The 57405-nt window shown below is 61.0% G+C and carries 44 protein-coding genes, 1 tRNA gene and 5 pseudogenes (1 of these 50 only partly in view); 30 read left to right on the top strand and 20 right to left on the bottom strand.

Features of this window, described 5'->3' with window-relative positions; translation table 11 throughout:
• Positions 1 to 768 carry the 5' portion of a 6-carboxytetrahydropterin synthase gene (locus NOM06_RS09160; protein ID WP_255911231.1) on the bottom strand. It extends 108 nt beyond the left edge of the window, so only the first 768 of its 876 coding nucleotides appear in the window; its start codon is at positions 766 to 768; its stop codon lies off the left edge, out of view.
• An 80-nt stretch (positions 769 to 848) separates the two neighbouring features.
• Here NOM06_RS09160 and NOM06_RS09155 point away from each other — a divergent pair, with 80 nt between their 5' ends.
• From NOM06_RS09155 to NOM06_RS09135, 5 genes are all read left to right on the top strand, one after another.
• Positions 849 to 2192, top strand: a complete 1344-nt coding sequence (locus NOM06_RS09155; protein WP_042053202.1) for a dihydroorotase — start codon at positions 849 to 851, stop codon at positions 2190 to 2192.
• Between the two features lie 112 nt (positions 2193 to 2304).
• Positions 2305 to 2381: transfer RNA gene (locus NOM06_RS09150), tRNA-Pro, on the top strand.
• A 216-nt stretch (positions 2382 to 2597) separates the two neighbouring features.
• Positions 2598 to 3029, top strand: a complete 432-nt coding sequence (locus tag NOM06_RS09145; RefSeq protein WP_041235087.1) for a hypothetical protein — start codon at positions 2598 to 2600, stop codon at positions 3027 to 3029.
• A 204-nt stretch (positions 3030 to 3233) separates the two neighbouring features.
• Entirely contained in the window at positions 3234 to 4493 is a 1260-nt protein-coding gene (locus tag NOM06_RS09140; RefSeq protein WP_005334018.1) for a dicarboxylate/amino acid:cation symporter, read from the top strand.
• A gap of 104 nt (positions 4494 to 4597) precedes the next feature.
• Complete coding sequence (locus NOM06_RS09135) at positions 4598 to 6217, top strand: methyl-accepting chemotaxis protein (protein WP_255911229.1); 1620 nt, start codon at positions 4598 to 4600, stop codon at positions 6215 to 6217.
• Between the two features lie 68 nt (positions 6218 to 6285).
• Here NOM06_RS09135 and NOM06_RS09130 read toward each other — a convergent pair whose 3' ends face one another.
• Entirely contained in the window at positions 6286 to 6888 is a 603-nt protein-coding gene (locus NOM06_RS09130) for a DUF924 family protein (protein ID WP_255911227.1), read from the bottom strand.
• A gap of 251 nt (positions 6889 to 7139) precedes the next feature.
• Between NOM06_RS09130 and NOM06_RS09125 the strand changes: the two genes are divergently transcribed.
• The 3 genes from NOM06_RS09125 to NOM06_RS09115 all read left to right on the top strand — a co-directional run bounded on the left by NOM06_RS09125 (position 7140) and on the right by NOM06_RS09115 (position 10122).
• On the top strand, positions 7140 to 7280 hold the full coding sequence (locus tag NOM06_RS09125) for a hypothetical protein (protein WP_021231002.1): 141 nt from the start codon (positions 7140 to 7142) through the stop codon (positions 7278 to 7280).
• A gap of 1 nt (position 7281) precedes the next feature.
• Positions 7282 to 8202 carry a DUF808 domain-containing protein gene (locus NOM06_RS09120; protein ID WP_042053196.1) on the top strand — a complete coding sequence of 307 codons (921 nt, stop codon included), beginning with the start codon at positions 7282 to 7284 and terminating at the stop codon, positions 8200 to 8202.
• Between the two features lie 123 nt (positions 8203 to 8325).
• Entirely contained in the window at positions 8326 to 10122 is a 1797-nt protein-coding gene (locus NOM06_RS09115) for a M3 family oligoendopeptidase (RefSeq protein WP_255911225.1), read from the top strand.
• Between the two features lie 63 nt (positions 10123 to 10185).
• On the opposite strand, the gene NOM06_RS09110 is transcribed toward NOM06_RS09115, so the two are convergent.
• On the bottom strand, positions 10186 to 11592 hold the full coding sequence (locus NOM06_RS09110) for a nucleobase:cation symporter-2 family protein (RefSeq protein ID WP_255911223.1): 1407 nt from the start codon (positions 11590 to 11592) through the stop codon (positions 10186 to 10188).
• A 505-nt stretch (positions 11593 to 12097) separates the two neighbouring features.
• Between NOM06_RS09110 and ycfP the strand changes: the two genes are divergently transcribed.
• A complete protein-coding gene (ycfP, locus tag NOM06_RS09105) occupies positions 12098 to 12637 on the top strand; it encodes an alpha/beta hydrolase YcfP (protein WP_005334000.1) in 540 nt (179 codons plus the stop codon).
• 74 nt (positions 12638 to 12711) lie between these two features.
• Positions 12712 to 14004 (top strand): NAD(P)/FAD-dependent oxidoreductase, encoded by a 1293-nt coding sequence (locus NOM06_RS09100; protein WP_005333998.1) that lies wholly within the window; start codon positions 12712 to 12714, stop codon positions 14002 to 14004.
• Positions 14005 to 14088: 84 nt separating this feature from the next.
• Here NOM06_RS09100 and NOM06_RS09095 read toward each other — a convergent pair whose 3' ends face one another.
• From NOM06_RS09095 to NOM06_RS09085, 3 genes are all read right to left on the bottom strand, one after another.
• Positions 14089 to 14730: an energy-coupling factor ABC transporter permease gene (locus NOM06_RS09095; protein ID WP_139411355.1), complete on the bottom strand. Its 642-nt coding sequence runs from the start codon at positions 14728 to 14730 to the stop codon at positions 14089 to 14091.
• An 88-nt stretch (positions 14731 to 14818) separates the two neighbouring features.
• A complete protein-coding gene (gene pflA, locus NOM06_RS09090) occupies positions 14819 to 15616 on the bottom strand; it encodes a pyruvate formate lyase 1-activating protein (RefSeq protein ID WP_080768686.1) in 798 nt (265 codons plus the stop codon).
• 65 nt (positions 15617 to 15681) lie between these two features.
• Entirely contained in the window at positions 15682 to 18618 is a 2937-nt protein-coding gene (locus NOM06_RS09085) for an EAL domain-containing protein (protein WP_255911221.1), read from the bottom strand.
• 135 nt (positions 18619 to 18753) lie between these two features.
• Between NOM06_RS09085 and NOM06_RS09080 the strand changes: the two genes are divergently transcribed.
• The 4 genes from NOM06_RS09080 to pbpC all read left to right on the top strand — a co-directional run bounded on the left by NOM06_RS09080 (position 18754) and on the right by pbpC (position 28764).
• Positions 18754 to 20442 (top strand): FAD-dependent oxidoreductase, encoded by a 1689-nt coding sequence (locus tag NOM06_RS09080; RefSeq protein WP_005344666.1) that lies wholly within the window; start codon positions 18754 to 18756, stop codon positions 20440 to 20442.
• A gap of 215 nt (positions 20443 to 20657) precedes the next feature.
• Positions 20658 to 21317 (top strand): DedA family protein, encoded by a 660-nt coding sequence (locus tag NOM06_RS09075; protein WP_005333990.1) that lies wholly within the window; start codon positions 20658 to 20660, stop codon positions 21315 to 21317.
• Between the two features lie 165 nt (positions 21318 to 21482).
• Positions 21483 to 26366, top strand: a complete 4884-nt coding sequence (locus NOM06_RS09070) for an alpha-2-macroglobulin (RefSeq protein WP_255911219.1) — start codon at positions 21483 to 21485, stop codon at positions 26364 to 26366.
• A gap of 52 nt (positions 26367 to 26418) precedes the next feature.
• Positions 26419 to 28764 carry a penicillin-binding protein 1C gene (pbpC, locus tag NOM06_RS09065; RefSeq protein WP_255911313.1) on the top strand — a complete coding sequence of 782 codons (2346 nt, stop codon included), beginning with the start codon at positions 26419 to 26421 and terminating at the stop codon, positions 28762 to 28764.
• Between the two features lie 426 nt (positions 28765 to 29190).
• On the opposite strand, the gene NOM06_RS09060 is transcribed toward pbpC, so the two are convergent.
• Positions 29191 to 30156: a hypothetical protein gene (locus tag NOM06_RS09060; RefSeq protein WP_255911217.1), complete on the bottom strand. Its 966-nt coding sequence runs from the start codon at positions 30154 to 30156 to the stop codon at positions 29191 to 29193.
• Between the two features lie 177 nt (positions 30157 to 30333).
• Between NOM06_RS09060 and thiI the strand changes: the two genes are divergently transcribed.
• Entirely contained in the window at positions 30334 to 31782 is a 1449-nt protein-coding gene (thiI, locus tag NOM06_RS09055) for a tRNA uracil 4-sulfurtransferase ThiI (protein WP_255911215.1), read from the top strand.
• Between the two features lie 145 nt (positions 31783 to 31927).
• Here thiI and NOM06_RS09050 read toward each other — a convergent pair.
• Both NOM06_RS09050 and NOM06_RS09045 read right to left on the bottom strand, forming a co-directional pair.
• Positions 31928 to 32638 (bottom strand): annotated as a pseudogene (locus tag NOM06_RS09050) (IS5 family transposase).
• 63 nt (positions 32639 to 32701) lie between these two features.
• Entirely contained in the window at positions 32702 to 34282 is a 1581-nt protein-coding gene (locus NOM06_RS09045; RefSeq protein WP_255911213.1) for a carboxylesterase, read from the bottom strand.
• Positions 34283 to 34627: 345 nt separating this feature from the next.
• On the opposite strand from NOM06_RS09045, the gene NOM06_RS09040 reads away from it, so the two are divergent.
• Both NOM06_RS09040 and rluF read left to right on the top strand, forming a co-directional pair.
• Complete coding sequence (locus tag NOM06_RS09040; RefSeq protein ID WP_005337590.1) at positions 34628 to 34750, top strand: hypothetical protein; 123 nt, start codon at positions 34628 to 34630, stop codon at positions 34748 to 34750.
• Positions 34740 to 35756 carry a 23S rRNA pseudouridine(2604) synthase RluF gene (rluF, locus tag NOM06_RS09035; protein WP_115544538.1) on the top strand — a complete coding sequence of 339 codons (1017 nt, stop codon included), beginning with the start codon at positions 34740 to 34742 and terminating at the stop codon, positions 35754 to 35756. Before NOM06_RS09040 ends, rluF begins: the two co-directional genes overlap by 11 nt.
• A gap of 65 nt (positions 35757 to 35821) precedes the next feature.
• Here the strand turns inward: rluF and NOM06_RS09030 are convergent, their stop codons facing one another.
• Entirely contained in the window at positions 35822 to 37084 is a 1263-nt protein-coding gene (locus NOM06_RS09030; protein ID WP_255911211.1) for a cyanate transporter, read from the bottom strand.
• 176 nt (positions 37085 to 37260) lie between these two features.
• Between NOM06_RS09030 and NOM06_RS09025 the strand changes: the two genes are divergently transcribed.
• Positions 37261 to 38103, top strand: coding sequence for a LysR family transcriptional regulator (locus NOM06_RS09025; protein ID WP_255911208.1), 843 nt, complete (start codon positions 37261 to 37263; stop codon positions 38101 to 38103).
• Positions 38104 to 38180: 77 nt separating this feature from the next.
• Here the strand turns inward: NOM06_RS09025 and rsmS are convergent, their stop codons facing one another.
• Positions 38181 to 38336, bottom strand: coding sequence for a pleiotropic regulatory protein RsmS (gene rsmS, locus NOM06_RS09020; RefSeq protein ID WP_074042636.1), 156 nt, complete (start codon positions 38334 to 38336; stop codon positions 38181 to 38183).
• A gap of 106 nt (positions 38337 to 38442) precedes the next feature.
• Positions 38443 to 38910: an acyl-CoA thioesterase gene (locus NOM06_RS09015; protein WP_139410503.1), complete on the bottom strand. Its 468-nt coding sequence runs from the start codon at positions 38908 to 38910 to the stop codon at positions 38443 to 38445.
• Positions 38911 to 39048: 138 nt separating this feature from the next.
• Here NOM06_RS09015 and NOM06_RS09010 point away from each other — a divergent pair, with 138 nt between their 5' ends.
• Both NOM06_RS09010 and NOM06_RS09005 read left to right on the top strand, forming a co-directional pair.
• Positions 39049 to 39687: a tellurite resistance TerB family protein gene (locus tag NOM06_RS09010; RefSeq protein WP_058055930.1), complete on the top strand. Its 639-nt coding sequence runs from the start codon at positions 39049 to 39051 to the stop codon at positions 39685 to 39687.
• A 154-nt stretch (positions 39688 to 39841) separates the two neighbouring features.
• Positions 39842 to 40300 carry a GNAT family N-acetyltransferase gene (locus NOM06_RS09005; protein ID WP_255911206.1) on the top strand — a complete coding sequence of 153 codons (459 nt, stop codon included), beginning with the start codon at positions 39842 to 39844 and terminating at the stop codon, positions 40298 to 40300.
• A gap of 93 nt (positions 40301 to 40393) precedes the next feature.
• Here the strand turns inward: NOM06_RS09005 and NOM06_RS09000 are convergent, their stop codons facing one another.
• Positions 40394 to 41809 carry a PLP-dependent aminotransferase family protein gene (locus NOM06_RS09000; RefSeq protein WP_255911203.1) on the bottom strand — a complete coding sequence of 472 codons (1416 nt, stop codon included), beginning with the start codon at positions 41807 to 41809 and terminating at the stop codon, positions 40394 to 40396.
• 122 nt (positions 41810 to 41931) lie between these two features.
• Here NOM06_RS09000 and NOM06_RS08995 point away from each other — a divergent pair, with 122 nt between their 5' ends.
• The 8 genes from NOM06_RS08995 to NOM06_RS08960 all read left to right on the top strand — a co-directional run bounded on the left by NOM06_RS08995 (position 41932) and on the right by NOM06_RS08960 (position 48424).
• Positions 41932 to 43503, top strand: coding sequence for a cytochrome ubiquinol oxidase subunit I (locus NOM06_RS08995; RefSeq protein WP_236325107.1), 1572 nt, complete (start codon positions 41932 to 41934; stop codon positions 43501 to 43503).
• A complete protein-coding gene (gene cydB / locus NOM06_RS08990; RefSeq protein WP_255911201.1) occupies positions 43503 to 44642 on the top strand; it encodes a cytochrome d ubiquinol oxidase subunit II in 1140 nt (379 codons plus the stop codon). Before NOM06_RS08995 ends, cydB begins: the two co-directional genes overlap by 1 nt.
• A 16-nt stretch (positions 44643 to 44658) precedes the next feature.
• Entirely contained in the window at positions 44659 to 44769 is a 111-nt protein-coding gene (gene cydX, locus NOM06_RS08985) for a cytochrome bd-I oxidase subunit CydX (protein WP_005337572.1), read from the top strand.
• 130 nt (positions 44770 to 44899) lie between these two features.
• Positions 44900 to 45859: an MBL fold metallo-hydrolase gene (locus tag NOM06_RS08980; RefSeq protein ID WP_115522273.1), complete on the top strand. Its 960-nt coding sequence runs from the start codon at positions 44900 to 44902 to the stop codon at positions 45857 to 45859.
• Complete coding sequence (locus NOM06_RS08975; RefSeq protein WP_255911199.1) at positions 45852 to 46187, top strand: hypothetical protein; 336 nt, start codon at positions 45852 to 45854, stop codon at positions 46185 to 46187. Before NOM06_RS08980 ends, NOM06_RS08975 begins: the two co-directional genes overlap by 8 nt.
• The gene (locus NOM06_RS08970) at positions 46175 to 47032 is read left to right on the top strand and encodes a DUF692 domain-containing protein (RefSeq protein ID WP_255911197.1); all 858 of its coding nucleotides are present in this window, start codon (positions 46175 to 46177) and stop codon (positions 47030 to 47032) included. Before NOM06_RS08975 ends, NOM06_RS08970 begins: the two co-directional genes overlap by 13 nt.
• Complete coding sequence (locus tag NOM06_RS08965; RefSeq protein WP_255911195.1) at positions 47025 to 47819, top strand: putative DNA-binding domain-containing protein; 795 nt, start codon at positions 47025 to 47027, stop codon at positions 47817 to 47819. Before NOM06_RS08970 ends, NOM06_RS08965 begins: the two co-directional genes overlap by 8 nt.
• Positions 47816 to 48424, top strand: coding sequence for a DoxX family protein (locus NOM06_RS08960; protein WP_255911193.1), 609 nt, complete (start codon positions 47816 to 47818; stop codon positions 48422 to 48424). Before NOM06_RS08965 ends, NOM06_RS08960 begins: the two co-directional genes overlap by 4 nt.
• A gap of 114 nt (positions 48425 to 48538) precedes the next feature.
• Here the strand turns inward: NOM06_RS08960 and NOM06_RS08955 are convergent, their stop codons facing one another.
• Together NOM06_RS08955 and NOM06_RS08950 are read right to left on the bottom strand one after the other, a co-directional pair.
• Entirely contained in the window at positions 48539 to 49210 is a 672-nt protein-coding gene (locus tag NOM06_RS08955) for an NAD(P)H-dependent oxidoreductase (RefSeq protein WP_076493673.1), read from the bottom strand.
• A gap of 167 nt (positions 49211 to 49377) precedes the next feature.
• Entirely contained in the window at positions 49378 to 50556 is a 1179-nt protein-coding gene (locus NOM06_RS08950) for an MFS transporter (protein ID WP_255911191.1), read from the bottom strand.
• Between the two features lie 351 nt (positions 50557 to 50907).
• Between NOM06_RS08950 and NOM06_RS08945 the strand changes: the two genes are divergently transcribed.
• Both NOM06_RS08945 and NOM06_RS08940 read left to right on the top strand, forming a co-directional pair.
• Positions 50908 to 51918, top strand: coding sequence for an HAD family phosphatase (locus NOM06_RS08945; RefSeq protein WP_255911189.1), 1011 nt, complete (start codon positions 50908 to 50910; stop codon positions 51916 to 51918).
• Positions 51919 to 52128: 210 nt separating this feature from the next.
• Positions 52129 to 53455 (top strand): annotated as a pseudogene (locus NOM06_RS08940) (IS4 family transposase).
• Between the two features lie 108 nt (positions 53456 to 53563).
• Here the strand turns inward: NOM06_RS08940 and NOM06_RS08935 are convergent.
• From NOM06_RS08935 to NOM06_RS08915, 5 genes and pseudogenes are all read right to left on the bottom strand, one after another.
• Positions 53564 to 54481 (bottom strand): annotated as a pseudogene (locus tag NOM06_RS08935) (IS5 family transposase).
• A gap of 117 nt (positions 54482 to 54598) precedes the next feature.
• A pseudogene (locus tag NOM06_RS08930) lies at positions 54599 to 54757 on the bottom strand (DUF6404 family protein); the annotation flags it as partial.
• A 188-nt stretch (positions 54758 to 54945) separates the two neighbouring features.
• Positions 54946 to 55805: pseudogene (locus tag NOM06_RS08925) on the bottom strand (IS3 family transposase); the annotation flags it as partial.
• Positions 55806 to 56018: 213 nt separating this feature from the next.
• On the bottom strand, positions 56019 to 56411 hold the full coding sequence (locus NOM06_RS08920) for a hypothetical protein (protein WP_144715513.1): 393 nt from the start codon (positions 56409 to 56411) through the stop codon (positions 56019 to 56021).
• Between the two features lie 100 nt (positions 56412 to 56511).
• The gene (locus NOM06_RS08915; RefSeq protein WP_005333975.1) at positions 56512 to 57144 is read right to left on the bottom strand and encodes a trimeric intracellular cation channel family protein; all 633 of its coding nucleotides are present in this window, start codon (positions 57142 to 57144) and stop codon (positions 56512 to 56514) included.
• Positions 57145 to 57405 lie beyond the last annotated feature (261 nt).

Below are 57405 nucleotides of genomic sequence, written 5' to 3'. Positions count from 1 at the left end.
CTCGACCGTGGTGTCAGTGTCGATCATCTCCACCTCGGCGCTGGGGATGGCCAGCTGGAACAGCCCTTGCGGCGCCACATATTTGAAGCCGCAGTGATGCTCGCCAAGCTGGGCATTGGCGCGGGGGCTCAAAGCGAGCTCGGTCAGCGCCACCTTGTCCTCCTCTGTGCCGAGGTAGATATCGCCCCAGCGTTCGGCCCAGTTGAGCTCAAGATCCTGGTTGCGCTCACCATCGACATGGATCTCGATGGGAGAGCGGTGGCCATGGGCGATGCGCTGGCAGTTGCCATCGTGCTTTTTCAGGCCGTGGCTGTAGTGGTAGAAGGCACCGGTGATCGCCTCCTGACGCAGGGTCAGGGAGAGATCCTTGATATTGCCCGGCAGCCGTTTGGCCAGCACCGCCAGCAGGTAGCGGGTCACCGACTCTTTATCAACTTGCGGGGCCGGGATAAAGGCAAAGCCCTGGGATGGGCAGCGCAGATGGATGGAGCGACCCGGGCGCAGCAGATCCACTGTGCTTTCGTCACCATCCAGTGTCTCGACGTGGATCAGCGGGCACTCGGTCGGCACCAGCAGCTTGTGGTCCACCTCTTCATCGATGATCGACTTGATCAGCTTCTTTACCCGGCCAAAGTCCAGCAGCATGCTCATTTCGTTGAGCTCACCGCTCATTTCGATATCTACCAGCCAGCTCTCGCCCACCATGCCGCGGCGTTCGCAGAGGTAGCTGGAGTCGATCACGGTCAAATCTCTTACAAATAACTTCATCAGTCAGGCCTTGCTACAGAGAAAGGGCAGTTTTGCGCTATTATGACCCGCGATTATCGGCAAAGGAACTGGAACCCCCCATGAACAAACTGCTTATCAAGAATGCCACCTTGGTCAACGAAGGCCGCATCTATGCCTCCGATGTGTTGATCGAGGGGGAACGGATTGCTCGCATCGCCCCGGATATCGAGGCGCCCGATGCGCTGGTTATCGATGCCGCAGGTCGCCATCTCATCCCCGGAATGATCGATGATCAGGTCCACTTCCGGGAGCCGGGATTGACCCACAAGGGGACTATCGCCAGCGAATCCCGCGCCGCCGTCGCCGGTGGCACCACCAGTTTCATGGAAATGCCCAACGTCAATCCCCAGACCACCACCCTCGACGCTCTCGAAGCCAAATACCAGATCGCTGCCAACTCCTCCGTCGCCAACTACAGCTTCTATCTCGGCGCCACCAACGACAACCTCGAAGAGATCAAGCGTCTCGACCCCAAGCAGTCCTGCGGGGTCAAGGTGTTTATGGGCTCCTCGACCGGCAACATGCTGGTGGACAATCAGGAGACCCTGGCGGCCATCTTCCGCGAGAGCCCGGTGATGATCGTGACCCACTGCGAAGACACCCCGACCATCGCCAAGGCGGAAGAGGCGGCACGGGCCAAGTGGGGCGAGAATGTGCCGATGGGCGAGCATGGCCGCATTCGCAGTGACGAGGCGTGCTACAAATCCTCCAGCATGGCGGTGGCGCTGGCGAAAAAATACGGTGCCAAGCTGCACGTGCTGCATCTGACCTCGGCCAAGGAGCTGTCGCTGTTTACCGCTAGCCATGACCTGAGCGAGCTGAAGGACAAGAACATCACCGCCGAGGTGTGTGTGCACCACCTCTTCTTCAATGATGCCGATTACGAGACCCAGGGCAGCCTGATCAAGTGCAACCCTGCGGTGAAGAGTGCCGCCGACCAGCAGGCACTGCTGGATGCGGTACGCAACGACGTGCTCGACATCATCGCCACCGACCACGCGCCCCACACCTGGGAAGAGAAGCAGAACAGCTACTTCAAGGCGCCGTCCGGTGTGCCGCTGGTGCAGCACTCTTTGCAGGCGCTGCTGGAGCTCTACCACAACGGCGTGTTTACCCTGGAGACTATCGTCAAGAAGACCTCCCATGCGGTGGCCGAGCGCTTCCAGGTGCAGGATCGCGGTTATATCCGCGAGGGCTACTTCGCCGATCTGGTGCTGTTGGATCTGGGCAAGCCCTATGTGGTCAACGATGACAACATCCTCTACCACTGTGGCTGGTCGCCCTTCAACGGCTACCGCTTCCACAGCACGGTGGAGATGACGCTGGTGAACGGCCAGATCGCCTGGCAAAACGGGCAGGTGACTGACCAGATCCTGGGCAAGCGGCTGACCTTTAACCGCTGATTGTTCGCAAAGCAGGCGAACGCACCGTGGCTTAGGAATTGGCGGCGTTTCCCTGTTGACAGGGCTGGGTCATCTCCATAAACTCTGCCCCCGTCAGCCGAGCTGACTCCGTCGGTGTGTAGCGCAGCCAGGTAGCGCATCTGCATGGGGTGTAGAGGGTCGGAGGTTCGAATCCTCTCACACCGACCAAATTCCCCGGTAAAGGCCTTGTCAAACGACAAGGCCTTTTCTTTTGCCTGCGATTTGCCGCACAGGCGTGAAGCCAGTGGTGATGCATGCTGGTCGCTGCTGGCGTGAGCAGATTGTGCTGCCACCGCGCTTTATGGTGTAGTAACGACTCTGTTGCTCATTTGCCTGGCGAGGCCTCCCGTGTCTGCATCCGTATCTAAACCCTGTTGTCTGCTGATGCTCACCCTGCTGCTGGTGGGCTGCGCCACCCCTTACGAGAGTGAAAAGTCATTCTGGAACGGCCAGACCGGTTTTTCCCAGACCCGGCTTGGCCCGGACAAGTGGCAACTGGAGTTTGTCGGCAACGATCTGGTGGACAGGGAGACCGCCCGCAAATATGTGCTCAAGCGGGCAGGGGAGCTGGCACTGGCAGAGGGTTACTCCTGGCTCAAGGTCGATGAGCTGACCATTAACCGCGATGCCGTCAGGGTGACCCCATCACGGCCGATCTTCGGCTTTGACGAAGATGAACCGGATCTCTTTATGGCCCAGATGCAGGTGCAGCATACCATCTCGGCGCTGCTCACTTTTCGCCTGTTGCCACGGGCACTCGATGAGCGAACTCTGAATGCGAAATATCTCGCCGAAATCAAAATAAACAGTGATTAATATTGGTGGTTTGCAAGATCCATATCGCATACACCTAATGGCAGGATAAAATTCTGGATAAAGCCTCTAGATTTACCCCCTGCTTTTAGGCATTCTCCCAGCATACCAGCCGCCAGGAATCAACGGCTCGGATCACAAAAACGGACTGTAGTGGCTCCCACGCCACTGTTTACGGCTTGCACCAATCAAAACCGGGACTCCCCCATGAAAATGAATAAACTGACGGTCGCCATCCTCATCTCCATGATGTTTGGCATCCTCACCGGCCAGGGCTATCGGATGTTTGCCGCAGATCAGGCTGCGGATTTCGCCAATAACATCACGATCCTGACCGATATCTTCCTGCGCCTGATCAAGATGATCATCGCTCCTCTGGTCTTCACTACCCTGGTGGTCGGTATCGCCAAGATGGGCGACACCCGCACCGTGGGTCGTATCGGTGCCAAGACCCTCGGCTGGTTCATGCTGGCCTCCCTGATGTCCCTGAGCCTGGGTCTGGTGATGGTGACCCTGATGCAGCCGGGTGTGGGTCTTTCACTATCCCTGCCCAATGACACCGCCAGCTCGGGCATTGCTGCCGGTGCCATTACCCTGAAAGATTTTGTGACCCACGCCATCCCCAAGAGCGTGGTCGAGGCGATGGCCACCAACGAGATCCTGCAGATCGTGGTCTTCTCCCTCTTCTTCGGTCTGGCTGCTGCTGCGCTCGGCGATCTGGCCAAGCCGGTAGTGGTGTTGATGGCCAGCGCCGCCGAGATCATGCTGAAAGTGACCGGCTACGTGATGAACTTTGCGCCATTCGCGGTGTTTGGTGCCATCGCCGCCATGGTAGCCAAAGAGGGGCTGGGTATTCTGGTTACCTACGGCAGCTTTATGGCCCAGTTCTATATCGCGCTGGCCTGCCTCTGGCTGCTGCTGATCGCCATGGGCAGCGTCTTCCTGCGTGGTCGCGTCATCAAACTGCTGGCGATGATCCGCGAGCCGATCCTGCTGGCCTTCTCGACTGCCAGTTCTGAAGCGGCCTATCCGAAGACCCTGGATCGTCTGGAGAAGTTCGGTTGTGACAAGCGCATTGCCAGCTTCGTGCTGCCGATGGGGTACTCCTTCAACCTCGACGGCTCCATGATGTACTGCACCTTCGCGGTGATGTTCATTGCCCAGGCGTATGGCATCGAGCTCTCCATGGCCCAGCAGATCACCATGCTGTTGCTGCTGATGGTTACCTCCAAGGGGATGGCCGGGGTACCGCGCGCCTCTCTGGTGGTGATTGCCGCCACCCTGAACCAGTTCCATATTCCGGAAGCGGGCATTCTGCTGCTGCTGGGGATCGACCACTTCCTCGACATGGGCCGCTCTGCCACCAACGTGCTGGGCAACGCCATCGCCGCCAGCGTGGTCGCCAAGACCGAAGACAGTCTGGGTGAAACCGTCGCGCTGGGCGAGAGTGAGCCAGCCAAAGCCTGATCACAACGTCATGAAAAATAAACAACAACGGCCCGCCAATGCGGGCCGTTGTTGTTTATGGCTCGTCTACACTGCTAGATAGTTTTCATCTGGAGTGTACGGTTATGAACATTGCTCGTCGGCTTCAACTGATAGCGCTGCTGGTTATGCTGGCGCTTGTTTTCCTCAGCTGGTTCAGTATCAACCGCCTTGGGGCTGGCAATCGAGACTTGAGCTATGTGACGGACAATACGGTGCCCAGTATTGCGCTGATCAAGGAGGTGCAGGCTGCGTTTTATGAGCTGCACTCTCGGGTTCAAAGCCATATCCTCAACACCGACAATGACAAGATGCAGCAGATAGAAGCCGATATTGCCGAGCATCGCAAACAGATCAATTCGCAACTGGAGAAATATAAAGCAGAGATGCTCTCCAATGACGAAGACCGGCGCCTGACCGACGATGATCAGCGCATTATTGCGCAATATTATCAGGAGATAGACAAGGTTCTGCAGCTCTCCAGACAAAACAAGAACGATGAAGCGCGAGACATGCTGGCGGGAGAAGCCACCAGAGTGTTCCAGCAGTTTGCCAAGGCAATCGAGCTTCACGTCAACTTCAATATGGATTTGGGGCTGGCGCTCAAGAAGCAGGGCCAGGAGAATTATGACAACAGCCTGCAAACCCTGTTGTTTATCGCCGGTGGTGCCACCGTACTGACGATGGGGCTGTTTGTCTGGTTGTTCAATCAGGTGGCCAATCCCCTTCGCACCGCCATGGATACCCTGACCCGGATCCAGCGCGACCTCAACTTTACCCTGAGAGCAGACGTGAAACAGCAGGATGAGATTGGTCTGACCCTCAATGCGGTCAACCGGCTGCTCGATACGCTGCAACAGACATTTACCGAATTTTCCGTAGGCAGCTTGCAGATCAAGAGCACCGCCGAATCCCTCTCTCAGGCAGCGCAGCACCTGGCCAGCTCGGCCAGTCAGGCCAATGATGCCACCAGTCTGATCGCCGCCGGTGTGGAAGAGATGACAGTCAGCATCACAGATATCTCCCAACGTACTCAGGAGACGAGCCGTATCACCAATGAGTCGGGGCAGCTGGCGATCGAGGGGGGCCGGACCATCGAGCGCACAGTCCATGCCATCAACGAGATCGCCGACTCGATCCGGCAGGCCTCGGCCGAGGTCATTGCGCTGGGTGAGGGCATTTCGCGCATTGGCGGTGTGGTCAACGTGATCCGTGATGTGGCGGGGCAGACCAACTTGCTGGCCTTGAACGCGGCCATTGAGGCGGCGAGGGCCGGGGAGTCCGGCCGTGGCTTTGCGGTGGTGGCAGATGAAGTGCGCAAACTGGCTGAGCGCACAGCCCAATCCACTCAGGAGATCTCCGCCACTGTAGAGGCGATCCAGCAGGAGTCAAACAATACAGTCTCCCGCATGCATCTGGTGGAGGAGAAGGTGAGCCAGGGGGTCACCATGGCGACCGAGAGTGGCGCCATTATTGCCGAAATCCGCAGTGCGTCGCACCGGGTGATGGAGCAGGTGGGCGAGATCACCAATGCCATCCGCGAGCAGAGTTCGGCCGCCGAGTCGATCGCTCATCAGGTAGAGCAGATTGCTCAGGTCGTGCAGCAAACCAGCAGCACAGCGGAGGAGACCTCAGCCGCAGCCGAGGAGCTCAATGTCACCACCGAGAGCATCCACCAGCAGATATCCCGCTATCGCATTCAGTAACGCCGAGAGTTGTTATCCATCCGCTATCCCCGCCAGCCAGCTGGCGGGGATTTTTTTATATGACCTGCTTAGAAGCCTGAGCCCGGTTGCTGCAAAAATGCCGCCTCTTCCGGTGTGCTGGTGCGACCGAGTATGTCGTTGCGGTGGGGGAAGCGGCCAAAGCGTTCGATGATCACCTGATGGCGGCGGGCAAAGTCGGCAAATCCGGCAAAGGTCGCCTGCGCCGGTGTGCCAGCCTGCTCGGCAGCCAGTGCCTCGAACAGCGCCACACTTCTGGCCTGTTGTTCGCGGGATTCGGCATGCTCTAGCGGCAGATAGAAGAAGACCCGCTCCAGTGGCGAGAGGGATTTGTCAGCACCGATGGACAGCCCTTTCAGGCAGAGATCCCTTGCCAGAGGATCCTGGGCAAAGGCCGCAGGCGTGCCGCGATGGATATTGCGGGGCAACTGGTCGAGCAGCAGGATCAGCGCCAGCCTGCCGTGGTGCAGATCGGCCCAGTCGGCCAGCTCCCCGTTGGCGGCCGCCTCTGCTTGCGCGCCAAACTGCTTGGCCAGCAGGGCATCCGTTTCGCTGCTTTTCCCCCACCAGAGGGGGGCTTGCCGTGTGGCCCGCAGGACATCATCGGCTTCGTCGCCAAACCAGAGAGCGAGCAGAGGTTGCCAGGGTTGCATGGGAACTCCTTGAGGTGATTCAGAGGGAACCAGGAACAAATGGCTCAGGGGAGCTGCCGAAACGGCGGCTTCTCGTTACACTGTGCCATCTTTTGCCCGCAAGACGTAACCCCCCGATGGCGATCGCCGGATTTTTGGCTCGGCCGATGATGGCCTGCGATCGCCATGAGGTGGTCTTGTTGACCCTGGTGGTTATCGGGACGTACACCTCTCTCGCGGTGTTGTTCTCACTGATATAAGGAATCTCTGATATGGCCGGAACCAGTTTGTTGGCCCTGCTCGATGATATCGCCAGCGTGCTTGATGACGTGGCGCTGATGACCAAGGTCGTGGTGAACAAGCGCGAGACATTTTTCGGGAAGACGTTTCTCACTGATATAAGGGATCTTTGATATGGCTGGAACCAGTTTGTTGGCCCTGCTCGATGATATCGCCAGCGTGCTTGATGACGTGGCGCTGATGACCAAGATGGCGGCCAAGAAGACCGCCGGGGTGTTGGGTGATGATCTGGCCCTCAACGCGGAGCAGGTCTCCGGGGTGCGTGCCGAGCGGGAGCTGCCGGTGGTGTGGGCGGTGGCCAAGGGCTCATTTCGCAACAAGCTGATTCTGGTGCCCGCCGCCATCGCCATCAGTGCGCTGGTGCCCTGGCTTATCACGCCTCTCTTGATGCTGGGAGGCGCTTACCTCTGCTTTGAGGGGGCCGAGAAGCTGGCCCACAAGTTCCTGCCTCATGAAGTGAGCGAGGGTGAGGCACACACAGCTCCTATTCCCGATGATCTGGTGGCCTTCGAGCAGCAGAAGGTGAAGGGAGCGATCCGCACCGATTTTATTCTCTCTGCCGAGATCATCGTCATCGCCCTTGGCACGGTTCAGGGGGCAAGCCTCGCGCTGCAGCTCTCGGTAGTGGCAGGCATCGCCCTGCTGATGACCATCGGGGTCTACGGGTTGGTGGGGCTGATCGTCAAGCTCGATGACATCGGTCTGCATCTGCTGCAAAAGCCCGATGGCAGCGCCCTGCGCCGCGCGGTGGGGCAGGGACTGCTGGTGACGGCGCCCCGCCTGATGCACCTGCTGGCACTGGTCGGCACCATCGCCATGTTTATGGTGGGCGGTGGCATTCTGGTGCATGGCTGGCCCTTTGCCCATCACCTGATTGAAGGTGCAGCCGCTGTTGTCGCCACCCTGCCCACAGTGGGGGCCGTACTGGCGGCGGTGACGCCGACTCTGCTCAACGCCGTGGCCGGTGTGGTGGCGGGTCTGCTGCTGGTTGCCGTGATGACGCTGGTGAGCCGTCTTGCCCCGGCCAAGGGATAAGCGAGCTTGCGGGCCATTGTCTCTTTTTTCCTCTCTTCATTTTTTGGCCTTCGGGTTGCCCGGTCTCTGACTTGCTGCCCGCAGGTCTGTTGCGCCTCCCGATAAAGGCCTTTGCGAGAAGCTATGTATCAACAACAGTGGAATAACGACCATATCTACCCGGGCCTCGACAGCCCAGAGCTGGAAGCGGACATGCGCGCAGCCCGCCACGCGTTGGAAGAGCTGGCCAGCTATATGGCGGGTCTGGACGGGGTGCGCGGCGATGACGCAGCGCTGCAGGATTTTTTGCGGGAAGTGCGGCTGCGCGCCCGTGATATTCGCCATATCGGCTGGAACGTCGCCATTCTGGCCGCGTGCCGCGGCAGTCAGGATGCGCGGGATCCGCAGGCCAAACAGCTGGCGTCCCGTGCCCGCGCCCTTAATGCCGATCTGTTCAAGACGCTGGCGCCGGTGGAAGATCTGATGCTGGCGTTGCCGGAAGAGAAATTCGCCGCGCTGATGAGTGATCCCCTACTCGGTGAGGAGGCGTACCGCCTGCGCCACGAGCGTCGTTTGCAGGATCAGCGCCTGCCGGTGGCGGCGGAGCAACTGGTGATCGGTTTGGGCACCGATGGCCTGCACGCCTGGGGCAACCTCTACAACGATCTGGTGGGCAAGATCCGCTTGATCATTGATGGCCGCGAGATGGGGCTGGCCGAGGCGAGCAATCTGCTCTCCAGTCCGGTGCGTGCGCTGCGTTTAGAAGCCTTTGATGCCATCAGCGCCGGTTGGGAAGGGGAGCAGGAGACGGTTGCCGCCATCCTCAATGCCCTTAACGGCTGGCGGCTGGAGCTGGCCCGTCAGCGCGGCAACACCCGTTTGCTCGATGCGCTGGATCTCTCCTGCCACCAGAGCCATATCGAGCGTGCCACCCTCAATGCCCTGATGAGCGAAACCTGGCGAGCCCGTGGGTTGGGTCAGCGGGCGCTGGAGCTGATGGCCGAGCGCCTTGGTCTCGACGATCTGGGGCCGGAGGATCTCTTTGCACCGCCGCCAGCTTCCAGCAGCCGTGACATTCCTTTTGATGAGGCGATCGAGTTGATTGCCGATGCCTTTAGCCGTTTCGATCCCGAGATGGGGGCGTTTGCCCGCATGATGGCCGAGAAGGGGTGGATTGATGCAGCGCCCACGCCAAATCGCCGCACCGGCGCCTACTGCACCAAGTTTGCCGAACCGGTCGAACCGCGGGTCTTCGTTACCTATGCCGGTACCATGGACAACGTCATTACGCTGGCCCATGAGCTGGGTCACGCCTGGCACAACTGGGTGATCCGCGATCTGCCGATGAGTCAGCGCAGCTACCCTATGACGCTGGCGGAGACCGCCTCCATCTTCGCCGAAACCCTGGTGCGCAGCGCCCTGTTCGAGCAGGCGCAAAGCCCGGAAGAGCAACTGGCCATCGCCTGGGCGGAGGCCGATGGCGCAGCCACCTTCCTGGTCAATATTCCGGCCCGCTTCGATTTCGAGCGGGCGCTGGTGGCCGAGCGGGCGCAGGGTTATGTATCCGCAGAGCGACTCAAGACGCTGACTGACGAGGCATGGGGGCGCTGGTATGAGGGGAGCCTGACCCGCTATCATCCCATGTTCTGGGCGGCCAAGGCGCACTTCTCCATCGCTGGGCTGGGCTTTTACAACTACCCCTATCTGTTCGGTTATCTGTTCAGCCTCGGGGTCTATCAGCAGTTGATGAGCCGCAAGGCGGCGGGGGAAGAGGGCGTGGCCGAGGCCTATCGCGCTTTGTTGCGCGATACCGGCCGGATGAGCGCCGAAGATCTGGTAGCCAAGCATCTGGGGCAGGATATCCGTGAGGCCGCCTTCTGGCAGGGGAGTCTGGCACAAGTAGCGCAGGCGGTAGAGCGCTTCGCGCAGTTGCCTGCCTGATTGGGTCAGCGGTGATATGAACAACAGGCCCCCGGACAGTCTCGCTGTCCGGGGGCCTGTTTGTTATGCCTGCTCTTGCTGCGGTTTGATGGGACCAACGAATAGAGGACGGGTCTGGTGAGTCAGGTCCGGCTGATAGCCGTTGAAGAAGAGGTTGAGCAGCACCGAACTGATGGTGGCCAGCAGGATACCGCTATGAAAAAGCGGTTGTAGCTGCGCCGGAAGCTGTTGGAAAAAATTCCCGGAGACCGTCGGGATCATGCCAATTCCGAGACTGATGGCGACGATATAGAGGTTGTGACGGTTGCTGTTGTAATCGGTGCGCGCCAGGATGCGAATACCGGTGGCCAGCACCATGCCGAACATCACGATACCGGCGCCCCCCAGCACGAAGGGCGGGATGGAGGCGACCAGCACCGACATCTTGGGGATGAGGCCAAAGGCGAGCAGGATCCCCCCCGACATCACGCAGACCCAGCGACTCGATACCCCGGTCACGCTCACCAGACCGATATTCTGGGAGAAGGAGGTGTGGGGGAAGCTGTTGAATATCCCACCAATAATGGTGCCGATGCCATCCACCCGCAGCCCGCGCACGATATCACCGCGTCTGGCCGGATGGCCGACGATGTCACCAAGGGCCAGAAACATCCCCATCGATTCGATAAAGGTGATGAGCATGATGACTGTGAGGGTGGCGATGGAGATGGGATCGAAGGTGGGCCAGCCGAAGGCGAAGGGCACTATGGGGGCAAACCAGGCTGCCTGGCCGAGGCCATCTAGGCTCACTTCGCCCATGGCGATGGCTACCACGAAACCGAAGATGATCCCGAGCAGCACCGAGATATTGCTGAAAAAGCCCTTGGTGAAGCGGGTCACCAGCAGGATAAAGACGAGCACCAGAAAGCTGGTGCCGATATAGCGCAGGCTGCCATATTCCGGATTGCCCTTGCCCCCCGCCATCCAGTCGATCCCCACTTGCATGATGCTGATCCCGATGGAGGTGATAACCACCCCGGTCACTACGGTGGGGAAGAGCGGCATCAGTCGTCCTATCAGCGGCACCAGCAGGGTCGAGATGATACCGGCGGCGATGGTGGCACCGAAGATGCCCGTCAGACCCAGATCCGGGTTGGCTCCGATGGCCAGCATGGGCATCACGGCGGCAAAGGTGACCGACATGATGACCGGCAGCCGGATCCCGGCAAAGCGGCCAATCCCGACACATTGCAGCAGGGTGACGATGCCGCAGCAGAAGAGATCCGAACTGATAAGGTAGGAGATCTGCTCCTTGGGCAGCCCCAGACTGCCGCCAATCACCAGTGGCACCGCCACGGCGCCGGCGTACATCACCAGCACATGTTGCAGGCCCAGGGTAAAGAGTTGGCCCATGGGGAGCATGCGCTCCACTTCATCCACCGGGCGCTTGCGCGCACCCGGTCGGGGGGAGGGGGGATTGGTCTCGCTCATGAACAGATCACTCCTTGAAGCCCGCGCAACTGCTACAGGCAAGATAGTGAAAGCCGCAGCTTTCCCGGTCATTGATCTCGTGTATTGACAGAGGTGCCAGATCCCTCGGCAGTAGTGAGAGGGATCCGGTGCAGCACGGGTCAGTGCACAAAACATGCACAACGCCGCTCACGAGAGAAAACGTTTGGCGATAACGCCTTGTTTTTGCGGGATGAGTCACATACCGGCCAGATAAGTGTCCGGCTGCTGGCAGGGGAAGGAGGTGAGGGCATCTCAGATTGGTAAGGGGTTTATCATTATTGGTCTGGCGATCTCACTTTGATAGCCGGGCACCATAACGTTGCTCGCAATGCGCCCCTCAGCATGTGACTGCGCTCGCGGGCTGCTGGGCGTAATCGGGGGCGGGGGCGTGATCCAAAGCAAGAAAGTTGGATGTTTTGGTGGCGCACGGGGCCGCCGCTGGGGTAGTTTCGATAAAACCGACACAGATCCTGAGGTCTTATCCATGATCATCTATCTGCATGGCTTTGATGCCACCAGCCCAGGCAATCACGAGAAAGTGCTGCAGTTGCAGTTTATTGATGATGATGTGCGTTTCGTGCACTACAGCACGGTTCACCCCCGTCATGATATGAGCCATCTGCTCAAGGAAGTGAAAAAACAGCTCGATATGAGTACCGATCCCAAACCGCTGATCTGCGGCGTGGGTCTTGGTGGCTACTGGAGCGAGCGGATCGGCTTTCTGTGCGGCATTCGCCAGGTGATCTTCAACCCCAACCTCCATCCGGAAGAGAACATGCAGGGCAAGATCGACCGGCCGGAAGAATATGACGATATCGGTACCAAGTGTGTAACTGAATTTCGTAAGAAAAATTCAGGAAACTGTCTGTGTATCCTTTCCGTTCAGGATGAAGTGCGCGATAATCGGGACACTGAACGTGAATTGAAGAACTATTACGACATCGTGTGGGATGAGCGCGAGACTCATAAGTTCAAAAATATCTCGCATCATCTGCAGCGGATGAAGGCCTTCAAAGAAGCCTGATCCATCACGTCGACCGATTTCGTTTTAGGGAGCCAATGGCTCCCTTTCGTTTTGAGGAACCGAGGAAAATCATCATGATGAATATTGTCGTTGTAGGCGGCGGCGCCGGTGGCCTGGAGCTGGCCACCAGTCTGGGTCGCAAGCTTGGCAAGAAGAACAAGGCCAAGATCACTCTGGTCGATCGCAACCGCACCCACCTGTGGAAACCCCTGCTGCACGAAGTAGCCACCGGCTCTATGGATGCGGGCATCGATGCCCTGAGCTACCAGTCTCACGCCAAGAACCACGGTTTCGACTTCCAGCTCGGCACCCTGACCGACATCAAGCGTGACGATAAACGCATCGTGCTGGCCCCGATCCACGACGACAATGGCGACATCGTGGTCAACGAGCGCGAGCTGCCCTACGACTATCTGGTGATGGCCATCGGTTCTGTCTCCAACGACTTCAACACCAAGGGGATCAAGGATAACTGTATTTTCCTCGATAGCCCCTCCCAGGCGCACCGTTTCCACAATAGCATGATGAACCGCTTCCTGCAGTTCGCCACCGAATATAAGCCGGGCGACAAGGTGAAGATTGCCATCGTCGGCGGCGGCGCCACCGGCGTAGAGCTCTCTGCCGAGCTCTACAACGCGGTCGAGCAGCTCTACGCCTACGGCTTCAAGAACCTCACCACCGACAGCCTGAAGGTGACCCTGGTGGAAGCGGGCCCGCGCATTCTGCCGGCTCTGCCGGAGCGCATCAGCGGCGCCGCCCATCAGGAGTTGGTCAAGCTGGGTGTGGACGTGCGTACCGCCACCATGATCACCGAAGCGACCAGCGACGGTCTGCACACCAAGGATGGCGAGCTGATTGAAGCTGACCTGATGGTGTGGGCGGCCGGTATCAAGGCGCCTGACTTCATGAAGGATATCGCTGGTCTTGAGACCAACCGCATCAACCAGCTGGTGGTGAAAGAGACCCTGCAGACTACCCGTGACGAGAACATCTTCGTTATCGGTGACTGCGCAGCCTGCCCGCAGCCGGATGGCAAGTTCGTGCCGCCGCGCGCACAGTCTGCCCACCAGATGGCCAGCCAGGCGTTCAAGAACATTCTGGCCAAGATGAACGGCGGCGAGATGAAGCCCTACCTCTACCACGACCACGGTTCGCTGGTCTCCCTCAGCCGCTTCTCCACCGTGGGCAGCCTGATGGGCAACTTGATGCGCGGCTCCATGATGGTCGAGGGTTACATTGCCCGTCTGGTTTACATCTCCCTCTACCGGATGCACCAGATCGCCCTGCACGGCTACGTCAAGACCGGCCTCATCATGCTGGTAGGTCGCATCAACCGGGTACTGCGCCCGACCCTGAAGCTGCACTAAGCCGGGGTTTGGCACAATTCGGAATACCAAAAGGAGAGGCGATGGCCTCTCCTTTTTTATGGGCGCAGATCAGGAAAGAGAGCGTTACTTGCCCAGATAGGTGCGGTCGAAGAAGGTATTGACCCAGTGAGGGCGGTAGATGGCCAGCACCGTCATCGCCATGCCGTTGAGCAGGGCTTCGGGGAACAGCAGCAGTGGCCAGATGGAGAGGTAGTCTGCCGTGATGGTGTGCCAGGGGTAGCTGTGACTTAACCCCATCAGCAATGCGCTGGCGGCCACCTTGACCGAGATGGTGATGGCGCCGCCGAGAAAGGCGGCCACGAAGATATAAACAAAGAGATGGCGCGGCAGCCAGGCCCAGCTGGCCAGAAACAGCAGCCAGCTGGTGGCTACCGGCAGGGCGATGCCCACCAGCGCTTGCCAGCCAAAATCGGCCAGATTGGTGACACCAAAGTAACCGAGCACCAGCAGGGTCAGGCAAGGGGCGAGCAGTGCCAGCCGCCAGCCAAGCAGCAGGGTGAGGGTGGTGAGCCCGAGAAAATGGACCTCCAGCCCCTCATGCAGACCGGCCCTTAGATACCAGAGCGGCACCAGCGCGATGGCACTGCCCAGCAACAGGTGCTGATAGAGGGGGTTGTCATGGAGGGTCTGCCACAGGGAGCGGCGCAGGCTGAAGGCCAGCAGTACCAGCCAGATCAGGAGGGCGGCGAGTTGTCCTTCACTCATCTTGTCGTCCATTTATGCAGTAGAGTCCGGGCGGTCTTCCCGACCGCCCCATAGTAGAGCAGGCTGACGAGTCAGCCTGCTTTTACCATCAATATTTGACGTTGTTGTGGTACTTGCCGAGGATGCCCTTGACCCGTTCCATGGTCTCCTTGCTGGGGGGCTTGATCCCGCTCAGCTCGTACGGGTCGCCCAGCACATCCCACTTGTGTTTGCCGAGCTCATGGTAGGGGAGCAGCTCCACCTTCTCCACGCTATCGCCCAGCTCGGCGATAAACTGGCCCAGCCCTTCGGCGCTCTCGTCGTCGTCGCTCCAGGTCGGCACCACCACGTAGCGGATCCACATGGTCTTGCCTTTGGCTGCCAGATAGCGGGCAAACTCCAGGGTGTATCTGTTGCTGACGTGGGTCAGCGGAATGTGTTTCTCGTCATTGATCTGTTTGATGTCGAGCAGCACCAGATCGGTCTGGTCGAGCAGCTTGTCCACCTGTTCGTCGAGATGGCGGACGAAGCCGTTGGTGTCGAGACAGGTGTGGATCCCTTTCTCTTTGCAGGCGGTAAAGAGTTCGGTAATGAAAGCCGGTTGCAGCATGGCTTCACCGCCGGACGCTGTCACGCCACCGCCGGAGGCATTCATGAAGTGGCGATAGCTGGTGATGTCACTCATCAACTCCGGTACGGTCACTTCGCGGCCACCTTCGGTATCCCAGGTATCGCGGTTGTGGCAGTACTTGCAGCGCATCAGGCAGCCTTGCATGAATACGATAAAGCGTATTCCCGGGCCATCGACAGTGCCGCAGGTTTCGACGGAATGGATCCGGCCAACGGTGCCGTGAGCTCCGGCTGGCTGGCTGATTTCAACGGCTGGGATCCGATTAATGACAGACATAAACAACTCCAACGATTCGAGCAGGCCGTTATTTTATTACATAAACCCCTATTGATCCTACACCTTTAGTCCGGCGCCCGGCTGCCAAGCAGCTGCTCCAGCCCCTTGACGGTGAGCGGTCGACTGGTGAGAAACCCTTGATAATGCTGGCATCCCAGCGCTTTGAGGATGGCCAGCTGCGCCTCCTCTTCCACCCCTTCGGCGGTGACGGTAAAACGGAAGACCTGGGCCAGATCGAGTATCGCCTTGACGATGGCTCTGTCCTGTTCGCTGTGTACAAGGGTCTGAATGAAGCTTCTGTCCAGCTTCACCTCATCGGCGGGCAGATCCCGCAGATAGGCCAGCGACGAGTAGCCGGTACCGAAGTCATCGATGGAGATGAGGATGCCGAGCTCCTTGAGCTGGCGCATTCTGGCAATACTCTCCTGCCGATTCTCCAATACTACCGATTCGGTCACCTCCAGCAGCAGGCGGGAGGGGGGCACACCGGTATCGCGCAAGATGTACTCCACCTGTTGTACGAAGCCCTGGGTGTGGAACTGGCGGGCACTGACGTTGACCGACAGATGGGGGATCTGCAGGCCACGGTTGAGCCAGAAGCTGTATTGGGCGCAGGCGGTCTTCATCACCCAGTAGCCGATTTCGAGGATCAGGCTGGTCTCTTCGGCGATGGGGATAAACTCCCCGGGTGGCACCATGGTGCCGTCGCTGCGCTGCCAGCGCAGCAGCGCCTCGATACCCGACAGCGAGCCATTGTCGACACGGTATTGCGGTTGGTAGTGGAGTTGCAGCTCGTGGTGACGCAGGGCATCGCGCAGCTCATTGGTGAGGGTCAGCCGGTTCTTCTCATGCTGGGCCATCGCCTCGGTAAAGAAGACGTAGTGGCCCTGACCGGCGCGCTTGGCCATGTGGGTCGCGGTGTCGGCCTGTTGCATCAGGACCAGATGATCCGTCTCGTTGCCGGAGAAGAGGCTGATCCCCACCGAGGCGCTGCAGTGCAGCTTGTGATCGCCGATGTCAAACGGGGTGCGAAACAGCCCCATCAGCTCGCGGGCGAAGTGCTCTGCCAGAATTTTGGCGGTGACCTCGCCTTGTCCGAGCTGGGTAAAGAGCAGGGCAAACTCATCCCCCGAGATGCGCGCCTGCACCAGATTGTCCTGGGGCAGCTCCCTGAAACGCTGCACCACGGCCTGCAGCAACAGATCGCCGCAGGCGTGACCGAGGGAGTCGTTGATCGACTTGAAGTTGTCGAGATCCACCAGCAGCAGGGCGCCCCACTGGCCGTTGGGGGCGCTCAGGGTCTGCTGCAAAATATGGTTGAGGCTGCGGCGGTTGTGCAGACCGCAGAGATCGTCGTAGTAGGCGAGCTGCTCGATATGTCTGGCCGCCTCTTTTTCCTGGGTGATGTCGTAGAAGCTGCAGATAAAGTGGCTCAGTTCTCCCTGCTCATCCTTGACGCCGTTCACCATCAAGCGCACCGGAAAGAGGTGACCATCCTTGTGCAGGCAGCGCTCTTCCCCGAGCCAGAACTCCTGCTCGTTGACGGTGCGGCTGACATCCTCCTTGAGATGATCCCCGTAGTAGGTGGGACGCAGCTTGCGAATGGAGTGACCGATCACCTCTACCTCGCCAAATCCGGTGATCCGGCTGAAGGAGTGGTTGACCTTGAGGATGATGCCGTTGTGATCCATCACGATCAGCCCATCGTGGGTATTGAAGGCCACTTCCGCCAGCCGCAGGGCATCGTCGGTGGCAAGGCGCTTGAGCTCGATGGCTGCCCGCTCGTGCTGGCTGCTCAACAGATCCAGCAGCGGCTCGGGCTCCTCAAGAGGGGTATCGAGCAGCAGGGTGATCTGGCCAATGGGGGCGCCGCTCTGGCCATGGAGCGGAATGCCGATGTAGGCGCTGGCATTGAGGGCCAGCAGCCGGGTCGCTTTGGGATAGCGCACGGGCAGATCTTCCACATAGATGGCCTGACCGTGCTGGAACAGCTCCTGAGCGGGGCCGGGGTCGAGCTGGATGGGCTTGAGGGTGGAGCAGATCTCCTCGTTGATGACGCAGCGGGGGATGATCCAGAGATCCTGACCGCGGGGCTGGAACTCGCCGATCCAGCCCACCCGGGCACCGCTGGCGCTCATGGCCCAGCTTACCAGCGTCTTGCAGTAGTCGATGCCGGTCTGCTGGTGCAGTTCGGGCGGGAGGGCCAGCTCGGCGCGGTGCTCTTCCGGTTGCGGTTGCCAGTGGCCGAGCAGTTGGGCGCTGCTGCGCACCAGCTGCAACATCTCCTCGCTAAGCGGGGTGGGATCGAGATACTCCAGACTCAGCACCCCGAACAGCTTGTCCTGCTCCAGCAAGGCACCATCGAGGCGTGAGCGCACACCGGCACTCGTCAGATAGAGGTGATTGCTCAGCATCGGCTGGTGGGCGGCCTCCGAGAAACTCAACGATTTGCGGGTACGCAGGGCGCGGATATAGCGGCTGTCGCCTCGAATGGGATAGATCGCCTCGACCCCCAGGGTGAATACAGGGGTGAGTTGCTCGCTGCCGAGATCGCCGTTGGCCAGATAGTGCCAGAGGATGAGCCGATCGGCCCCCAAGCTCTCTTTAAGGGCCTCGAGCAGGGGCGCATACTGTTGCTGGCTCGCCATCTGGCTGAGGCGCGGCAGTTGCAATGCCAGATCGGCGATGGGCTCCTGACGAAGGTTCTGCAGACAGATGAGCCAGAAGCCATCCTGCTCGTGGGCGAGGGCGATATGCCACAACTGGCTGGCAAAGCGCACGGTGATCTTGCCGCCATAGCCGTTGGCCAGCAGTTGTTCGATGGGCAGGCGTAGGGCATCGGGTAGCTGGGCAGGCCAGGGGGCGCGCGGCTCATCGAGCCAGTAGAGCGGGGTTTGCATCACGTCGGTCAGGGCGACCAGCCGTTGACTGCGCAGATCCAGACGGAAAAAGAGCGGCGTCTGGAGGGCAGGAGGTAGATGACTGAGTGCGGTAGACGACATGAACAAACAACATCCTGTTAAGCAACCGTCGGGGTTGCAAGAATACTGCAAAATGGTGTGAAACAAAATTTCATTGAATTCTAAATTAGAAAAGTCTAATTTATTGCCCATTATCATGTATGAGGAGTCTTGCAGATGAAACGGATCCTGATTATCGGTGGTGTCGCGGGGGGCGCATCGGCGGCGGCTCGTGCTCGTCGTTTGAGTGAAGAGGCAGAGATCGTGATGTTCGAGCGGGGCGAGTTTGTCAGCTTCGCCAACTGCGGTCTGCCCTATCACATCGGGGGCGATATCCCCGACCGGGATGCCTTGCTGCTGCAGACTCCCCAGAGTTTCAAGCGCCGTTTCAACGTCGATGTGCGGGTCTTCCACGATGTGATTGAGATCGACAAGGCGGGCAAGACCTTGCTGGTGCGCAACCTGCAAACCGGTGAAGAGCAGCGCGAGCATTACGATGTGCTGCTGCTGAGCCCGGGGGCGGCGCCGATCCGTCCTCCCTTCCCCGGTATCGACAGCCCCCATGTCTATACCCTGCGCAACATCCCGGACATGGATCGCATTCTGGCGGCCCTGCATCACGATCAGCCGCGCCACGTCACTGTGGTGGGCGGCGGCTTTATCGGGCTGGAGATGATGGAGGCGCTGCATCAGCGCAAGCTGGATGTCACCCTGCTGGAGCTGGCCGATCAGGTGATGGCACCGGTGGACAAGGAGATGGCCAACATGCTCCATGCCCGCATCCGGGAAGAGGGGATCGACCTGCGCCTGCGCACCGGCCTCACCGCCATCGAGAGTCTGGATCTGCCTGCCGAGAAGACCTCCGCCGTACCGACAGCCAAAAGCGGTGGCCTGCGCCTGACCCTCAATGACGGCTCCCATCTTGATACCGGTCTCTTGATCCTCGCCATCGGCGTCAAGCCGGAAACCCTGCTCGCCGCCAAGGCGGGGCTGGAGCTGGGCCCGCGGGGCGGCATCAAGGTGGATGCCGGGATGCGTACCTCGGATCCCTTTATCTACGCGGTGGGGGATGCGGTGGAAGAGATTGACTTCGTCACCGGCGAATCTGTGCTGATCCCGCTGGCGGGCCCGGCCAACCGGCAGGGGCGCATCGCCGCCGACAATATGCTGGGCCGAAGCGAAACCTACAAGAAGACGCAAGGGACCGCCATCTGCAAGCTGTTCGATCTGGCGGTGGCCAGCACCGGTCTCAACGAGAAGCGACTGGTGCAACTGGGATTGCCGTTCGAGAAGGTTTATGTCCACCCGGGCAGCCACGCCGGTTACTACCCGGGGGCCCATCCGGTCAGCCTCAAGCTGCTGTTTGCCCCGGATGGCAAGATTTATGGCGCCCAGGCCATCGGCAAGGATGGCATCGACAAGCGCATCGATGTGCTGGCGGTAGCTCAACGTGCCGGTCTCACCGTGTTTGACCTGCAGGATCTGGAGCTCACCTATGCGCCGCCCTTTGGATCGGCCAAGGATGTGATCAACATGGCGGGCTTTGTGGCGAGCAACCACCTGAAGGGGGACACCCTGCTCTGCCACGTGGCCGAGGTGCAGGCTCGTAACCCCCACCAGCTGGTGGTGGATGTGCGCAACGGCCCCGAGCTCGACAAGCTGGGCCGCATTCCGGGGGCGCTGCATATCCCCCTCGACGAGTTGCGTGGCCGCCTCCATGAGCTGCCCAAAGAGAAAGAGCTGCTTATCAGCTGTCAGGTCGGGCTGCGCGGCCATGTCGCCTGCCGCTTGCTGAGCCAGCACGGCTTTAAAGTGAAGAATCTCTCCGGCGGCTTCAAAACCTGGCAGATGGCCACCGCCGAGTAACCGTTTTATTTCTGTGCCTGTTTGCCCCTCTCCCTTGTGCGTGCAAGATGAGGGGCTTTTTGTTTCTGCTTTTCGCCCTTCTTGCATTCCCCTGGTTACTGCAATATTTCGACACACTTTATTTCCTGTGCCGGACAAAATTAACGTTTTGTTCAGGGGATGGGTGCTATAACCCCTGCCTCGTTCATGATGAACCGTGTAGTAGGGAGAGTGACATGCTGGATATGCTGATGGCCATTTGGCATCAGGATTTTGACGCCCTGGTTCAGATGCAGGCGGTACCCCTGCTGATCAGTTGCCTGATGCTGGTACTGCTGCTGGAGTCCGCATTCGTCTTCCTGCCCCTGCCGGGGGACAGCCTGGTACTGCTGGCCGGTGGGTTGGTTGGCATGGGGGTGTTTGGCCCTGAAGTAACACTTATTTATCTGCCGTTGGCTGCTGGCATAGGTTCTGTGCTCGCCTACTGGCAGGGACGGGCACTGCAGCGCACCCGCTTTATGGATCATATCGAGCGGATGTTGCCTCCCGACAGCCTGCCCAAGGCGACCCGCTTGCTGAAAAAGTACGGTTTTCTGGCGATGTTCTCCTCCCGTTTTATCCCGTTTGTGCGGGTGCTGACCCCCATGCTGATGGGGATTGGCCGCTTGAGCGTGCTGCGGATGTGCGTTGCCAGCTTTGCCAGTGCCTTTATGTGGGCGCTCTGCCTCAGTTTGGTGGGCAAGCTGGCGATGAATACCCCCTTCTTCCTCCACCACAGCGAACTGTTGACCCGGGCCCTGCTGATTACCTCGCTGGTGCTGTTTCTGGCGGCCGTCATGGCCATCCTGTTTCGCTGGTTCAAAGGCGGAGCAAAAAACGAGACCAGCCACGACTAGATGACAACCCTTGCCGCACTGGATCAGTGGGCAAGGGGGGTCTTGTGCAGCAGGGGCACGGAATTGTGCCCATTCGGGTAATGAGCTTTGTGTCGGGTGAGCAGGATGCCTTATCCTGTTTCCAGCCACGCTGCGTTTGCAGCGCTCCAACTCGGGATGGAACCTATGCGCCTCTTCGACTCTCTCTCTGCTTCTCACCGCTCTACCGCTGGAACCGGCGCTTTGCGCCGCCGCTGGTCAACCCTGCTGCTTTGCGGGGTGGTCGGTTTGCTGTCTGGCTGCGGCCCTGACAAGCCCGCCAGCCAAGTACCGACCACTGAATCCACTGCGCAGCAGGAGGCCGGGGCGCCAACTTCTGTAGTGCAGGCCAATGCCCGCCAATATCGCGATGCGCCGGCACTGGCGCTGGTCTTCTCCGGCCCCCTGGCGCCCAAGGCGAACTGGCAGAGCTGGCTCGGGGTCAGTGAGGGGGGCAAGCAGGTGCAGGGGGAGTGGATCCTGGCCGACGATGGCCGCACCCTCTATTTCCCGAACGTTCAGCCCGATAAAAGCTATGAAGTGAGCCTCAAGGCGGGGCTGGGCCCATCCCCCCAGAGCTGGACCCTCAAAACCCGGCCGCTGGAGGCGGGAGCCTCCTTTACCGCCAGTGGCATGGTATTGCCGCTGCGTCAGGAACTTCGCCTGCCCATCAGCGCGGTCAATGTGGATGAGGTCAATATCGATTTCTTTCGGGTCGATGCGGAATATCTGCCCCGTTTTCTGGCGGAATATCGCCCTGGTGCCGGCATGGGCAACTGGGAGCTTGAACAGATCACCAAGCGGGCCAAGCGGGTGTTCAGCGGCCGCTACGCGCTGGAGCTCGATGCCAACCGGCGCGAGACCCGCCTCATCAATGTGAAGGAGCCGCAGCTGGCGGAGTCCGGCGTCTACTTTGCGGTGATGTCGCCCCTTGGCAACTACGACTGGCGCAAGGAGACCACCTACTTTGCGGTGAGCGACATGGGGCTCAGTGCCCGCCGTTACCGCGATCAGCTGGAGGTGTTCGTGAGCTCCCTGGCCAGCGCCGACCCCCTCAAGGATGTGCAGCTCTCCCTGCTCGACGAGAAGGGCAACCGGCTGCAGGTGCAACAGACCGACCCCCAAGGTCATCGCCGCTTCGATCAGGTGCAGGGGGCTCGCCTGCTGCTGGCCGAACAGGGCAACCATCTGGCGGTGCTGCGCCTCGATGGCGCGGCCCTCGATCTCTCCACCTTCGATCTCGGCACCCAGCCCTGGCAGGCCCAGCAGTTGTATCTCTTTAGCGGGCGCGACCTTTATCGCCCCGGCGAGCGGCTCGACAGCGAGATCCTGCTCAAGGGGCAGGATGGCCAGCTGCTGCCCGGCATGGCGGTGGAGCTGGAGGTGAAGCAGCCGGACGGCCAACTGCTCGAACAGAAACGGCTGCTGCCGGACAATTTGGGCGCGGCCCACTATGGTCTGCGTCTACCGGATGATGCGCCACTCGGGCGCTGGACCATCAATCTCAAGACTGCCGCTGGCAGCCGCTTCGAGTGGCCCTTTTTGGTGGAGGAGTTCTTGCCGGAACGGTTGAAACTGCAGCTTGGCAAGGGGCCGGATGGGGAAGTCACGGATCTGGACGCGGCTCTCACCCTGCCACTGCAAGGGGACTATCTCTACGGTGCGCCAGCGAGCGCCACCAAGGCCAAGGTGGAGGTGAAAATCAGTCGCGCTACCATGCCCTTTACCCAGTGGCAGGAGTTTACTTTGGGGGATGTGCTGCTGACCGAGCAGGCCAAGGATCTCGAGCCGCGGAGTCTCACCCTCGATGCGCAGGGGCAGGGGACCTTCTCACTGCAAGATCAGCTCGATGGTGTGCGCGCTCTCGGGCCGCTGGAGGTGGCCTCTCGGGTGTCGCTCTCCGAGCCCGGGGGCCGCGCCGTCAATCGCAGCCGCACCCAGTATGGCTGGCCCGCGGGCAGCCAGTGGCCGGCGCTCAAGGCCGACTTTGTGGCCGAGCGGGTGGAAGGGGGCAAGCCGCTCCCATTCCAGATCCTCAACCTCGATGCGCAAGGTCAACCGGTGGCGGGGTCGGTGAAGGTGCGCCTCATCAACGAGTACCGCGATTACTACTGGCACTACGCCGATGGCGAGGGGTGGAAGTACGAGTTCAACAGCCAGCCCTATCTGGAGCAGGAGCAGACCCTGCTGCTGGACGGCAAGGGGCCGACCCCGCTCACGCTGCAACTGGCGGCGGGCTGGTATCGGTTGGAGGTGGAGAACAGTCAGGGCCATCAATCGAGCCTGCGGGTGGAGATCGGCAGTTACGCCTGGGGCGGCGGTGGCGAGCAGGCACGGCCTGACAAGATTGCCATCACCCTCGACAAGCGCGCCTATCTGGCGGGCGACAAGGCCAAAGTGACGCTGGTGGCCCCTCGCCCCGGCAAGGGTTTGCTGCTGGTGGAAGATGGCGACGGCCTGCGCTGGTGGCAGCGCATCGAGCTCAAGGGGGCCGGTGGCGATGCCAAGGATGCCCGCGGCGAATTCGAGATCCCGGTCAGCCCCGAATGGCAGCGTCATGATCTGCATATTTCTGCCCAGATCGCCGCGCCAGACAGCGCCTCCAAACCGGCTGGCAAGCAGCAGGGGCAGACTCTGCGCTCGGTCGGTCTGGTGCCGCTCACGCTGGACCGGGAAGCGCGCCGTCTGCCGCTCACCCTGAGCGCGCCTGATAAAGCCGTGCCGCTCACCCGGCTGGAGGTGACAGCTACCTCCACCCCCAACAGTCAGGGGCGGGTGGTGCTGGCGGCGGTGGATCGGGGCGTGCTCAACATCAGCGACTACCAGCCCCTCGACCCGTTCGAGATCTTCTTTGGCCGCAAGCGCTTCGCCCAAGATTTGTTCGACAACTACGGTCAGGTGATCCCGCCGCAAGATGGCAAGCTGGCTCGTCTCAACTACGGGGGCGATCGGGCGCCGCTGAAAAAAGGCGGCGCGCTGGAGAGCCGGGTCGAAGTAGCCGCGCTCTGGAGTGGCGAGGTGAGTTTTGATGAGAGCGGCAAGGCGGTGATCCCGCTCGACCTGCCCAACTTCAACGGCGAGTTGGCGCTGATGGCGCTGGCCTGGAATGAACAGCAAGTTGGTGAGGCCGAGCGCGCCGTCAAGGTGGTGGCGCCCTTGGTGGCCGAAATTGGCTGGCCGCGCTTTGGCGCGAGAGGGGATGAGACCCGGGCGCTGGTGCAGCTGCGTAACATGAGTGGCGAGGATCAGACCCTCTCCCTTGCCTGGACCCTCAATGGCGGGCTGAAAGCAAACGGCGAGCTGCCCAGCACCCTTTCTCTTAAAAACGGCGAGGAGCAGTGGCTGACCCTGCCGCTTACCGTGACCGGGGCGAGCGGCGTGGCAAGCCTGCAATTGGCCGCCAGCGGCAAGGATTTTGCCATCAGCCGCGACTGGACTCTGCCGCTGCGCTCTCCCTGGCCTGCCCAGACTCGCCAGCGCTACCAGATGCTGGCCCCCGGCCAGCAGATGAGCTTTGCGCCAGGTGAGTTGGCCGGGCTGGATCGCGCCAATCTGCAGGGGCTGCTCAGCCTCTCCGGCACTCCGCCCTGGGATCCGGCAGCCCAGTGGCAGGCGCTGGCCGACTACCCCTATGCCTGTTTGGAGCAGACCTTGTCCCGTGCCTGGCCCTATCTGCTGACCACGGCCGATGAGCGGGCCGCCTGGCGCAAACCCGCAGAGGGCAAGCAAGCGGCGAGCGAGGCGGATGTGCAACGCGCCCTGCTGCAACGGCTGCAGCGGTTGCAACTGCCCAGCGGCGGTTTTGGCCTCTGGGATGGTCGCTCCGACGAGGAGCAGTGGCTCACCGCCTATGCCGCCGACTACCTGCTGGCCCGCAAGGAGGCAGGCGACGCAGTGCCGGAAGCGATGCTCAATCAGGCGCTGAACCGGCTGCAAAGCTATCTCACCGACAGCCAGTATGGCGAGCGCTGGAGCAGTGCCCCCGAGCACAGCCGTCTTGCCTATCAGGCTTACAGCGCCTATGTGCTGGCCCGGGTGGGCAAGGCACCGCTGGCTACCTTGCGCCTTATCTGGGAACAGCAGGCTGATCACGCTCGCTCCGGTTTGCCACTCTTGCACCTCTCGCTGGCGCTCTCGGCCATGGGGGATGAGCAGAACGCCGCCAAGGCCCTCAGTCGGTCATTGGCGACCGAGCGCGGTGACGACTATCTCGGAGATTACGGCTCACCGCTGCGCGATGGGGCTCTTGAGCTCTCCTTGCTGCGCCAGCACAAGCTGGCTGCGGATCGCTGGCCAGCCCTCAGTGCCAAGGTGGCCGACACTCTGGCCCACCGTCAGTGGCTCAGCACCCAAGAGCGGCTCGCCCTGCTGCGACTCGCCCGCTTCGATCCGGCCGTCGACTGGCAGGCCAGAGTCGCCTCATCCCTTGGCAATGGATCCCTGAGCGGTTCGGCCGCCTTGCAGTTGGGCGCCCCCGAGGCGCTGGCCGCGAGCACCGTCATCAACGAGGGCAAGGGGTCCCTCTATGTGCAGCGCACCCTGATCGGTTACCCCGAGCAGGCTCCTGCCCGGTTGAGTCAGGGGATAAGCGTGACCCGCAGCTGGTTCAACAGCGACGGTCAGCCGTTTGATCCAGCCAAGGTGAAGGTGGGCGATCTGGTGGTGGTGCGACTCAATGTCAGCAGCAAATCGGCGGTGCCCGATGCCCTGCTGGTGGAGATGGTGCCCGCTGGCTTCGAGCTGGAGAATCCAGCCCTTGGCAACAGCATCAAGCTGGAAGAGCTTTCCATCGAGGGGAAACCGGCGTGGCAGAGCGAGTGGAACGACTATCTCAAGCATCAGGAGTTTCGCGACGACCGCTACACGGCCGCGCTGGATCTGAGCGAGGGGAGCAACCAGCAGCTGGTCTACCTGATGCGGGCGGTGACGCCGGGTCGCTATCAGGTGCCGCCGACCCAGGTGGAGGATATGTACCGACCCGAGCTGCGGGCTGTGGGTGAGGATATCCATAAGGTGATCATCTCTGAGTAGCGAGCCCTCCCTTGAGCAGGTTCGCCCGCTCACCCTCTGGCAGCGCGGCTGGCTGAAATTGGGTCGCAGTGGCCGCGCTTGTTGGAGCAGGCTGGGTCGTCTACCGCGCTGGCTGCGTTTCTCGGTATTGGGGATCATCACCCTATGCCTGTCGCTACTCGCGCTGGATCGACTCTTCCCGCCGCCGCCACTCGATCCTGCCTATGCGCGGGTAGTGCTCGACATGAAGGGGCGACCGCTGCGCGCCTTTGCCGATACCAGCGGCGTGTGGCGCTACCCCGTGACGCTGGAGCAGGTCTCCCCGCGCTATATCGAGGCGCTGCTGGGCTACGAGGATCGCTACTTCTGGCGCCATCCCGGGGTCAATCCGGTGGCCATGGTGCGCGGGGTCTGGCAGTGGTTGCGCTATGGGCGGGCTGTGTCGGGCGGCTCGACCCTCACCATGCAGGTGGCGCGCCTGATCGAGCCCTACCACAGGAGCGTGCCCGGCAAGTTGCGCCAGATGGCGCGCGCGCTGCAGCTGGAGTGGCATTACGACAAGCGCACTCTGCTCACCGTCTACCTCAACCGGGCGCCGTTTGGCGGCAATCTGGAGGGGGTGCAGGCGGCGAGTTTTGCCTATCTTGGCAAGAGCGCGGCCAAGCTGACTCACGCCGAGGCTGCGCTGCTGGCGGTGCTGCCACAGGCCCCCAGCCGCAACCGGCCAGATCGCCATCCCGAGCGGGCCCGCGCCGCCCGTGACAAGGTGATGCAGCGACTGGTGGCGCAGGGCGTCTGGCCCGAGCAGGCTTGGCAGGAGGGGCGTATCGAACCGGTGCTGGCCCGCGGTCACTTCACGCCGATGGAGGCGCCACTGTTTGCCCGCCTTGCCGCCAACCATCAGGCAGGGGCGCTGGTGCACACCACCATAGACGGCGATCTGCAGCGTTGGCTGGAGGGACGGGTGGCGAACTATATCCGCCGCTTCCCCGAGCAGACCTCAGCGGCGTTGCTCTTGGTAGACAACAAAACCATGGCGGTGCGCGCCTATGTGGGCAGCGCCGAGTATGGCAACCTGCGCCGCCACGGTTACCTCGATATGGTGCAGGCGATCCGCTCTCCCGGCTCCACCCTCAAGCCCTTTATCTACGGTCTGGCGATGGACGAGGGGTTGGTGCACTCGGCCTCCTTGCTCTCCGACGCGCCAAGGTTGGGCTCGGATTATCGCCCCGCTAACTTTTCCGGTGCCTTTCAGGGACCGGTGACCCTCGCTCAGGCGCTGCAGCAATCCCTCAACGTGCCTGCGGTGCAGGTGCTGGAGGCGCTCGGGCCCGACAAGCTGGTCAGCCGCCTCGACAACGCCGGGGTGCGGCTGGCGCTCTCCGACAAACCCAATCCGGCCATTGCGCTGGGGGCGGCGGGGATCCGGCTCGAGCAGCTGGTGGCGCTTTACAGCGCGCTGACCCGTGAGGGGCAGGTGGCGATGCCGGTCTGGCTGGCGGGGCAGCAGGCGGTGTCGCGCCCCTTGTTGAGCCCGGGGGCGGCCTGGATCATCTGGCAGATATTGAGCGCCCAGGGACGGGCGGATCAGCCCTTTGCCAGCGAGGCGACCGGCCGGGTCAACCGGCTGGCCTGGAAGACTGGCACCAGCTACGGCTATCGCGACAGCTGGGCAATGGGGGTCTCCGGTCGCTGGACCATCGGCGTCTGGCTGGGGCGCCCCGATGGCACCCCCATGCCCGGTTTTTACGGCCAGAGCGCGGCGGTGCCGTTGCTGCTCTCGGTTTATTCGCGATTGGCCGACAACAGCCCCTTGCCGGTGCAGCCCAATACGGTGAGCGAGGCCGAGATCTGCTGGCCGCTGGGACGCAAGGCGAGCGCGACTCTGCCGCACACTTGTTTGCAGCGCCAAAGCGCCTGGCTGCTGGAAGGGCGTGATCCCCCCACCTTGCCGGATCCCATGGATTGGCCCTCGCCGCTGCGCCAAGTGGCACTCACTGCCGAAGGCAAGCCGACGCTGAACCGTTGCCCCGATGCGGCGCAATCCGGTTTTCGGGCGCTCTGGCCATTGTCGCTGGAGCCGTGGCGGTCCCCCGGCGAGCGACGGCAGGTGCTGCTGGCAAGCGGTTGCGCGGGGGAGGGGCAAAACGCCGAGCTGCAGGCCCCCATACGCATCGTGGCACTGGGGGAGGGCAATCTTATCCGCAGCCAGCGTTACCGGTTGCAGCCCAAGGTGCTGGGCGGTGTTGGCAAGCCGACCTGGTTTCTCAACGGCCAGCGGCTGCGCTGGGACGGGGATCAGGTGCTGAGCGTGGCGGGGCGCTACCAGCTGGTGGTGGTAGATGAAGCGGGCAACAGCGATCGTATCGAGTTTCGCGTGGTGCATCCTGACAGTGATGCCGGCACCATCACCCGTTGAGCGTTTTGCCGACAGCCATTGAGGCGAATGTAATTAACTATTTGAAATGCATCAATATTTGATTGGGTGGATTAATTTGTGAATAATTACGAATTCATTCAAATCCAATCGGGAGTTCTCTTTTGCTGCGTGTTCTGTGTCCCTTGCTGGTGCTGATGGGTTCGGGCTGTGCCACTACCAATCATGGTGATCACCATGTTTCTCCTGAACGTACCGGGTTCTATTCACCTTTCGAACCCGCTTCCGAGAGTTTTGTTCGTTGTTATCAGAAACAGTTTGCCTGTACCCCTGCCAATATCCGCCGTGACAGGGCGATGGAAGCGCGCCGTGACGCACAAGAGCGGGCCAATCACCGAGGTAATGATTGGTAGGCCGCAGATAACGAGAGGGGTTGGCAGATGCCAACCCCTTTTTCATTCCACCGGTTCAGCCCGGTTGGCGCAGATGACCGAGTCGGGTGAAGAAGTGCTGGCTCTTGCGTTGGTGAAAGTGGCTCTTCTTGATGGGATGGAAGATGAGGTTGCTTTCGGGGTGGCTCGCCTTTAACTGGTGGAGCATGGCTACGGCGGGCAGGCTGGTGCTGACCAGGGTGGTGAGTGGCATGCTGAGGGTCTCGGGGCCGAGCAGTTGATTGAGCCCTTGCTGAGCCTGCTCGAAGCGGGTCAGGGCCACCGGGTCTGCATAGCCGCTACCCAGCATGGCGAGCAGGTTGTCGATGGCCAGATGAAATTCGGCCAGCTGTTGGCGAAAGCCGCTACGCCCGCGCAAGGCAATCAGCTCTGCAAACGGAATGTCGACCAGGTGAGTGGGCACTTGCAACGGGATCTCGAGGTGGAAGCAATCCTGACCACCGCGATTGTGGTAGCGGGATTCGAGCAGATGGAGCAGTCGATCCAGATAGTCGTGATCGGTAATGAGCGCCCCGTCATTGGCGAGTGCCCACTCACGGGCGAGACGCATGGAGAGCAGGTTGGCAAAGCGCCGCGCCATTCTGATCCCCCCCTCATCCCGGGTCGCAAAGCCGTGAGTCAGGCAAAAGCCGTGCAGCCGCTCCAGCCCCGCCTGAGCCGGGCAGAAGCAGTCGTGGTTGGCCTCCTGACACCAGCGACCAATCAGCTCCTTGTTGCCAAACACCTTGTGGCGGACGAAATCGGGTGCCACCAGGCCGCTTATCTGGCACTCCAGTTGCGGGGTAATGGCGGCAAAGAAGGCGGCATCGGGCCGTTCGGCCAGCAGATCGGTCTGCTGTTGCAGGGTATCGAGCAGGGCGGTGAGGCCGCTCTTTTCGCTGACGGTGAAGACGAAGGCGAGCCGCTCCAGATAGAGCAGGGCAAATTTGAGCCAGAGCTCGTCGCGTACCTCCATGCCGGGGTAGTAGATATAGGTCTTCATCTGATCAATCTGTTGTCAAAAATCTGGCGAGGCGCAGGGTCGGGAATATACGCAAGATTGCGTCCGTGCGGCAAACATTGCTTAGGGGAATGTGAGCAAACGCTCATCCAGTAGGCGCTGGCCACAAAGTTCTGATATAATTCGCGCCCTTAAATCAAGGTCACCCGAGTCATTACCATGAAGTTCATTATCAAGCTGTTCCCGGAAATCACCATCAAGAGCAAGTCGGTTCGCCAGCGCTTTATCAAGATCCTGCAGGGCAATATCCGCAATGTCCTGCGCCGCTTCGACGACGATGCCCGCGTACGGATGGATTGGGACAAGCTGATTGTGAGCTCCCGCAACGACCAGTTCCGCGAGCAGGCTATCGAAGCTTTGGCTTGTATTCCGGGCATTCAGGCCTTCCTCGAGGTACAAGCCAGCAAGTTTACCGATTTGCACGACATCTTCGAGCAGGTGAAAGCCGTGTGGGGCGACCAGCTCAAGGGCAAAACCTTCTGCGTGCGCGCCAAGCGCCACGGCAAGCATGAGTTCTCCTCCCTCGAGGTTGAGCGTTACGTGGGCGGTGGATTGAATCAGCATTGCGAAAGCAACGGTGTGCGCCTCAAGAACCCGGATGTGAAGATCAACCTCGAGATCGACGGCGAGGAGCTCTTTATCGTCAGCGCCATCCATCAGGGCCTGAGCGGCATGCCCATCGCGACCCAGGAAGATGTGCTAAGCCTGCTCTCCGGCGGTTTTGACTCCGGCGTGGCGTCGTTCCAGTTCATCAAGCGCGGCTGCCGCGTGCACTACTGCTTCTTCAATCTGGGCGGTGCGGCCCACGAGATCGGCGTCAAGCAGGTGGCCTATCACCTGTGGAACCGTTTCGGTTCATCCCATCGGGTGCGTTTCACTGCGGTCGACTTCGAGCCGGTGGTTGCCGAGATCCTAGAGAAGATCGATAACGGTCAGATGGGGGTGGTGCTCAAGCGGATGATGATGCGTGCTGCCGCCAAGGTGGCTGACGAATTCCAGATCCCGGCGCTGGTGACCGGCGAGTGCGTGGGCCAGGTCTCCAGCCAGACCCTCACCAACCTGAACGTCATCGATCGGGTGACCGACAAGGTGATCCTGCGCCCGCTCATTACTTGGGACAAGCCGGATATCATCAGTGAAGCCCGCCGCATCGGCACCCTGGAGTTCGCCGAAACCATGCCAGAGTATTGCGGTGTCATCTCCAAGAAGCCGACCGTGAAGGCCGAGCTCTCCCGCATTGAAGAGGAAGAGGCCAATTTTGACTTCTCCATTCTGGACAAGGTGGTCTCCGAGGCCCGTTACCTCGATATCCGTCGTATCGGTGAAGAGACTGCCGCTGAAGTGCAAGAGGTGGAAACCACCCAGGTGCTGGGCGCTGACGAGGTGATCCTGGATATCCGCTCTGCCGACGAACACGACGAGAAGCCGCTGGTGGTGGAAGGTCGTGAAGTACTGCATATCCCCTTCTTCAAGCTGGCCACCACCTTTGGCGATCTGCCCAAAGAGAAGACCTACCTGCTCTATTGTGATCGCGGCGTGATGAGCAAGCTGCAGGCGCTTTACCTGAAAGAGAAGGGCTTTGCCAACGTCAAGGTGTACCGCCCGTAAGCGTGTTTTTGACCTTCAATAAAAAATCCGAAACCTGTTAATTGGTTTCGGATTTTTAATGTGTATCGTGCAGGATCTCGATTTTTTCCACGCCAGAAGTGCCACCCAGTTTGTGCAACTCTCCAACTTCTTCCTGCTGCGCTCATCACCTCCTTGCTAGGCGGTGTTCTCCAAATGCTGGTTGTCTGTCCACCAATAGTTCCCGTGAGTTACAAAGGCAGAAAGCCAGCTTTTCATATCTCATTGAGGATCCGCGAAACTTCTTCAGCCATCAGAAGCACCGCTCGACCACATTTCGCCTACGATAACGAACTTTGTCTAATACCAGCGGAAGTTCCTTATTGTATCGCTGCTGGCCGCGTGCGATAGCGGCCTGATGAGGTCGGAATCCTTTTCATAGCCAACGCACTTGTCGCATATCTGATTGCCGCTGAAAAGCAGAACCCCAACGGCAAACCATTACTATCAGTGACCAAGTGAACTTTGCTGCCAAAACCACCACGAGAGCGATCAAGAGCTTGATTCACCGGAGTGTTTTTTTACGCGCTCCGGCAGCATCTTTGGATGCTCTGACATTGGAGCCGTCAATGCACCACAGGTCGAAGTCGATAAGCCCTTCTTCATTGAGATGCAGTTGCAGCGCAGCAAGGATGGTATCGATACGACCTGTACTCAGCCAACGTCGAAAGGTGTTGTATGACAGATCTCGCCAAGGTGCGCCGGTGTGAAGTATCCAGAGAATGCCATCAAGCACTTGGCGTGGCTCACGAGTAGGGCGTCCTCTTATGCGGTGGGATAGAAAAAGGGGCTCGATAAGCCCCCATTGTGCATCGGTCAACTGGTAACGACGGGACACTGCACTGGTCTTAAACTGTTGAGAAAATTTGAGATTATATCTTCATCACAGTAAGTATATAGCCTAGAAAGGCGCGCTGCTCTCGTCGCTCTCCTGTAAAAACTGCTCCAGCTCGGCCTGATAGGCCGCATCAGGTTGACCGCTGCTGGCAGGGATTACGGCGGCAGGACGAGCGACGGGAGGGGCGGTGAGGGTCTCCATCACCCGCTGCTGCAGATAGGGGTAGAAGGGGTTGGAGGAGGTGCGGGTGAGGGCGCCGGGGTTGACGATCAGCACGCCGCGCTCGCCACGCAGGGCCAGACCGCCGAGATTGATGCCGTATTGCTCCCGCTGCTCCGGGCGCGCCGCCATGCCATAGAGGGGGTCGTCCATCGGGAAGGGGAGCGCCACATGGGAGAGGGAGTAGATCTCCTTGGGATAATCGATACCCAGCGGACGGAGCTGCTCAGGCTGGTCTGGGCTGGCCAGCGTTCTGGCCTGGGTTGCGGGGGAGGCGGGTTCCACATTGCCCACCACGGTGAGGCGATAGTGCTGGGGGGCGTTTGGCAGCAAGCGGTGCAGCGCCAGCTCGGAGGCCGAGCTCATCAGCGGGCCAAACAGGGTACTGCGGTTGATATCAAACAGCACCAGTTCGCTGCCGTTGGCCGGCAGGTAGTGGTAGAGATCGGCAATGATGGAGCGGGTGCTGACGGTGTAGTCCATCACCGACTGGAAGGTGAGGGCGGGGGGAAATGCCGCCAGCTCGCCACTGGCGGCCAGCTGGCGCACCTGCTGCTGGATGGCGTGGGTCAGGCGGTAGGACTGGCGCGCCCCGTTGACCGGAAACGAGTTGTACTTGAACGGGTTGAACTCCGGCATGGTGTCGAGCCAGGCGGCGTTGGCAAAGGCGGGCAGCAGGGCAGGCACGGCCTTGAGCCCGGCGAAGCGGGCAAAGCGGGTCACCCCGATCATCGGGGAGATCAGCACCAGCCGATCCGGTTTTGCCAGCGCACCGCTCGGGTCGGCCAGCGCATCGAGCGCATATTTCACCGCCAGCGCGCCGCCGTTGGAAAAGCCCACCAGATGCAGCGGCCGCTTGCCCGGTGCCAGCAATCTGGCCTCCCGCACCGCCAATCGGGTAGCGGCCAGCCAGGTTTCCCAATCCACATCCACGAGGCCAGCGGGCACGGTGCCGTGGCCGGGGATCCTCAGCCCCAGCGCGATAAATCCCTGCTGCTGATAGCGTCTGGCCAGATGGCGCAGGCTGTAGGGGGAGTCGGTCAGGCCGTGCAGCAGCACCGCCACCCCTTTGACTTCCCCCTCGGGGCGCAGCAGGTAGGAGCGGTTCCAGTTCTGCTGAAAGCGGGCGGGGTTGATGGGGGCGTCCTGATAGTAGCGATTGCTGGCCAGTTGCTGCTCCGGCGGCGTCTTGGCAACCACCTCGGTGGCCACCAGCTCGAACAGCTCTGCTTCGCGGGTCAGATAGGCTTGCCAGTCGCTGCTGTCGAGCTCATCGGCGCTGAGTTCGGGGGGCACCACTGTGTGCCACAGTTGCAGCGGCGCTGCCTGCCAGGCGAAGTAGGCGATCACCGCCCATGCGGTCAGCAACAGCAGCAACAGGGTCAGCAGAGCACGGCGAACAAGGCGGCGAGAGTGAGCCAGCATGGTGCAATCCTTGGCGATAGAGATGGGGCCGCCTCTGGGCGGGCGAGTTCGGTGCAGCACATTGGGCGCTGCCAACCGGCTTAAAGCCTAATGGAAACAAGGTGATATGTATAGTTGATGGCGTTCGTCCGCGCTGGCTGTGGGCACCAGATCCTGCCGTTGGCATCAGGCTGGCCGTTCGAAGGCTGCATCGCGGGCCATCTAGCGGCGTGAACTTATCCGCAGATGCCAGCTTGGGCGCTGCGGCCCTGCAACTATCTGCCCCTGAAAGGGGGCAATTATGCTACTGTAGCGGCGTTTTTTGATGGATAAGCTGGCATTGGCCTTTTTTGAAGATGGAATGGTATGCAGAACTTTGACGTAGTGAATTGGCTGATGCAGCAGACAGCCTCCCCGGCGCAGCCGGAACAGGCGATGGCACAACCGGGCGCGGCCCAGAACCTGTGGCAGGTGACCCATGCTGGCTAACGAATCCATGCGCCTGAACAAATACATCAGCGAGAGCGGTATCTGCTCGCGCCGCGAGGCCGACCGCTTTATCGAGCAGGGCCATGTCTTTATCAACGGCAAGCGCGCCGGGATTGGCGATCAAGTGCAGGTTGGCGATCTGGTCAAGGTGAACGGTCAGGTGATCGAGCCGCGCGAGGCGGACAGTCTGGTGCTGATCGCCCTCAACAAGCCGGTGGGTATCGTCAGTACCACAGAGGCGGGCGAGAAGGACAACATCGTCGATTTCGTCAACCACAGCACCCGGGTCTTCCCCATCGGGCGGCTCGACAAGGATTCGCAGGGGCTGATTTTCCTCACCAACCACGGCGATCTGGTCAACAAGATCCTGCGGGCGGGCAACGATCACGAGAAAGAGTATCTGGTGACCGTCGACAAGCCGGTGACCGACGAGTTTGTGCGCGGCATGGCGGCCGGGGTGCCGATCCTTGGTACTGTGACCAAGAAGTGCAAGGTGAAGAAAGAGGCGCCGTTCGTCTTTCGCATCACCCTTGTGCAGGGGCTGAATCGCCAGATCCGCCGCATGTGCGAGCACTTCGGTTTTGAAGTGACCAAGCTCGAGCGCATCCGCATCATGAACGTCAGCCTCAAGGGGCTGCCGGTGGGCGAGTGGCGCGATCTCACCGACGATGAGCTGATCGATTTGTTCAAGCTGATTGAGGACTCCTCCTCCGAGGTGAAACCGGCCAAAGGCGACAAGCCGAAGGCGGCCAAGGCCCCTGCGGCGCAAACCGCCAAACCGGGGCAGGGCAAGAAGCCGCGCCGCGATGATGATCACGAGATTGGCGGGCGTCCCAATGTGCCGGGCCCGGAAGCCTTCGAGAAGAAGCTGCCGGTGGGCAAGGGTGGCGCGGGCAAAGGTGCTGCCAACAAGGGCGGTGCTGGCAAAGGGGCACCCAAGGGTGGCAAACCGGCCGCTGGCAAGCCGCGCACCGCTAACACCGGACGGCAGAAGAAGGGGCGCTGAGTTGCTCCCCTGAGTGGCGTCAGCCGCCAGTCATCCCCAACACTATTATCTCCAACACACCGGCCTCAGGCCGGTGTGTTGTTTTGGGCCGCAGAGCTGGTTGGGAGGGGCGCCGAAAGGGACGGCTCGCTGGTGGTCGTTAACCCCATGACGCGAGGGTAGTGGCGCGGGTCGAGGCGCACTACCAGCAGGCTCATCAGCAGCAATCCTCCCAGTTGCCACTGCCAGGCGGCCGCAAAGTCGCCCACATAGTGATAGAGCCGCGCCGCCACCCAGGGGCCGGTGGCGGCCAGCATAAAGCCGAAGCCCTGCATCAGGGCGCTCAGGGTGCCGGCGCGGCGCGGGTCGGGCAGGTGATCGAGCGCAATCACCATGATGAGGGAAAAGCTGCCGCCAAGACCGGCGCCGCACAGCATGCACCAGAGAATGGGAGCACTGGCTGGCGCCAGCCAGAGGCCGGCAAATCCCGCCAGCTGCATGGTGATGGCAAGGCCCATCCACGGCCGCCGATCCTGACTGCGCGCCGCCAGTTGCGGCAAGCCGAGGCCACTGGCGGTCTGCGCCAGTGCCAGCCAGGCGACCAGCTCGCCCGCCTGCGCGGCGCTCCACCCTTGCGCCATATAGGCGGGGGCCAGCCAGGCCACTACGATGCCGTAACCGCTGTTGATGATGCCAAAGCAGACGATCAGCAACCAGCTGCGGGGCAAGGTGATCAGCCGCTGCTCGCCGTGGGGAATGGTGACCGCGGCGGCCCGTGGCAGACGCACTTTCCACCCTAGCCAGATGAGGGCCAGCAGCACCGGCAGGCTCCAGAGCGCCAGTGCCCGCGACCAGTCGAGGCTGACCGCCAACCGTGGGGTAAGGCTTGCCCCGAGCGCCCCGCCCCCCATCATGCAGGCGGAGAAGATCCCCATCACCAGCGGCACCTTGTGGGCGAATGCTTGCTTGATCAGCGCCGGCAACACTCCCTGCACCAGCGCCGACCCCAATCCACAGAGCGCCGCACTGGCGATCAGCAAGCTGCCGCTTTGGGCATCGAAGCGGATGGCGCTGCCAATGCCGAGCATCAGCAGGGCCGCTCCCAGCAGTTGGCGCGCACTGGCGCGCCGACGCAGGCTGGGGGTGAGCAGCACGCCAATCCCGATCAGCCAGAGCGGCAGCAGGGTGAGCCAGGCCAGGGTGTCCATCCCCAGCGCCAGACGCTGGTCAATGGCTTGGGCCAGCGGGCCGATGGCGGTGAGAAAGGGGCGCAGATTCAGGCCAATCAGGATCACCAGCACCAGCAGGGCAGTCTGGCCTGCGGGTTGATCCGTATTTCGTTGATTCATCGGGTGCTGTTTCCGGTTCTGGGAGAAGTGGGATGCATTCGGGATGCGGAGTCATCGGGGCTGAACATGGCAGATCACCGTCAAAGGAGGCAAAAACGCCAGCCTAGCGGGCTCGAAAGTCATTTGGAAATTAAATGATAAAATAGGCTTCAGTGGTTTTGTAAATGGAGTGCCCCATGCTGGATCCCCTGTTACTGCGCAGTTTTGTCGCCATTATCGACACCGGCAGCTTCACCCGCGCCGGTGAACGGGTCCATCTGACCCAATCCACCATCAGCCAGCAGATCCGCCGCCTTGAGCAGCAGCTTGGCTGCCCACTGCTGGATCGCGCTGGCCGTCAGGTGGTGGCGACGGCGGAGGGGGAAAAATTGCTGGGGCTGGCCCGCCGCATTCTGGCGCTGCTGGCGCAGGCCGAAGAACAAGTGACGGAAGGGAGCGTGGCGCTCAGCCTCGGGGTGCCGGAGGATTTCGCCGCCGGTGCCATCACTCCGGTGCTGGCCGCCTTTGCCCGCGACTACCCCGAGGTGCGGCTGGAGGTGCAAAGTGGCCTGAGCCACGAGATCTGGCAGCGCTTCGAGGCGGGGGAGCTGGATCTGGCGCTGGTCAAGCAGACTCGGGGAAAGGGTTTGCCCCTTGCCAGTTGGCGCGAGCCGCTGGAGTGGGTCGACAGTCGCGACTGGCCGGCGAAGGGGCGTGATCCGCTGCCGCTGGTCGCCTTCCCGAGCGAAGGGCTCTATCGGCGGCAGATGACCGAGGCGCTTGATGGCCTCGGCCGGCGTTGGCGCATCGCCTATGTCAGCGCCAGCCTTGCCAGCTTGCAGGGTGCGGTGAGTGCGGGCATTGGCGTGAGCTTGCTGCCCAAACGGCTGATGCCCGCCGATCAGCTGGCCCTGACCCAGTGGCCCAAGGTGGCGCCGGTGGAGCTGGCGCTCCATGCCGGGGGAAGCGGGAGCGAGCCGCTCACCCGCTTGAGCGCGGCCCTGATCGCCCTCTGTGACGAGGTGATGGGGCCGCAGTGAGTGGCTATGTGGGGAAAAACTTCAGTGGGGAAAAACTGACGTCGGCAAGATAAGGCGGAAAAAAATGCGGGGAGGGATCAGTGATCCTTCCCCTCCGCCAGCTTGCGCTCGTAATCCTGTTTCACAATTGCCAGCGCCGCCAGCACCAGTTCTGGGGCCAGCTGGTTGGTCTCCAGCAGTTCAATCAGATCCACCGCGAGTTTCACCTCGGGCGGGGCAGTTTCCAGTGACATTCGGTATGGCCTCGGTTGGTTCGGTTTGCGGGAAGAGAGCGAAGTATACAGGGGCGCCGCCGTTGGCCGAAAGCGCCCCCTCTATCGGGCTGGGGAATCACCAAGGTCAGAGGTGCTGGCGCATCTCCTTGTCGATCTCCTCGCGCAGGGCGATCAGCTTTTTGGCGTACTGCTGCAACTGCAGATCGCTGTCGCTCACCGGCTGCCACTGGGGCACCGGGGTCGGTTTGCCCTGCTCATCCATCGCCACAAAGATGATGATGCAGTGGGTAGTCTTGTGGCGCTCGGTGTCGGTGGGGTGGCGGCTGTAGACATCCACCGCCAGATGCATGCTGGTGGTGCCGGTGTGGATCACCTGAGCGTGCACCTCCACCAGCTGGCCAATCTGGATGGGGCGCAAAAAGCGGATCCCCCCCACATAGACGGTCACCGCATAGCCGCCACACCAGCCAGCGGCGCAGGCATAGCCCGCCTGATCGATCCACTTCATCACCATGCCGCCGTGGACCTTGCCGCCGAAATTGACGTCGGAGGGCTCGGCCAGAAATTGCAGAGTCAGTTCGCGATTTGGCACAGTTACATCCTTATTGCCTGAAGGGTTTCCCTGAGCTTTGCCCCATCGGCCTGCCCGGTCAAGGGTTCATCCCCGATTCAGGGGGGCGGGGTCACTATCTTGCTCTATCGACGGGAACATAGCCGCAGGAGTGACACCATGAAACAGATGCTGGAACAGTTGCTGGGGGCTGGTAAAGGCTGGCTCAACGAAGGGGGAGAGAAGCGCAAGGGGCAGATGCAGGGGGCGCTGGCCGGTGGCGCGCTCGGTCTGCTGCTGGGCAATAAAAAAGTGCGCAAATATGGCGGCAAGGCCGCTGCCGTGGGCGGCGCTGCGGCCCTTGGCGGGCTGGCCTACAAGCTCTATCAGGATTGGCAGGCCCAGCAGTCGGCGCCCGCCCAGCCCACCCATCCCATCAGTGGGCTGGAAGGCAATGCGCTGGATGCCCGCGCGGCGCTTTTGGTGCGCGCCATGGTGGCTGCGGCCCGGGCCGATGGCCATATCGACGGCGCCGAGCGCCAGAAAATTCAGGAGTACCTGACCGAACAGGGTCAGAGCGATGTCGCCCGCTGGATTGACGCCGAGCTGGCCCGTCCCCTCGACCCCCACGCGCTGGCGCGGGAAGTGACCGACATGGAGCTGGCCACCGAGGTCTATCTCGCCTCCCTACTCGCCATCGAAGTGGATCACTTTATGGAGCGCGGTTATCTCGACGAGCTGGCACGCGCCCTCAAACTCGATGACAACCTCAAAGGGAGCATCGAGCGGCAGGTGGCCCAGCTTAACGCCCCCGCCTGATATCCCTCATCGCCATGGATTGCCGATAACGCCCCGCTCAAGGGGCGTTGTTGTTTAGGTTGCTCGTCAAAAGATGCGGATGAGCCTATTTGGATTGCGGGGCACAGCCCCTAAGATGGCGCAGGACCATCACCATTTTTGCAAGGAGCAACCGTTGGAGATACGCAAGGCAAGCGAAGTGGATATCGACGCCATTGTCGAGCTGAACCGGCAGATAGGAGAGATCCACCATCAGCACTATCCCGAAGTGTTTTGCCCCCCTTCGCCAGAGGAGCGGGCATTTTTGCTGAGTGCTATCGGTGCGGAAGGGCGTCTATTCTGCGTTGCCGAGCAGGATGGCAGGGTGGTGGGCTTTTTGACGGCGCGGATCGACATCAATGACTCTGTGCCGTTTCTCACCCGTGCGCCGATTTGCCGTATCGGCTCGGTGGTGGTGGATGAGCAGCACCGCTCCCGCGGGATTGGCAAGGCGCTGATCGCCCATTGCGATGAGTGGGCCAAGGCCCGTGATGCTCAGCAAATCCGGCTGGAGGTGATGGCCTTCAACGAACGTGCCCAAGCGCTCTACGAGGCGCTGGGCTTCAAGGTGCAGTCGCAGATCATGGCCAGATGATCAGTTTTTGATGGCGAGCCAAGGCGCGTCACTCCCCAACCACAAATGCCCGTTGCGGGCCTTTGTTCGTTTCGCCAGCGGTTCTTTGCCACGTTACTTTTCACCGAGCTGCGCGGCAATCAGCGCCGCCAGCCGGGTGAGGGCCTGCTCCAGCTGTTCGCTCCAGGGATGGGAGCTATTGAGGCGCAGGCAGTGGTTGTGTTGTCCCTGACTGGAGAAGAGCGCGCCGGGGGCTACTGAAAAACCGCTGCCCAGAGCCTTGGCGTGCAGGGCGCGGCTGTCGAAATGGGCAGGCAGCGCCAGCCAGAGGAAGTAGCCGCCATCGGGGGAGGAGATCCGCACCTCGTCCGGCAACAGCCGTTGCAGGGCCGCCCGCATCTGCTGCTGGCGCTGGGCCAGGGTGTGGCGCAGGCGGCGAAAGTGGGCATCGACTCCGCCCTGGCGCAGCATCTCGGCCAGCGCCAGCTGGCTCGGTACATTGGTGGAGAGGGTGGACATCAGCTGCAACCGCTGCACCCGCTCGGCATGGGGCCCCGCCACTACCCAGCCGACCCGAAAGCCCGGCGCCAGGCATTTGGAAAAGGAGCTGCAGAGCAGGCTGTCGCCACGCTGATCCCAGTGGCGGATCGGCTTGGGGCGCTCGCGGCCGAAGTAGACCTCCGCATAGACGTCATCCTCCACCAGCGGCACCCCGTGGCTGTTGAGCAGTGCCATCAGCCCCCGTTTGTGCGCATCGGGCATGGTGTGGCCGAGCGGGTGCTGCACATTGCCCATCAGCCAGCAGGCCTTGATCGGCATCTGGCTGAGGGCGTCTTCCAAAAGCGCCAGATCGATACCCACCCCCGGGATGACCGGGATCTCCACCGCCTTGAGCTTCAGCCGCTCGATAGCCTGCAGGGCGCCATAGAAGGTGGGGGACTCCACCACCACCCAGTCACCGGGCTCGGTCAGCACCTGCAGGCTGAGGGAGAGCGCCTCCATGGCGCCGGTGGTGATGATGATCTCCTGCGGATTGACCGCCACCCCATCGCTGGCGTAGCGCTGGGCGATGGCGCGGCGCAGCGCTTCGTTGCCGGGGGGCAGGTCGGCCACCGTGCTGAAGGGATCGAGCTTGCGCATGCAGCTGGCCAGCGCCCGCCCGAGCTGGGGATGGGGGAACAGGGTCGGGTCTGCTACCGACATGCCAAGGGGCACCAGATCCCGCGATTTGCTCGCCTGCAACACCTCGAACACCAGATCGTTGATATCCACCGAGCCGCTGTAGTGGGTCTGGCTCGGGGTGTGTTGCACGAGCTGTGGTGAGGCGGCTTTGACGTAGTAACCAGACTGGGGGCGGGCGAGGATCCGCCCCTGACTTTCGAGCAGTTGATAGGCCTGCAACACCGTCATGGGGCTGAGCCCGTGGGTCTTGCAGCTCTGGCGAATGGAGGGGATGCGCTCCCCCGGTTGCCAGATGCCATCGTCGATCTGGCTTTGCAGGCGGTCGGCCAACTGCTGATAAAGGGACATGATCTGGATCAACTGTTATAGGTGTAATTCAATATAACTGCATCTGTTATAGGTGTCATGCTCCGTGATGTACTTGTCACGCACGAAACGTGCAAGGCAAATACAACAAAAGAGAGTGACGCATGATCAATCCGGATGACGTGGTCAGCCTGTCTCGCCTGCAATTTGGCGCCACGGCCCTGTTCCACTTCCTGTTTGTGCCCCTCACGCTGGGGCTGTCCTGGATCCTGGTGATCGCCGAGTCGGCTTATGTGATGACCGGCAAGGTGATCTATCAGGACATCACCCGCTTCTGGGGCAAACTGTTTGGCATCAACTTCGTCATGGGGGTCACCACGGGGATCACCATGGAGTTTCAGTTCGGCACCAACTGGGCTTACTACTCCCACTATGTGGGGGACATCTTCGGTACCCCGCTGGCCATCGAGGGGCTGATGGCCTTCTTCCTCGAATCGACCCTGGTGGGGCTCTTCTTCTTCGGCTGGGACAAGCTCTCCCGCGGCAAGCACCTGCTGGTGACCATGCTGGTGGCGCTCGGCTCCAACCTCTCGGCGCTCTGGATCCTGATCGGCAACGGCTGGATGCAAAACCCGGTGGGGGCCGAGTTCAACCTGCTGACCCAGCGCATGGAGCTGGTGGATATCGCCGCCGTGCTGTTCAACCCGGTGGCGCAGGTGAAGTTCGTTCACACCGTCGCGGCGGGCTATGTGGCGGCCTCCATGTTCGTGATGGGGGTGAGCAGCTGGTATCTGCTGCGCAAGACGGAAGTGCAGTTTGCCCTGCGCTCCTTCGCCATCGCCTCCGGCTTCGGGCTGGCGGCCATCCTCTCGGTCATTGTGCTGGGGGATGAGTCGGGCTATCGCACCGGCGAGGTGCAGAAGGTCAAGCTCGCCGCCATCGAGGCGGAGTGGGAGACCGAGCCAGCCCCTGCGTCATTCACCTTGTTTGGCTTCCCGGATCAGGCTGCCGAGACCACCCACGCCGCCATCAAGATCCCGTATCTGATGGGGATCATCGCCACCCGCTCCATCGACGAGGCGGTGACCGGCCTCAAGGATATCAAGGTGCAGAACGAGGCACGCATCCGCAGCGGCATGGTGGCGGCCGAGGCCCTCGAGCAGATCCGGCAGGGTGATGACAGCCCTGCCAACCGTGCCCGCTTCGAGCAGCACGGCAAGGATCTTGGCTACGGCATGCTGCTCACCCCCTATGCCAGCAATATCGCCAAGGCGGGGGAGGCGGAGATCGCCAAAGCGGTCGATGACTCCATCCCGCCGGTGGCGCCGCTGTTCTGGGGCTTTCGGGTGATGGTGGGGCTTGGCGTCACCATGCTGGGGCTGATGGTGGTGAGCTTTGTTCAGCTCTGCCGCAACCGGCTGCAAGACTCGCCACGGCTGCTCAAGACCCTGTTCTGGAGCATGCCGCTGCCCTGGATTGCCATCGAGGCGGGCTGGCTGGTGGCCGAGCTCGGCCGTCAACCCTGGACCATCAGCGATGTGCTACCGGTCTCGGCCTCGGTCTCTTTGCTTCAGCCGGGCCAACTCTGGTTCAGCCTGATTGCTATCTGCTCCATCTACACCCTGTTGCTGGTGGTGGAGCTGTTCCTGTTGCGCCATGTGATCCGCAAGGGGCCCGCCATTCTCCATACCGGCCGCTACAGCGGTGAACAACCCGAACTTGCGAGGATCGCCTGATGGATTACGCAACCCTGAAACTCATCTGGTGGGCGCTGGTGCTCTTCATGATGGTCGGTTTTATCGTGATGGATGGCTTCGATCTCGGCATCGCCATGCTGCTGCCGGTGGTGTCGAAAGATGACGACGACCGCCGTCTGGTGATCAACAGCGTGGGGCCGGTGTGGGAAGGCAATCAGGTGTGGCTGATTGCTGGTGCCGGTGCCCTGTTCGCCGCCTGGCCGCTGGTTTATGCCGCCGCCTTCTCGGGGCTCTACATCCCCATGGTGGTGCTGCTGCTCGGGCTCTTTCTGCGTCCGGTCGGTTTTGACTATCGCAGCAAGCTGGCTGATCCGGTTTGGCGCCGCTGGTGGGATCGGGCGCTGGTGGCCGGTGGCCTGATACCGGCGCTCATCCTTGGTGCGGCTATCGGTCTGGTGATGGAAGGGCTGCCGTTTCGCTTCGACACGGCGCTGCGCCTGCACTATGGCGCGTTCGACTTCCACTGGGGCTGGCTGCTCTCGGTGCTGGCCACTGCCATCAGCCTGTTGCTGCTGCACGGCGCCGGTTTTCTACAAGCCAAGGTGACCGGCACCCCTGCGCTGCGCGCACGGGGGATCGCCATCCTGCTGGCCCCGCTGGTGACCTTTTTCTACCTGCTGGCCGGTTGGCATCTGGTGGATCTGCAGGGCTATCAGCTGACCGGTCTGGCGGGCCAGCCCTTTGACGGCAACGCCGTGCTGAGCCCGCTGATGAAGGGGGTCACCCCCCATGTCGCCGGCTGGCTGCGCAACTACCACGAGCAGCCGCTGCTCTGGCTGGTGCCGGTGATTGGCGCGCTGGCGCCGCTGGTGAGCGGGATTGCCTCCTGGCTGGAGCGGGGCCGGATTGCGCTGCTGGCCAGCGCCATCGCCTGCGCCGCCATGCTCTGCTCGGTGGCCATCGCCCTGTTCCCCTTCGTGCTGCCTTCATCCCTCGATGCGGTCAGCAGCCTGACCCTGTGGGACAGCACCTCCAGCTACAAGACCCTGGCCATCATGTTCGGCCTCGTGCTGGTGCTGATGCCGGTCAACCTGGGCTACACCGGCTGGGTCTATCGGGTGGTGCGCGGCAAGCTCGACCGTGCCCGCATCAAGCGCGACGGCCATCAACTCTACTGACCTCAAGGGATCTGCTATGTGGTACTTCACCTGGATTTTGGGCCTCGGATTCGCCCTGCTGCTGGGCTTGTGCAACCTGCTCTGGCTGGAAGCGCGCTGGCAGGCGGACGAACGGGACGGTAACTGACGGCGGGGGGCTCGCGCCCCGCCACGGCCGGTGGTTGGCGTTCATACGTCGCCGTCGGCCCCTCTCTCCCCCTCTTTAAACGACACAAACGACACACTTTCAACCGACAACCAACCGACAGGTAATTGTGATGAAACAGAGATTGAAAGCGGTGGCGCTGGCCATCGGGTGCGCGCTCACCGTCGCCCCGGCCTGTGCCGAACCGGTACAACTGACGCCACTGGATAAAACCTTCACCCTGCAGGTGCTCGGCAGTGGTGGCCCCATCTCCGACGATCTACGCGCCTCCTCCAGCGAGGTGATCTGGTGGAAGGGGAAATCCCGCATCCTGATCGATGCCGGTGGCGGCGTCTACCTGCGCTTCGGCCAGGCGGGGGCCAAGCTCGAAGAGGTCGATTTTATCGGCATCACCCACTTTCACACCGACCATGTGACCGACCTGCCCGCCCTGCTCAAGGGGGCCTACTTCTTCGAGCGCAGCGATCCGCTGGATCTGGCGGGGCCAGAGGCCGGCTCGGCCTTCCCCAGCATGAGCGGCTACTTTGATGCCCTCTTCAACAAGGACAAGGGCGCTTATGCCTACCTGAGCGGCTTCAAGGATGGCACCGATGGCCTCTTCCCCATCACCCTCCATGATGTGCCCTACCAGAGCCCGCAGCCTCACACCGTTTATCAGCAGGATGGGCTGACCATCACCGCGCTCGGCATTCCTCACGGTGACGTGCCCTGTCTGGCCTATCGCATCGAGAGCGCCGAGGGGACCATCGTTATCTCGGCGGATCAGAACGGCAGCAACCCGGCCTTTGTGCCGTTTGCCAAGGGGGCCGACATTCTGGTGATGCCGCTCGCCATCCACGAAGGGGCCGACCCGGTCTCCGCCTCGCTTCACGCCAAACCATCTGTGGTGGCCAAGATTGCCGCCGAGGTGAACCCCAAGCTGCTGGTGCTCAACCACTGGATGGGGGTTGGCCTCAATCACAAGAAAGAGGCGATGGCCATCGTCAAGCAGCAGTTCCACGGCCAGATCGTGGCCGCCCGCGATCTCTCCAGTTACCCCGTTTCAGCAGTCAAGGAGTCCGCTCATGAGTAACTCAAGCAGCAACAAAACCACCGGCAAACTGACCCTCTCCATCGCCATGACCAGCCTGATTGCCCTGACCCCGGGACTTGCGCTGGCGGCCACCCCGAGCGATGCGCCGGTCAAGGCCGCCCCCAGCGAACAGCACGGCGGCAAGTGTGCGGCGGGCAAGTGCGGTACCGAGAAGCGCTTCGAGAAGCAAGCCCTCGACAGTGATCCGCAGGGGCGGCTGGTGCGCGCTCGCGACGGCAAGTGTGGCGTGGCGGGAGAGGGGATGGATGACGACAGATCCGGTTCCAGCAACGGCAGCAAGATGACGGAGGGGGTATGCGGCCAATAAGCTCCCGCAGTCGGGGGATCGGGCTGCGCCAGGAGCATCTGGATGCGCTCTGTTCCGGCCCCGTCCGCCCCGGCATCGATTTTCTCGAGCTGGCGCCGGAGAACTGGATGGCCATCGGCGGCGTCAGGCGGGCGCAGCTGCATCAGCTTGCCGAGCGTTACCCGCTGGTGGCCCACGGCCTCAGCCTCTCCCTCGGCGATTGTCAGCCCCTCAACCGCACCCTGCTCAGCCAGATCCGCACCTTTCTGGACGAGTTCGGCATCGGGATCTATAGCGAGCACCTGAGCTTTTCCCGCGACCAACAGGGCTATCTCTATGAGCTCTTACCGGTGCCGCGCCAGTGGGAGAACATCCCCTATCTGGCCGAGCGGATCGCGCTGGTGCAGGAGGCGCTGGCCCGCCCGCTGGTGCTGGAAAATATCTCCTACTACCACGGCTATGACCACGAGATGCCGGAGGAGGATTTTCTCGCCGAGCTGGTGGCGCGCAGCGGCTGCGAGCTGCTGCTCGATATCAACAACGTCTTTGTGAACAGCCGCAACCACGGTTACTGCCCCAAGCGGATGATTGCCGGGCTGCCGGGCAATGCGATCCGTTACTTCCATATCGCCGGTCATCTGCAAGAGGCGGATGGCACCTTGCTGGATACACATGGTCGTCCGGTCTGTGAGGAGGTGGTGGCGCTGGCCCGTTATACGGTGCAGACCCATGGCCTGCGTCCCCTGCTGCTGGAGCGGGATCACCATTTGCCACCGCTGGCCGAGCTGGAGGCCGAGCTGGCGCGGGTGCATGGCGCCTGTTGCGAGGCGATCGACAGTCAGGTGCGGGAGGTGCGTTATGGATAGACGGTTATCCCTGATCACTGCGCCCAAAACGGCGCCGCAGCGAATGCAGCAGCAGACCGCCTGGCTGGCGAGCCGGGTGCGGCTGCCGCAGGATGGCATTGCCAGCCACTATGCCCGCAGCGTGCGCGCCAATGTGGAGTCGGTGCTGGAGAGTGCTTTTCCGCTCACCCACGCTCACTGGGCGCCGGTGGACAGGTGGCAACTGGTGGAGGGCTTTGTCATCGCGCACGGCGCCGAGGCTCCTGAGTTTCACCATATCGCCACCGAGTTTGTCCGCTATGTGCAGCATCGCCACGGCGAGGGCTCTCTCAACTGGCCCAGGCAGCGGCTGGCGCTGCTGGAGTACGAGTGGGCCTGCCTCTGTGTCGAGATTGATGAAGGGGTGGTGCCGCAAGTTATATCGGGGGTTGAGGTGACGGCGGAGAGTTCGTTTGTGCTCAATCCCACCCTGCAACTGCTTGAGCTCCCCTTTGCCATTCGTCGCAGCGGCGTGGTGCCGACCCGGCAGGGCAGCCACTTCTATGGCCTGTTTCGCAGCCCGGCTCATCAGGTGGTGACCCAGCGGTTGCGCGAATGGGACGTGGCCCTGATCCAGCTGCTGCAACAGCAACCGGGGATCACCCAAGCCGCGTTCCAGCAACAGGTGCAACAGGTTCGCAGTGATTTTGATCTGAGCGAGTGGGCGCGCCATTTTCACCGGCTGGGTCTGTTGACCTTGCCCGTCGGTGAGCGCCAGCCTGACACTCCCTTGCCCTCATTTAGCAAACACCAAGGAGAATTCCCATGAACAACCCCCTGATCCAGTGGTACGAGCGGGCGGTGGCCCAGTGCAAGCGGCTCGATTTTCTGGCCCTGCTGGCCATTCGCCTCTATCTCATTCCGGTCATCTATGTGGGGGCCCACTCCAAGGTGATGGGCTTTGCCGGCACGGTCGCCTGGTTTGGTGCCCCGGTCTCGGAAGGGGGGCTCAACCTGCCGTTCCCGACCCTGCTCGCCTTTCTGGCGGCGGGCACCGAGGTGCTGGGCTGCATCTGCATCGCCCTTGGCCTCTTTACCCGCATCATGGCCATTCCCACCATCTTCCTGATGAGCGTGGCGAGCGCCATGGTGCACTGGAAGCACGGCTGGGACGCCATCGCCACCGGCAGCATGGAGGCCACTGTGCGCCTCAACGGCTTTATCGAGTGGCTGGCCGCCAATTTCCCCGGTCGCTACAACTACATCACCGAGCTCGGGGATCCCGTGATGCTCAACAACGGGATGGAGTTTGCCGCCACCTACTTCGTGATGCTGCTGGTGCTGCTGGTTTACGGCGGGGGCCGCTACGTCAGCCTCGACTACTGGCTCAAACGTGCCGTGACCGGCAAAGCAGGCGTGCAACAGGCGGCATAAGGCTTGCCCACGGATAACAAAAACCATAACGACAGAGCGTGAAAAACAGCGAGCGGCCGGGGGCCGCTCGCTGTTTTTGTGCTGTGTGGGGGGGAGTGTCAGCTGCGTCAGCCGTTACTGGTAGCGGCCAACCGCGATGGGGGACTCCTGCTCAATCTGGCCAAGGCGCTCGGCCCACTGAGCGAGCCAGGCTTCCCGCTCTTCTTGCGAGACCCGCACAGGGGCATAGCAGATATGGGGGCGCAGCACATCGAAGCCGACAAATTGCAGGATCCCGCGCTGGATGGGGCGCAGCACCCCGTCGATATCGCCGTTGAAGCCGTCGGGCAGATAGGTCTCGGCAGGGCCGCCGGTGGTGAGGCTCAGTAGCGCCCGCTTACCGCGAAACTTGCCGCTCTCGTAGATATGGCCCTGACCGTAGACCCGCCCCATGGCAAAGACTCTATCCACCCATCCCTTGAGGATGGCGGGCAGGCCAAACCACCAGAGCGGGAACTGGAAGATCAGCAGATCGGCCGCCTCCAGCTTTTGCATCTCCTGCTCCAGCTGCGGGGCAAAGCTGTCCTGCTCGGTGGCAGCCAGCTCTTCGAGTTGCAGCTTGAGAAAATCGGGATCGCTGGCGGCGGTGAAGTTGCGCCGATCCGAGACGGGATCAAAGCCTATGGCATAGAGATCGCTGGTCATCACTGTGTGGCCCGCCTGCTCCAGCGCCCTGATGGCGTGGCAGAAGAGGGCACCGTTGAAACTTTTGGGTTCGGGATGGGCATAGACGATAAGCACCTTCATAACAGACTCCGTGGCAAATGATGCGAGGGTGACAGGCTTGGTTACTGAAACAGTTACTGAAACAGTTGCTGAAATAGTTGCTGGGTTGACGCTGTGTCACAGCATAGAAGCCTGCCGCGCCGATTGCAGCAGGCGCCACGCCCTTGCGTGACGCCTGCTGGCGCAGCTTATGCCTGACAGGCGGCGAGCCGGAGGGCTTCGCGGCGCTCGCTGACATGGGTCAGTCCGTAGGCCAGCAGCACGATAAGGGCGCCGATCCAGGGGGTGTGCATCAGGCCGAGGTGCTCTACTACAAAACCACCAACCACGGAGCCGAGCGCAATGCCGACGTTGAAGGCGGCAATATTGAGGCCCGATGCCACATCCACCGCCTTGGGGGTGTGCAGTTCGGCCTGCTTCACCACCAGTACCTGCAGACCCGGCACGTTGCCGAAGGCAAAGGCGCCCCACACCAGCACGGTGAGCACGGCCAGCACCGGATGGGGGGCGGTGAAGGTGAGGGCCAGCAGCACCAGCGCCAGACCGGCAAACAGCAGTTTCAGTGCGGGCAATGGGCCCATCTTGTCGGCCAGCTTGCCACCCCAGATATTGCCGACGGCGACCGATACCCCGTAGACCAGCAGGATCAGGCTCACCGCACCGGCGCTAAAGCCGCTCACCTGCTGCAGGATGGGGGCAAGGAAAGTAAACGCTGTGAAGGCGCCGCCATAACCAAGGGCGGTCTTGGCGTAGACCAGCAGCAGCGGCTTCTTGGTCAGTACCGAGAGCTGTTCGCGGATGGTTGAGGCTGCCCCCATGGGCAGGTTGCCCGGGATCAGCAGCAGGCTACCCATCATGGCGACGAGGCCGAGCAGGCTTACCACCAGAAAGGTTTCACGCCAGCCAAAGACCTGACCAATCCAGGTGCCGAGCGGTACGCCGGTCACCAGCGCCACGGTAAGGCCGCTGAACATGATGGCGATGGCGCTCGCCGCCTTCTCTTTGGCCACAAGACCCGTGGCGATGGTGCTGCCCACCGAGAAGAAGACCCCGTGGGCCAATCCGGTCAGGATGCGGGCCACAATCAGGCTCTCGTAACCTGGGGCCTGCCAGGCCAGCAGGTTGCCGGCGGTAAAGAGCGCCATCAGCCCTACCAGCAGCCACTTGCGCGGCACCTTGCCGGTGAGCGCCGTGAGCACAGGGGCGCCGATGGCTACGCCAAGGGCATAGAGGCTGACCAACAGGCCCGCCGAGGGGAGCGAGACATTGAGCTGCTCGGCGATGGTGGGGATAAGCCCCACAATCACAAATTCGGTGGTGCCTATCGCAAAGGCACTCAGGGTAAGGGCAAATAACGCCAGTGGCATAACAACTCCTTGGTTAGGGACTCCCGACGGGAGAATGGCGCCAGTATGCCGATGGGTTTTGTTGGCAAAAATGACGGTGACATCAAATTACTTTTGCCAAATCAGCAGCAATGGCGATGGGGAGGAGGGGGTTGTGTTGCCCGCTGCGTGAGCGCAACGCAGTGATCTGCCTCGCAGAACGGGATGAACGCTGCTCCTTTTCTGAGCTTGCTTAAGCTCCAGTACAAGCTGGCCGCCATAGGATTTTCCCTGTGAAACCCGTGTGTGTTGAACCCATGCGCGCCGGTGTTGTGATGGCCGTGCGCTTTCATCTACAGGCAATCGACAGGCAATATCCAGCTGACAGGTAACATGATGATATTGAATCGACTCTCCTCTCTTTTGCTGCTGTGCGGCGCCTTTGCGGTACAGGCCGGCCAGAGCGATCCCCTCTCTGCCTGGAATGACACGGCGGCCAAGCAGGCGATCACCCGCTGGGTAACCAATGCCACCGATCAGCAGCAGGCCACTTTTATTCCGCCAGAGAAGCGCCATGTGGTGTTTGACAATGACGGCACCCTCTGGCCGGAAGCGCCCATGACCTATCAGCTGCAGTTTGCGATGGACGAGATCAAGCTCCTGGCGCCGGAACACCCGGAGTGGAAGGCCGACCCCATCGTCACGGCAGTGCTGAACAACGACCTCAAGGCCGTGGCCAAATCGGGGGAGAAGGGGCTCGCCAAGCTGGTGGGACTGACCCACAGCGGCATGACCACCACCGAGTTTGCCGAGCGGGTCACTCGCTGGGTCAACAGAAGTAAGGATCCCCGTTTTGGCTGCCACTACGATCAGCTCGGTTATCTGCCGATGAAGCAGCTGCTGGGGTATCTGCGGGATAATGGCTTCCAGACCTGGATTGTTTCCGGCGGCGGCGTCGATTTTATGCGGGTGATGTCCGAGCAGATGTATGGCATCCCGCCCCAGCAGGTGATTGGCTCCTTTACCCTCGGCGAGTTTGCCCTGACCGGGGAGGGCAGCGAGATCCGCAAGACCATGAACGGCGCCTATTTCGATGACAGCAAGGCGAAACCGGCCGCCATTCACCTCTTTATGGGGCAGCGTCCGGTCGGCGCCTTTGGTAACAGCGATGGCGACGTGCCCATGCTGCAATACACCTCGACCAACCCGGATTACCACACCTTCGGCCTGCTGGTGCACCACACCGATGCCAAGCGCGAATACGCCTACGACAGTCATCCACCAGCCAGCGGCAAACTGATCGACGGGCTGGCGCAGGCAAAAGCGCGGGGTTGGGTGGTGGTCGATATGAAATCAGACTGGAATCAGGTATTCGATCCCGCCCTTTGCCAGAACGCGCCCTGATTGCGGGGCTGCATCTGGCATCAATATGGCGGCTGGACGTTTAGCAAGCGCTGTAAAGCGTGAGGCAAGAAAAGAGACAGGGAGAGCATGATGCTCTCCCTGTTTTATCTGGCTTGCTGGCGAGCCTAATGCCGATCAGTTAAGGATCCATTGACCGCTCCTTCTGCTGTGTGAAAATCCGAAACCTGTTGATTGGTTTCGGATTTTTTTATGCGTATCGCACAGGCTCTCGACTTCCTTCACGCCAGTAATGCTGCCCAGTTTTAGTCACTCTCCGACCTCATTCCCAACGAGCTCATCACCACTCTGCTCGGCGAAGAGGGCGTCGCAACCCTGCGTCGCCGCCGTATGCCCATGGAGCGTCTGGTCTGGGCCATCATCGGTATGGCTATCTTCCGCCACGTCCCCATGACCCAGCTCGTCAATCAGCTCGATATCCTGTTGCCCGGCGACCGCCCCTTCGTCGTCCCCAGCGCTTTCCTGCAAGCTCGCCAAAAATTGGGGGACAAGAGCATCGAACGCCTGTTTCACGAAACCGCCTCTCTCTGGCACCAGCAGGCCAACCACCCCGGTTGGGCCGGGCTGCAACTGCTCGCCGTCGATGGCGTGATGTGGCGCACCCCCGATACCCCGGACAATGCCGCCGCCTTTGCCAAGCCCGGTACCCGGCAGGGCGAAACCGCCTATCCGCAGGTGCGCATGCTCTGCCAGATGGAGTTGACCAGTCACCTGCTTGTTCAGGCGGTCATGGAGAGTTGCGCCGTCAACGAGATGGTGTTGGCCGAACAGCTTGTCGAACGCACGCCGGACCACTCGCTCACCCTGTTCGACAAGGGGTTCTACTCCCTCGGTTTGCTCCATGCCTGGCAGACCACTGGCAGCGAGCGGCACTGGTTGCTGCCACTCAAAAGAGGCACCCAATACGAGGTGGTGCGCAAGCTGGGGCGTCAGGATGTGCTGGTGCGTCTCAAAACCAGTCCACAGACGAGGAAGAAGTGGCCGCACCAGCTGGATACAGTGGAAGCCCGCTTGCTGACTCGCACTATCAACGGCAAAGAGCGGCAGGTGCTGACCTCGATGGTCGACCCGATGCGTTTCCCGGGCGCCGACATCGTCGAGCTCTACAGCCACCGCTGGGAAATCGAGTTGGGCTATCGGGAGATGAAGCACAGCCTGCAACAACACCGGCTAACCCTGCGCAGCAAGAAGGCGGCGGGGATACGGCAAGAGCTGTGGGGCGTGCAGCTGGCGTACAATCTGCTGCGCAGCCAGATGGTAAAGAGGGCAGCGAGTCTGAAGGGATACACGGCGAGCCAGCTGAGTTTTCACATGGCATCGGTGTACCTCATCCATGAACTGAGCTGCATGCCGTACCTGTCACCGGGGAGTATCCCGAAGCGGGTGGCGGAGCTGGATAAGCAGGCAGGGCAGTTTGTATTACCGGAGCGAAGGGAGCGGAGTTATCCCCGCAGTGTGAAGGCAAGACCACATAAGTATGCGGTGCAAAAGCCAATAAAACAATGCCAGTCAGGCTTAACTGACTGGCATTATGCTGGCGAGCCAGCCTTTCTTTCGCGTTAGTCTCACGCGGCGCTGTTTCCCAAATCAACCATCAAGCCACAACTGCCCCAGCCCCAAGTGACCGTTACACACGGGGCTTTCTGACAGGCAGACCCAGGGTATTGAGTTTGTTTATGGCGCTAACATACGCCATGACCTCTCCCACTTGGCCGTTGTAGTTACGCAGACTGATTTTTCCCGCCAGCAACTGCTTGAACCGATACATCGCCGTCTTGGCCAGCGAGCGACGGTGATACCCCGATATCTTCTTCCAGTGCGCCAGTCCTTCCTTGCGCATCACCAGCACCGCGTCATTTCTTGCGTGTCCTTTTTTCCATAACCCCGCGTTTTTGCGAGGCGGGATACAGGCTGTTGCCCCTTTGCGCAAGATAAGCTGATGGCTGGCTTTGCTGTCGTAGGCGCCATCCGCATAAACACGCCCCAGTTTGCGCCGTAGTGGATTGAGCAGAGTCGGCAACACCTCGACATCATGGACATTTTCCAGCGAGATTTCCGCCGCCACGATATCGTGAGTAGCCGGGTCTACTGCCAGATGCAATTTGCGCCAGACTCGCCGTTTCTCGGCGCCGTGTTTTCTGACCTTCCACTCGCCTTCACCAAATACCTTCAGCCCGGTTGAGTCGATAACTAAGTCGGTAATACGTCCTTTTGGGGGCTGTCGATAAGCCACCGTCACCGTGCGGGCCCGCTTGCTTACACAACTGTAATCGGGGGCACAAAGCGGTACGTTCATCAACTCGAACAGGGTGTCGAGTAGTCCCTATGTTGCTCGCAGAGTGAGGTTGAAAATCCCCTTGAGCATCAGGAAGGTGCAGATGGTCTGGTCAGTGTAGAGTTGGCTGTGGCCCCGGCCCCCATGATGGCCGTGGTGAAACCAGTTGTTCATGGCCTCGGCATCAACCCAGAAGGTGAGTGAACCACGGTTAACCAATGATTTGTTGTATTGAGGCCAGTTGGTGATGGGGAGAAGCGACGTGCTCATGATGCAGGCTTGAAGGAGATGGTTGTGATCAGATCACCAAGTCCTCAGTTAGTTCCATTTAAGCCGCATCGATTTGGGCAACAACGCCGACCAGACTGCAAACTCATTGCCGCTGGGCTAAGCAAGTTGTTCCCACGGGGTAAGTTTAAGCTGCTTGCGCCGTAGCCAAGATGCCATGAACAGGCCGAACAATCCTGTAAATAACACGTTCTGGTGCAGGGCAAATAGTGGGTCTGTCCCCATTGTTTGCCAGCTGAAAAACCACATCATTACACCTCATACTAGACTCCGAATACCAGAAAGTTGGTTAACTACTCCTGATGGTGAAGATGGCTGAGAGCCAACTGCGTTTTTACATCGCGTTGGTGTCTCTCATCCATGAACTGAGCTGCATGTCGCACATGTCACCGGGGACTGTCTAGTCCTGAAATAGGTTTACACATTTTCAACTAGCATTTCTCTAATCAGAACCCCCTATGGACCGCATCGGGGGTTCTGTATTTCAACGCATGATGCGGCCGCTCCGCGTTGTAAATATCCACTGCTTCACGCACCATTTCCCGCGCTTGCGTCAAATCCTGCGGGCTTTGCAACAACAACTCTCCTTTCAAAATCCCGTTCACCCGCTCAGCCAACGCATTCTGATAACAGTCATACCCATCCGTCATCGAGCATTTCACCCCGTACCGTTCATGTAATGACTGATACAGCCCTAGCAATACTGCACGCCGCGGTCCGAGTGATGGATGAGTTCACCGCCGCCACACCGTTGCTTCAGTGCTTTCTTGAACGCCATCGCCACCGATTCGGCATGCATTCCTTCGTGTACGTGATGGCCCACTATCTTGCGTGAGTACGCATCCGTCACCAGGCTCAGGTACAGCGGTCCGCTCCTGGCTGGCAGATAGGTGATATCAGCAACCCAGACCTGCTCCGGAGCCACCGGTGTGACCTGCTCTGGCCCCGCCTTGAGCAAGTTGGGATGACGGTAGAAACGGTGAAAACTGTGGGTGGTCTTGTGATACGCCCGTCTGGGCTGCACCAGCTGGCGGTGCTCGGCCAATATCTGAAACAGCCTGTCACGCCCGACCTTGAGCCCGCCATCATCCTGACCCTGCAGCAGATAATGCAGCTTGCGAGTGCCCACCCGAGGTTGTCGCAGTCGAACCTGACGCACGAAGCGCACCACCTGCAATCCCTGTGCATGGCGCTCGTCGGCGACCCGATTGCGCTTGTAGTAAGCCTGCTGGCTTATCCCCAGAAACAGGCAAGCCCTGACGATGGTCAGCCTCTCGACTTGCCGCTGCGAGAGGACTTGCCGAGTGCCAGTTTAAAAGTCAGAGAGTAATCGCGCTGTGTCCGTTTCACACCTTGTCCCATCGGGTTCTCCATTTATTGGGGGGAAAGGTGTAAACCCTATTCAGGACGGGACAGAGTGAAAAAAAAAAGCCAATAAAGACAGTTTCAGTCATGTTGTACTGACTGGTATTAGGCCAATGTGCCGGATTTTTTTATTTCACAGAGTGAGTAATGACTATCAGGGACAGGGAACCGGAGTAAAAGAGTCTTGCCCCTGACAACGCCAGCCCATTTCTGCCTCCCGCATCTGCCACAGGTTGTTGCTGCGATAGAGGGTCAGGATGTAGATCATGTCGCTCTTGCTGCCGTCGAGAGCGACCGAGAGCACCAGATCATTGTCCAGCTGCTGGGCATGGATGCGACTGGGTGTGTCGCTATGACCGACGAATCGCAGAGCGACCTCACGGTAGTCATTAACCCAGTTTTGCTGTTGATGGCTTGCCTGGCGTATCTGTTGGTTGAATTGCTGCACCGGCGCCGAGGCCAGTCGTCCAAATACCACTTGTGCTTCGGCGTGGGCTGCCGTCACGTTCGCCAGGAGGAGGGTGGTAAGCATACCGATTTTGCGCATGAGAGGTTCCGGCTAACAACGACTGCTTCTATGACAACAGAAAAGCCTATTTGGTTCAACGCAAGGCCCACTGCGACATGATGGCGCTGTGGGCCTGCTCTCAATTGCGTTGCAGCGAGAAGGTGGGCAGCGACAGATGCCAATAGATAGCAGCAACCCGCAGGCCAAACACGGCCGTCATGCAGATGAGCATGGCCGTTACCCTGTCCATGTTCGCCTCCAGCGCCAGGGTATAGAGAATGCCGCCGAGGATACAGGCGGTGGCATAGATCTCTTTTTGCAGCACCATGGGCACCTCCCGCGCCAGTACATCGCGGATCATGCCGCCGGCTACGCCGGTCATGGTGCCCATGATCACGGCAATCAGCCCCGGGGTGCCGAAGTTGAGGGCCTTCTGGGCACCGATCACGGTAAAGAGGGCCAGTCCGAAGGCATCCGCCACCGGCAGAACATACCAGGGCATTCTGCGGGGCAGTTTGACCATCCACATACCGATCAGTGCCGTTGCGATGACGACCCAGATATAGAGCGGGTCGCGTACCCAGAAGACGGGGGTGGCTCCCAGGATCATGTCACGGATGGTGCCGCCGCCGATGGCAGTGACCGCCGCCAAAACCATGACGCCAAACCCGTCCATTCTGAGTCGGCCAGCCACCAATACCCCTGAAAACGCGAATACCGCAGTACCAAACATGTCGCTGATGTAAACAATCTGCTCAACCAGTGTCTGCATGGAGAACAACTCACGCCAAATTGTTGATGGGGCTGCGATTTTAGGGGCTGGTGAGCCCAATCGCCAACAGTGCTCGACAAAATTGAGAGTCGGGACGGATTTTTTCTCGCGGCATGAACCGGGTTAGGCTCGTGCGTGCCCGTAGCTCTCCGCCGTTGGCGAGGTTCAGAAGGTTGAGTCTGTCTGTAGTGGTCTAATCATCCCGGACACCATTTTAGGTGGTACAGTCGCCACCATGACCTGAGGTGTTCAATGACAAGA

The sequence above is a fragment of the Aeromonas sp. JL9 genome (assembly GCF_024436075.1).
Taxonomy (GTDB): domain Bacteria; phylum Pseudomonadota; class Gammaproteobacteria; order Enterobacterales; family Aeromonadaceae; genus Aeromonas; species Aeromonas veronii.
The sequence above is the reverse complement of the archived record's forward strand: the minus strand, read 5'-3'. Positions and strand labels throughout refer to the sequence as shown.

Excerpts from the sequence above, each read along its gene's own strand:
- NOM06_RS09155 (WP_042053202.1), top strand. The coding sequence starts at position 849 with ATGAACAAACTGCTTATCAAGAATGCCACCTTGGTCAACGAAGGCCGC.
- NOM06_RS09145 (WP_041235087.1), top strand. The coding sequence starts at position 2,598 with ATGCTCACCCTGCTGCTGGTGGGCTGCGCCACCCCTTACGAGAGTGAA.
- NOM06_RS09140 (WP_005334018.1), top strand. The coding sequence starts at position 3,234 with ATGAAAATGAATAAACTGACGGTCGCCATCCTCATCTCCATGATGTTT.
- NOM06_RS09135 (WP_255911229.1), top strand. The coding sequence starts at position 4,598 with ATGAACATTGCTCGTCGGCTTCAACTGATAGCGCTGCTGGTTATGCTG.
- NOM06_RS09130 (WP_255911227.1), bottom strand. The coding sequence starts at position 6,888 with ATGCAACCCTGGCAACCTCTGCTCGCTCTCTGGTTTGGCGACGAAGCC.
- NOM06_RS09125 (WP_021231002.1), top strand. The coding sequence starts at position 7,140 with ATGGCCGGAACCAGTTTGTTGGCCCTGCTCGATGATATCGCCAGCGTG.
- NOM06_RS09120 (WP_042053196.1), top strand. The coding sequence starts at position 7,282 with ATGGCTGGAACCAGTTTGTTGGCCCTGCTCGATGATATCGCCAGCGTG.
- NOM06_RS09115 (WP_255911225.1), top strand. The coding sequence starts at position 8,326 with ATGTATCAACAACAGTGGAATAACGACCATATCTACCCGGGCCTCGAC.
- NOM06_RS09110 (WP_255911223.1), bottom strand. The coding sequence starts at position 11,592 with ATGAGCGAGACCAATCCCCCCTCCCCCCGACCGGGTGCGCGCAAGCGC.
- ycfP (WP_005334000.1), top strand. The coding sequence starts at position 12,098 with ATGATCATCTATCTGCATGGCTTTGATGCCACCAGCCCAGGCAATCAC.
- NOM06_RS09100 (WP_005333998.1), top strand. The coding sequence starts at position 12,712 with ATGATGAATATTGTCGTTGTAGGCGGCGGCGCCGGTGGCCTGGAGCTG.
- NOM06_RS09095 (WP_139411355.1), bottom strand. The coding sequence starts at position 14,730 with ATGAGTGAAGGACAACTCGCCGCCCTCCTGATCTGGCTGGTACTGCTG.
- pflA (WP_080768686.1), bottom strand. The coding sequence starts at position 15,616 with ATGTCTGTCATTAATCGGATCCCAGCCGTTGAAATCAGCCAGCCAGCC.
- NOM06_RS09085 (WP_255911221.1), bottom strand. The coding sequence starts at position 18,618 with ATGTCGTCTACCGCACTCAGTCATCTACCTCCTGCCCTCCAGACGCCG.
- NOM06_RS09080 (WP_005344666.1), top strand. The coding sequence starts at position 18,754 with ATGAAACGGATCCTGATTATCGGTGGTGTCGCGGGGGGCGCATCGGCG.
- NOM06_RS09075 (WP_005333990.1), top strand. The coding sequence starts at position 20,658 with ATGCTGGATATGCTGATGGCCATTTGGCATCAGGATTTTGACGCCCTG.
- NOM06_RS09070 (WP_255911219.1), top strand. The coding sequence starts at position 21,483 with ATGCGCCTCTTCGACTCTCTCTCTGCTTCTCACCGCTCTACCGCTGGA.
- NOM06_RS09060 (WP_255911217.1), bottom strand. The coding sequence starts at position 30,156 with ATGAAGACCTATATCTACTACCCCGGCATGGAGGTACGCGACGAGCTC.
- thiI (WP_255911215.1), top strand. The coding sequence starts at position 30,334 with ATGAAGTTCATTATCAAGCTGTTCCCGGAAATCACCATCAAGAGCAAG.
- NOM06_RS09045 (WP_255911213.1), bottom strand. The coding sequence starts at position 34,282 with ATGCTGGCTCACTCTCGCCGCCTTGTTCGCCGTGCTCTGCTGACCCTG.
- NOM06_RS09040 (WP_005337590.1), top strand. The coding sequence starts at position 34,628 with ATGCAGAACTTTGACGTAGTGAATTGGCTGATGCAGCAGACAGCCTCC.
- rluF (WP_115544538.1), top strand. The coding sequence starts at position 34,740 with ATGCTGGCTAACGAATCCATGCGCCTGAACAAATACATCAGCGAGAGC.
- NOM06_RS09030 (WP_255911211.1), bottom strand. The coding sequence starts at position 37,084 with ATGAATCAACGAAATACGGATCAACCCGCAGGCCAGACTGCCCTGCTG.
- NOM06_RS09025 (WP_255911208.1), top strand. The coding sequence starts at position 37,261 with ATGCTGGATCCCCTGTTACTGCGCAGTTTTGTCGCCATTATCGACACC.
- rsmS (WP_074042636.1), bottom strand. The coding sequence starts at position 38,336 with ATGTCACTGGAAACTGCCCCGCCCGAGGTGAAACTCGCGGTGGATCTG.
- NOM06_RS09010 (WP_058055930.1), top strand. The coding sequence starts at position 39,049 with ATGAAACAGATGCTGGAACAGTTGCTGGGGGCTGGTAAAGGCTGGCTC.
- NOM06_RS09000 (WP_255911203.1), bottom strand. The coding sequence starts at position 41,809 with ATGTCCCTTTATCAGCAGTTGGCCGACCGCCTGCAAAGCCAGATCGAC.
- NOM06_RS08995 (WP_236325107.1), top strand. The coding sequence starts at position 41,932 with ATGATCAATCCGGATGACGTGGTCAGCCTGTCTCGCCTGCAATTTGGC.
- cydB (WP_255911201.1), top strand. The coding sequence starts at position 43,503 with ATGGATTACGCAACCCTGAAACTCATCTGGTGGGCGCTGGTGCTCTTC.
- cydX (WP_005337572.1), top strand. The coding sequence starts at position 44,659 with ATGTGGTACTTCACCTGGATTTTGGGCCTCGGATTCGCCCTGCTGCTG.
- NOM06_RS08980 (WP_115522273.1), top strand. The coding sequence starts at position 44,900 with ATGAAACAGAGATTGAAAGCGGTGGCGCTGGCCATCGGGTGCGCGCTC.
- NOM06_RS08975 (WP_255911199.1), top strand. The coding sequence starts at position 45,852 with ATGAGTAACTCAAGCAGCAACAAAACCACCGGCAAACTGACCCTCTCC.
- NOM06_RS08970 (WP_255911197.1), top strand. The coding sequence starts at position 46,175 with ATGCGGCCAATAAGCTCCCGCAGTCGGGGGATCGGGCTGCGCCAGGAG.
- NOM06_RS08965 (WP_255911195.1), top strand. The coding sequence starts at position 47,025 with ATGGATAGACGGTTATCCCTGATCACTGCGCCCAAAACGGCGCCGCAG.
- NOM06_RS08960 (WP_255911193.1), top strand. The coding sequence starts at position 47,816 with ATGAACAACCCCCTGATCCAGTGGTACGAGCGGGCGGTGGCCCAGTGC.
- NOM06_RS08955 (WP_076493673.1), bottom strand. The coding sequence starts at position 49,210 with ATGAAGGTGCTTATCGTCTATGCCCATCCCGAACCCAAAAGTTTCAAC.
- NOM06_RS08950 (WP_255911191.1), bottom strand. The coding sequence starts at position 50,556 with ATGCCACTGGCGTTATTTGCCCTTACCCTGAGTGCCTTTGCGATAGGC.
- NOM06_RS08945 (WP_255911189.1), top strand. The coding sequence starts at position 50,908 with ATGATGATATTGAATCGACTCTCCTCTCTTTTGCTGCTGTGCGGCGCC.
- NOM06_RS08920 (WP_144715513.1), bottom strand. The coding sequence starts at position 56,411 with ATGCGCAAAATCGGTATGCTTACCACCCTCCTCCTGGCGAACGTGACG.
- NOM06_RS08915 (WP_005333975.1), bottom strand. The coding sequence starts at position 57,144 with ATGCAGACACTGGTTGAGCAGATTGTTTACATCAGCGACATGTTTGGT.